This window comes from Pseudoalteromonas gelatinilytica, from assembly GCF_001641615.1.
GTDB classification, from domain to species: Bacteria; Pseudomonadota; Gammaproteobacteria; order Enterobacterales; family Alteromonadaceae; genus Pseudoalteromonas; species Pseudoalteromonas gelatinilytica.
Genome location: NZ_LRRU01000007.1, coordinates 1 through 57,671, shown reverse-complemented (window position 1 = coordinate 57,671; position 57,671 = coordinate 1). Strand labels below are relative to the sequence as shown.

The following is a 57,671-nucleotide window of genomic DNA, read 5'->3' as shown; positions in this document are numbered from 1 at the left end:
TGACCATAGACCATTTACTACTTCTACAAGGCTATCAATATAGTCTTGTGGATGCTGACGAAACTGATCCTTACTTGGGTCACAATATAAGCCTTGTGCCCAGCGCGGGTAGTTTACTAAATGGCTGGCAAGTTCTTCACCAGTCGCAACATCAACGAGTAATGCTCTTACCGAGTCTGACCCGTAGTCTAATCCCAACGTATAACGAGACATAATTACCTTTCACTAATTGCTTACTAACATTGTTAGTCATTATCTTTATTTGTATGATAATATCAACAATACCAGATTGTAAAGGTATTATAAAAATATTATTAACAGGATTATTTGCTGCTGGCGGGCGATTTATTGCGCAGTTTCTCTGGAAGATTAGATTGTTTTTTCAGCACAAATAATAGGTTAAAGCCACTACATTAACTTTTGTATGATAAGAATGGGATAACTATGTCTAGTCAATTAGAACAACTTAAAGCAGTGACAACCGTTGTTGCTGACACGGGTGATTTTGAAGCAATCAACGAATATAAACCGCAAGATGCAACAACAAACCCATCACTAATCTTAAACGCGATTCAAATTGAGAAATATCGCCCACTTGCTGCCGAAGCCGTATCATGGGCAAAAGCACAAAGCAGTGACGCAGCTGAAGTTGTAACAAAAGCAGCCGACAAGCTAGCGGTATTAATTGGCTCTAAATTAATGGAGCAAGTGCCGGGTTTAGTTTCAACAGAAGTGGATGCGCGTTTATCATTTGATACTCAAGCAACCATTGATAAAGCACTTGAGCTTGTTGCTTTATATAAAGAGCAAGGCATCGACACATCGCGCGTGTTAATCAAAATTGCTTCAACATGGGAAGGTATTCAAGCAGCCAAGGTACTTGAAGCGCAAGGTATCCGTTGTAACCTAACGCTGGTATTTGCATTTGCTCAAGCACGTGCTTGTGCCGAAGTGGGTGCTTACCTAATTTCACCATTCGTTGGTCGTATTCTTGACTGGTACAAAGCACAAGATGCAAGCGCTGATTTCGACGGTGCTAACGATCCGGGCGTTAAGTCAGTAACGCATATCTACAACTACTTCAAAAAGCACGGCTACGAAACGATTGTAATGGGCGCAAGCTTCCGTAACATCGGTGAAATCCAAGAATTAGCAGGTTGTGATCGTTTAACTATCAGCCCTAAGTTACTTGCTGAACTAGCTGCAACTGACGCACCATTAACTCAAAAACTATTACCAGCAACAGAAAAAGCAGAAGCGCCAGCTGCAATGACTGAACAAGCTTTCCGCTGGGAAATGAATGAAGATGCTATGGCAACTGAAAAGCTAAGCCAAGGTATTCGTCAATTCGCAATTGACCAAGAGAAACTAGAGTCAATCTTAAGCGAACTAGTTTAAACCGATTGTTTAAGCAGCAAAAAGCCCGCAAACCAAGGTTTGCGGGCTTTTTTTATACCAATTTGCTTAATTAAGTAGTCTATTTTGAGGCAATAAAACCTCGTTGATAGCAAGGCAAAAATTTCGTTATTTAGTTATTCTAAATCAGAAATTTTTAACGCAGATAGCAACAGGTTTAATCCCTCAAAATGATTAAGTATTATTGCGAATTGGTATTCTTACCTACACATCATCACAAATGTAGGTTTATCGTGTTGCGATTACGATAATTTTCGCCAGTCACATTATTCAGCAAGTAATGCGTTTGCTTTTGCAACTAGGTTTGCCACTGTGAATCCAAAGTGCTCAAGCAGTACTGCGCCTGGTGCTGACTCACCAAATGTGTCCATGCCTAGCACATCACCATCTTGGCCAACATACTTGAACCAGAAGTCACGGTGCGCAGCTTCAACAGCAATCTTTGGTGTACCCGCTGGTAGCACGCTTTGACGGTATGCTTTGTCTTGGCTGTCAAACTGATTCGTTGATGGCATAGATACAACGCGAACTTGCTTGCCTTGTGCTGTTAATTCAGCAGCAGCATTCACCGCTAGTTCAACCTCAGAACCCGTTGCAATAAGAATAAGCTCTGCAGCTTGTTCGCTATCAACAAGTACATAACCCCCTTTAGCAATGTCAGCAACTTGCTGTGCATCACGTGCCATCGCTTTTGTACCCTGACGGCTGAAGATCAGTGAACTTGGACCGGTTTCTTTTAATAACGCTTGGCGCCAAGCTACCGCAGTTTCAGTTTCATCACACGGACGCCATGCAGTCATATTTGGTGTCATGCGAAGGTTAGCGATTTGCTCGATTGGTTGGTGAGTTGGGCCATCTTCACCTTGACCGATTGAATCATGGGTATACACAAAAATGCTCTGTGCTTTCATTAATGCTGCCATACGTACAGCATTACGTGCGTATTCCATAAACATTAAGAAGGTTGCGCCAAATGGAATGAAACCACCATGTAATGCAATACCATTCATGATTGCGCTCATACCAAACTCACGTACGCCATAGAACACGTAGTTACCATCAGCAGCATCTTGTAAACCTTTTGCTTCTGGCCATAAGGTTAAGTTAGAACCAGCAAGGTCGGCAGAGCCACCCATTAGTTCAGGAAGCTGGTTAGCAAAGAAGGTGATCGCATTTTGTGATGCTTTACGTGTCGCAATGTTTTGCATGTCGGCTTGGCATTTAGCAATGTACTCATCAGCTAATTCAGCGAAGTTAGCTGGTAATGCTTTTTCAAGAACACGACGTGTATATTCTTTTGCAAGTTCAGGGTGTGCTTTGCTATAAGCCGCAAATTTTTGCTGCCATGCACCTTCAAGCTCTTGGCCTTTTGCTTGGGTATTCCACTCGTTATAAACCTCTTGTGGAACTTCAAATGCTGGGTGTGGCCAGTTTAGCTGCTCACGTACAGCTGCGATTTCGTCGTGACCCAGTGGTGCACCGTGACAGTCGTGGCTACCTGATTTATTTGGCGAGCCAAAACCAATCACTGTTTTACAACAGATTAATGTTGGTTGCGTGGTGTTGCTTTGTGCCGCTTCGATTGCACCCGCAATTGCATTCATATCGTGACCATCAACATCACGAATAACTTGCCAGCCGTAAGCTTCAAAACGTGCAGGCGTATCGTCGGTGAACCAACCTTCTACTTCACCATCGATAGAGATGCCATTGTCATCCCAAAATGCGATTAGCTTGCCTAGACCTAACGTACCTGCCAGCGAACATGCTTCGTGCGAGATACCTTCCATTAGACAGCCATCACCCATAAAGCAGTAAGTGAAGTGATCAACAATATCAAATTGTGGCTTATTGAATTGTGCCGCTAAGGTTTTTTCAGCGATTGCCATACCAACTGCGTTAGCAATACCAGAACCTAATGGGCCTGTCGTTGTTTCAACACCCGGAGTGTAACCATATTCTGGGTGACCCGGTGTTTTAGAGTGAAGCTGACGGAATTGCTTAATATCTTCAATGCTTACGTCGTAACCGCTAAGGTGTAACAATGCATATTGAAGCATTGAACCATGGCCATTTGATAACACAAAGCGGTCACGGTTAGACCAGTCTGGGTTTAATGGGTTATGGCGGTGAAAGTTTTGCCACAATACCGCTGCAATATCAGCCATACCCATCGGCGCACCAGGGTGGCCAGAGTTAGCTTGTTGAACGGCATCGACAGCAAGTATGCGAATAGCATTTGCAGATTGAGAACTAGGCAGAGTCATCTTATTAGCTTCCTGTTAATATTATAATATAAATAATATCGCAAAAACTCATCCAAATAGCAACTTAATAAAGCGCTATGCCAGTAATGACGTGTATTTAGGCCCATTTTGTACCGCTAAGCGCAGGTTTTAACACCATTTTATTGTTAATAACTTTTTCTAACTAAAGAGATGACAACACCGCTCAAAATAACCAAGCAAAAGTAGTGAAATATGCTTATTTATCAAGCAATTTCCTTAACTAATTTAGATTACAAAAACCAGACCTTGCTACAATTTGGTACATTATTTCATTGTTCAAGCCATTAATAACAACTTAATGTTAACGAGATTTTTCATTTAGGTTGTTTATTTGTGACTGTTCTAGGTAGTTGCTCGCTTGGGCTACGATCTTTATTTCTAATTAGTGCGCTTTGCCTTTCAGCAATGGCAAGCAGCACTGACTCTGCGTATTTAGCTGATGAAGGAGTAAGCCTTGGTTTAAGCCTAGGCTATGGTCAACTCGACAACCCAGTTTATAAAAAAGACGACATTCCTCTTTATGCCCTACCGCGTATAGAAGTATTTGCCGGTGACTTTTCATTTGCAAATACTCAGTTTGCTTGGACACCCGTGTGGGGCGATCATTATCAAGTGTCGTTATTCACCCAACTCAATGAAGATGGGCTGTATTTTGCCAAACACTCAGCAGCACTAACTGCAATTAGAACAACCAGTGGCCGCCCTTCAATGACACCGCCACCACCCGGTTCAAGCATTGAAGCACCAGTGGTGATAAAACGCCGCGGTGATATTACTAAAATATCAAAACGTAAACTGTCGGCCATGAGCGGTATTGAAGCGATTGTTGACTGGCAAAGCTGGCGTTTTAGCGCGTATTGGTCAATGGAGCTCACCAACTATCACAAAGGGTTACAAGGCGCATTGTCTGCACAGCGCTTGTTTTTGTTTGATCAGCATCTAGTTTTACTCGGCGCTGAAATACAGCATTTAAGTGCCGGTTTAGTGGATTACTACTATGGCAGTGCTGCAAAAGAGATACGAGCCGGGTTTAGCCCTTTTTTAGGCCACTCCAGTCAAAAATACAATCTAAAAGCCAGCTATCAATATCAATTTAATCAACAATGGCAATTCATAAGCGATGTAAAATACCAACGCTTATCTTCAGGTATCGCCGATAGCCCCCTTATTGATGACCGTAACTTATTGTCTTTTTATGCTGGCTTGGCGTGGAATTACTGATGATGTTGCGCTCTCGGCTTTTTTCACTCTTATTCATTTGCAGCCTTTCGTTTGTTGGCAGCACATTTGCACAAGCAGGCTACATTGAAGCAACACCAGAAAACTGTGTAACGGTAGAGCAAGACTGCGTGATGGATGTCTCCATTAATTGGTATACCGAAGTCAGCGAAACAGTGTGTATTCGCGTTACCGATCAAGAAATTAGGCTGTTCTGCCAAAAGCCAAATCAAGGGCAGAACTTTGCAATCACAGTGCAAAACAATCGCAACATTGTGTTAGAGCTACTCAGCGAGCAGCTAGAACCACTAGAAAGCACTGAAATTAGTTTATTCCACCAGCATGTTAAAAAACGCCGACGTGATATCGCATGGAGTATTTTTTGATGAGCCAGCATACTATTTTATATATTGAAGATGATTTAAAACTTGCCCAGCTAGTCTCTAATTATTTAAGCAATCATGGATATATCATTGAACACTTTGATAGTGGTTGCCATGCCTGTTACCAAGCAAGTAGTAAGAAATACGACTTAATTTTGCTCGATATCGGATTAGGCTCGGAAGATGGCTTTGAGATCTTTAAAGAACTAAAACAATACCAAGATACGCCAATTATTTTTATGACCGCAAGGCAGAGCCAAGTCGATCATATTACTGGCCTTGAGCTAGGCGCCGATGATTACCTAACCAAACCTGTTTCCCCGTCCATTTTATTAGCGCGAATAAATAACACGATTCGCCGCAGCCAAGCTATAAAACCAACAAGCACCACTCACAACGCCCATAATATTCGCTTTGGCTCGTTGAGTATTAATACTATTCAGCGCGAAGCTTACCTGCATAGCCAGCCACTTGAACTGACCAGTGCAGAGTTCGAAATTTTGATCCAGCTTGCTAAATCACCGGGCCAGTTGGTCAGTCGAGACCAATTATTTGATGGCACCATTGGTCGTAAATACGATGGTCAAAGCCGCACCATCGATGGCCGCATTAGTCGCTTACGCAAAAAGCTCGGTGACGAAGCGGTGCCGGCACAAAAAATCGTCACTGTTTGGGGTAAAGGATACATTTTTTCTCCACAAGCGTGGGGTTAATGCAGTTTGCTACGCCTGTTTTGTTATTTGTATTTAACCCTAGCCGTTTGTCTAGGAAGTGCCGCTTGGTTATTGGAAACTTATTTTCCAAACCCACCGAGTTACAGTACAGAGCAGCAGTTAGCAGAAAACATCTTGAGTCTTGCGCCCAATAACCCTGCTATTAAACACACACCTCTGGCGAACTTTTACCTTGGTGAACAATTACAGGCATCACTTTTAGCAGGTCAGGTAATTAGTGTTAACGATGCCAATAACAATGTTTACTTTCATAAACTTGCAGATGATAGACAGACCCTATTAAGCATAGGCCCATACAGCCAACCTGCTGATCAGGGTTATCAGTCTTTAGTGAGCCTACTGTTTTACTCTAGCCTTGCCTTAGCGGTGGTGATTTTTACGGGCCCACTACTGTTTGACTTAAATAAGCTACGTAAAGCCAGTAGTAAAATGTCTAATGCCGACTTTACAGCACAAGTGCACTTCACACGTTTTAGCTTGCTAAAAAGCATTGGCGATACCTTTGATAACATGGCATTAGCGCTTCATAACCGGAATCAAAGTCAACGCGAATTAATCAATGCTGTTTCCCATGACTTTTTAACGCCTATATCGCGGGCTAAATTCGCCCTCGAAGCAGTCGTTGATAACAACGCTTACCGACACAGTGTGTTGCAAGACATTATTGAACTTGAGCTTTTAGTCGAAGAGTTTTTAACTTATGCCGAGCTTGAACAATGCGAACCCACTTTGTTAGTGAAAGACTACTGCCCAAATGAACTATTACAGCCCTGCATTACTAAGTTTCAAAGCTATAGCCCTTTGGCTATTCGTCTTGACTGCGAATTAACAGCAATTTGCGTTGATAAACAAAGCTTTCAACGCTTATTGCAAAACTTACTCGGGAATGCGGTTCGCTTTGCTAAAACGCAAATCCATATCAAGGTTTCACAATACGAAAACGGCATTTTGTTAGTGATTGAAGATGATGGCCCGGGGATCCCTGAAAAAATGCGCGCCAGCCTCATGCAGCCATTTTCTAAAACCGCTTCGGTGCACCAAACAGGCTATCAAGGTGTTGGCCTTGGCTTATCAATCGTTAAGCAGCTATGCCTGTGGAACAACGCAAAATTTAGCTTAGATAACGCGCAAACCTTAAGCGGAGCAAGAGCAAGTATTCTGTTTCGATAAGCAGTTTTTCGGTAAAAATGTACCAAGCTGTAACAGTGTGTGCCAATTGTTTACATTTCATTGATGTTATAGTCACAACTCAACACTATCCCTACTGATTACAACCGTTCGCCGCTAGCGCGAGCTCATAATTATAATCCTTCGAGGGAAGTTAGATCACATGTTCAATATGAAAAAAGTATCAGTGATGGTCGCATCTGCACTTTACTTAGGTGTAGGTACGTCTGCTGCTGCGCTAAATGACCAAGCATGGCCAGAAATGCCAGCAGGCTATGCGCCAAAGCAAACCGTTACCAATGAATTTGTGTGGGAAGACAAGGTTAACAACACAGTTAAAAAACAAAGCCGCGTTTTCACACCAGAGAAAGATATTAGTGGTATTCAAACTTATATCGTGCAACTGGACGATGCACCTATTTCGACTTACCAAGGTGGTGTTAAAGGGCTTGCGAGCACTAAAGAAGTTGTAATGCAGACGCAACAAGCAACTAAGCGCTCAACGCTTAATATGGCGCAGCCTGCTATCGCAACTTACGCTAACCACCTAGCAAGTAAGCGCCAGTCAGTACTGAGTACTGCGATGAGCCAGCAAGGCTTGAGCCTAAATGTTGAGCGCACATTCAATGTGACATTAAACGGTTTCACCACCAAAATGACACAAGATGAAGCAAAGCGCCTTGCTAAAGTGGCAGGTGTTAAGAAGATCACTCGCTCAAAAATCTACAGCCTAAATACGTTTAATACTATTGAGCAAACAGGTGCTTCTGCACTTTGGAGCGCAAGTGCTAGCAACCCTAGCAGCAACAAAGGTGAAGGCACGGTTGTCGGTATCATTGATACGGGTATCAACACCGATCATCCATCATTCGCAGCTGTAGGCGGCGATGGTTACACTCACACCAATCCTCTAGGCGACAAGTACCTAGGTGACTGTGCAACTGCTGAATTTGCTGATCTGTGTAACGACAAGCTAATTGGTGTTTATTCTTACCCTGAGATCACCGCAGCTTATGTGGATTCCGTATTTGAAGAGACTCGCCCTGAAAATGGTGAAGACTACCATAGCCATGGCTCACACGTTGCCGGTACAGCAGCAGGTAATATCCTTTACGATATTCCTTACAAACTGACTGAGTATGAAAGTCAATCATCTGGTTTAGAAACCAATGTAACTTTCCCGCAAGTATCAGGTATGGCACCCCACGCCAATATCATTTCATACCAAGTATGTTGGCCGGGTGGTTCTGGTGACCCTTATGCGGGCTGTCCAACAAGCGCTATCTTAGCAGCCGTTGAACAAGCTGCGATTGATAATGTTGACGTACTGAATGCGTCGTTAGGTGGTCTTGAAGAAGATCCATGGAGCGACCCAATTGAGCAAGCATTCATGAATGCGGCCGAAAGCGGTGTATTTGTGGCGGTAGCGGCAGGTAACAGTGGCCCTGAATATTCAACGGCTGACCACTCATCACCTTGGGTAACCACCGTTGCAGCTCATACCCCTTCAACCAAAGTAAACTTTGGTAACAAACAACTTAAAAACCTAACTGATGGCGATACTTCTGCACCGGGTCCATTCACAGGCGCAGGCGTTAACTTTAACGAGTTAACCGGTTTGATTTTCCCTGCAACTGATTTTGAAAATCCAAATGAAAGCTCAAGCTATGCACTTGCCAACTGTGACAAGCCATTCCCTGAAGGTACATTTGATTTAGTGGATGATCCTACAACCGCTATCGATGAAAGTGCGCAAGACGTGATTGTTGTATGTAAGCGCAGCTCTTACCCACTTTACTCAAAATCGTTAAACGTAAAAGCAGGTGGTGCAGAAGGTTTAATTATTTATAACCATGTATCATTTTACGATAACTACACAATTCCATCGGTTACATACCCAATTCCGACCATTCACATTAAAAACGTCGATGGTAAAAGCTTATTAGAATGGTTAAGCACTGGCGACAGCCACATGGGTACCATTGAAGCAACCGAAGGCACCGTAGATACCGTAGATAAAGACCGCATTGCTTACTTCTCTGGCCGTGGTCCATCATACTTTGGCTTTGACACCTTACTTGTAGACGTTGCTGCACCGGGTGTTGATATCTATGCGCCATCATCAGACGATCAACCGTTTACCAGCAACCCTGCGACGTCAGACTGGCAATCAATGTCTGGTACATCAATGGCAAGCCCACACGTTGCAGGCGCGGCAGCATTGTTAAAACAATCTCACCCTGATTGGACACCAATGCAAATTCAATCAGCATTGATGTTAACTGCAAACAATCAAGTTGCTTTAGCACAGTACCTAAACAACTACACCGATGATGGCTTTGATGCTGCCCTTGCTGAAATGGGTTCGGGTAAAATGCAAGTTGAGCGTGCTGATAAAGCAGGCCTATTGCTTGATGAAACCATTGCTAACATGGCAGCTGCAAATCCAAGCCTAGGTGGCCGCGAAAAAGCGCTAAACACAGCTTACATGGTTGATAATGACTGTGGCTTTAAGTGTACGTTTATCAGAACCTTTACGGCGACAGAAGACGCAAGCTGGACACTTCATACAGAAAACTGGATTGGTAATAGCAAAATTAGTGTTGAGCCAAGCAACTTTGATATCAAAGCAGGTGAAACACAAAGCATTGTTGTTACGGTTGAAGCAAGCCAACAAGCAACACCACAAGAAATTGTTGATTACACGGGTAACCAAGGTCAAATCGTGATGACCTCAAGCAACCCTGAATCACCTATTTTAGAAATGCCTGTATGGACTTTCACTGGTGATACTGGTTTACCTGAATATATTCAAATTGATGCACACCGCCGTTCTGCAACGATGAAGGTTGGTCCATTCAATACTGATGAAATCAGCAACTTAACCACACAATCGTACGGCTTAGTAAAAGGCCAAGTTGAAACAGTACACCTATTCAACGACACCACACCTGGCGACCCATTCGATAGCGTAGAGGTTGAAGGTGAAGGCGACGCTGTAAACAACAACCACATACAGTGGACGACAGTGCCTGAAGACGCAAAAATGCTAAGCGCAAGCGTCATGAACGACACATCACGTGTACTTGTTTTCATGGGTAAAGATAGTAACGGTGATGGCATCGCGTCTTATGAAGAAACGCTATGTATGTCAACTAGCTACACCCTAACTAACTTCTGTAACATTGTTGATCCTGAAGCCGGTGAGTACTTCACGTTATACATGAGCCTACAAACTTTATCGTATGGCGAAGTTGATGAAGGTATCGAAGTATCGTTTGCTACAGCGGTGACCACTGAAGACAATGGCTCACTCACTGTAACAGGCCCAAGCAGCGTACCAGGTTATGACGAGCTTGAACTTGACCTTGCTTATAACCTACCTGAGATGGAAATTGGCGATATCTACTTCGGTGGCTTTGATATTGGTAGCAACCCTGAAGATGCTGGCAACCTAGGTTTCGTACCAGTGATCATCGAGCAAGTTGATAAAGACGTGACCTTTACTGCTAACAAAAACAAGGCATATGTAGGTGACTTAGTTGACTTCGAAATCAGCGTTATTGCGAATAACGAAGATGAAGCTCGTCAGTTTGCTCTAAACACTGAGTTCCCTGTGGGCGTAGACATTGTTCCTGACAGCATTGTCGCATCTAACTCAACGCCAGTAACACCTATGCTAGATAGCAATGCACTAGCACTGGTTGGCGTACAAGAAACGACTAAAAATGTTGAGCGTAATTATAACATTACCACCAACATCACTGACGAAATGTGTTCATTAACATCGGCGCATTCACCAGATCCTTACTACCTAGAACTGCGTGAGCTTGGCTGGCGTACACTAGAAGGTGTTGAAGGTCGTTACTACAACGAGTTCGAGTACACATTTAAAGAAATCATGAACACTAATCTTGATGTGTCATTCCCATTCTTTAATAAGTACCACTTTGACTCAATTAAACTTAACCCAGCTGGCTTAGTCACATTTGGTTCGCAAGGCCGTACAACGCCATTCCACGTTGAACTGCCTGAGGGTTACACTCAGCCGCCACCGCCGCCTTACCTAATCGCACCTTTCTGGGTTGGTGACAACATGATCCCAGAGCGTGTTGACGGTGGTTACGGTAACTATGACGCCAACGCAGGTATCACACCAACTTACACAGTATCGCGTGAGTGGTTAGTACTTGAGTGGGATAATATCCAGCGTTCAAGAACTGAAGGCCAATCTGTTGACGTTGAAATGTTCATGCGCATGGGCATTGACTATGAGCCAGGTGAATACGAGCTACTATTTGCTTATGACAACCTAAGCTTAGTTGATGCACAAGGTTCTATCGGCTTGAAAGCTGCCGATGGTCGTGGCTTTATCAGTGGTGATATTCCTATCGATTTAAACATTGGTAACAAGTACGGTTTCAACAATATGGACGAAGTACTGCACGACAAACTAGTTGTCTGTCTTGACTACACGGGCCCTGAAATTTCTAAGTTTGACGTGAAATTCCAAGCATACATTGGTGAGCAAGCGGCGAATCAAACGCATCAACTATCTCTTACAAATGGTTTAGTTGGCGCAGATGATGAAACCATCACCCTTGATCTTGAAGTTATCGGTAACCTAGAAATGGCAGCCTTAACGGATATGTCAGTGGCAGAGAACGAATCGATTAGTTTTGACGTGCTTTATGCTGACGAAAACCAAGTGAGCAACCAAATCGACGTGTTAGGTGAAAACTTCACTTTTGAAGTCTCTGGTCACACATCAGGTAGCACAGTGACTATCACGCCAGCGACGAACTTCCATGGTGACATTGATGTAACAGTAAAAGTTAGCGACAGTGTTAACCCAACTGATGCAGCAATGAGTTCATTTGTATTATCGGTGATGTCTGATGGTGAAGAGCTCGGCTGTACTGACAGCTCAGCATCTAACTATGATGAAAGCGCCAATACAGATGATGGTAGCTGTACTTTCCCTGAGGCAGTGATTCCAGAAGCTGAGATTGAAAAAGACAAGAAATCATCAAGCGGTTCATTCGGCTGGTTACTACTAGCTGTTGCACCACTGATGGCACTTCGTCGTAAAAAATCTCGAATTAACTAAGGACTAGTTAATTAGGATAGTAAGTAGGTAATGCCGATATGCTTAGCATATCGGCATTTTTCGTTATAAATACTTTAACCAAGGCTTGTTAGCCTTACGCTTGTATTCACTAAACGTCTTGGTTGGCCAATAAAGCCCTACTGCCAACAACAAAGTAATAAACCAAATACCGGATATATCACTGACTCCTAAATATTGCCCTTGATTTGCCCCCCAGATCAGCATGCCTATTTGATACATAAATAGCAGTACATAGAGGTGGAAAATATAAAAGAACATAGGCACAGAACCATACACTCTCAGCGCATTAGTAACGCGGTTGAGCGGTCTTTCAAATAACCATAAGCCAACAAACATGCCCGCTAACGTGATCAGCAAAAAGCTCAGTGACGGTGGGTACTTAGTCACGTTAAACACCGACATCATGGTTTCGGTTGTGGTGCTAAACGTTTGCCATGGCAAGGTTTCACCATAAATATTAAATCCACGCAGCAGCGCAAATAACCCCACACATAACAGGGCTAACAGCAGCAATGCTCGTTTACGCGAATCCGCCGATTGAGTGTGTGCATATAAAGGACCTGCACAGTAACCCAACAAAATTACGCCAATCCAAGGCAACACTGGGTAGCTAATTTTGACGTCGATTAAACCACCTTGTGATAGATAGCCTCGGTCATGCAAAATCGTCCACAGCGAGTAACCAAACTCATCGGGCGTAAAGCTGATAGGGGTCAGTAAGTTATGACCAAATACAATAACTAAACCAAGCACCAGCAATAGGTTGCGTGGCAGCTTAATCAATGCTGCTAACACCAGCATACAAAGGCCAATCGCCCACATCACTTGCAGCCAAATAGTGTGGTAGTAACCCATCCACGAAAAACAAATCAGGGTCACTTCAAGGGCGATTAAAAATAGCCCTCGCTTGATTAAAAAGCTTCGTGCTGAACGCGCCACGCCACTTGCTGGGTGACTATAAAGCCACGCCGACAAACCGGTTAAAAAGATAAAGGTTGGCGCACAAAAGTGTGCCGCAAAGCGGCTCCAAAAAAGCCCCGGCGAAGTGGTATCAACCACCATGGGATCGGCCACCTGCATGTGCAAGAAAAAGCGCTCTCGCACATGATCAAGTAACATCAGCAGAATAACGACACCACGCATGATGTCGATACTGTGAATACGGCTTTTAACTTGTTCAGAAGTCATAGCTTACGCCAAGTTTAAATTGTGTCGGTGCCCCCGGATAGGCCCACAATGCATTGTAAGAACTAGCAATATACTGCTCATCAAACACGTTATCGACATTTAATGATACTGTAGTACGTTCAGTCGCTCGCCATTTAGCAAATAAACCAACGGTTTGGTAGCTAGGTAATCGGAAAGTGAGATCAGCCGGGTCGCCCAAACGGTCAGAGACATATTGATAATGACCACCAATCGTTATGTCTTGTGCGAATACACTTAGGTCATGGTTTAAGCCAATCGAAAGGTTATTCTTTGGTACGTTCACAAGTGGACTGCCCTTAGGAATTGGCACTAACCAGTCAACATTTAGACTATCTGTCGCAGTCTCTGCATCCACATAGGCATAAGATAGGGTGTACTCGGTATTGTCACCCAGTGAACCTGTTAAATCTAACTCAAAACCTGTGCTATTTGCTTTACCTACAGGTGTTGAATAACCCACATTTACTGGATCTGCCACCAGCATGTTGCTCTTGCTTGCATCAAAGTAAGCAAGCGTACCGCTAATGTTGGCATAGCTAAATTTAATACCCACTTCAAACGAGTCGCTTTCTTCAAAACCGAATGGATTACCTTCGGCATCGGTGCCGCTCAGTGGTAAAAAGCCTTCTGAATAGCTTGAGTAAAGGTTAATGTCGTCATTAAGTGCGTAAACCACACCAAAACGTGGACTAATGCGGTTTTCTTTGCTGTTTGATGCAACACCAGACTTAGTTTCAAAGATGTCTTGCTCAATTTCATCAAAACGCAGACCTAACATCACTTTTAAGTTATCGGTTAGATCTAGTTGGTCTTGCAGGTAAATACCGTACGCATTTTGCTGTTCGTTATTTTCGTACTGCATGCTTACTTCAGGGCCTTCAGTGGTGCTGTACTCTGGCTCATAAATATCAATGGTGTAAGTGCCATTACCACCACGGTAGCGATAAAGCCCAGTGCGCAGCTCATAGTCGTAACCGTCAACACCAATCAATACATGGTTGGTGATACCAGCAACATCAAAATGACCGCTTAATTCAAAGCGCAGCGATAAATCATCAGACTCATAATCACGGTATCTGTGTTGGCGAGTTAAAGTTCTGCCATCATCAAATAATGACTGACGCGATGGTGAAAGCTCAGCATCTGACGAATAACCCGTTAGCGTTGCAGTACGGTAACTAGCACCTAATAACAAGCTCCAAGCTTGGTTTAGATCGTTGCTGTAATTTAATTGATGACCGCGTGAGTGCACTTTGGTTGGTGCATCATTTGGGTTACCTAAAAAGCGTGACTCAGGTACGGTATCAAAATCACCATTTAACACCACAATACCGCGGTCATACATTTGCTGTTGGTCAACATACTCAAACTCATAAGTCAGCGATGAGTTATCGTTGATTTGATAATAAAGCGAAGGCGTAATCACGAATTTGTCGTGGTGCACATAATCTCTAAAGCTATCGCTATCTTGCCATGCACCATTGATACGAAACGCTAAATCATCGCTTAGACCGTTAGTGTAATCACCTTGAATACGCTTGTGATCATCGCTACCGAACTCAGCTTGAAGTTGCCCTTGCTGATAAAACTGGGGCTTTTTAGTAATAATGTTTACGGTACCACCCGGCTCTGAACGGCCATAGAGTGCTGAGCCCGGTCCTTTTAATACTTCGATGTATTCAATGTTTGATACATCACGCGGGCCTGCAAAGCCGCGTCCACCACTAAAGCCGTTAACTAAATACCCAGACGGCATATTTTCGTTACCCGACAAACCACGAATTGAATAGCTATCCCACAGCGCGCCACCATTATTCTTGCGAGTAATGCTGGCAGAAAAATCCAGTGCATCACGAAACTTAGTGATACCGTTATCAGTCATCATGTCTTTACTTAATGTGGTGATCGATTGCGGTAAATCTTTTGTTGGAATATCACCACGAAACGCTTGCTTATGTTCAATGGTGATTGTTTCGATATCGCTGTTATCAGCTGCGTATGTATTCGCTGCAAACGCCGCAGCTAAGGCTAAACTTAGTGTTGAGTACTTCATAAGGTCTGATTGTAGTAATTAAGGGAAATGTTTTGTTATAAAATAACACAAATAAGCATATTGATATAGTATAACAAATCATTTGCACAGAATTTTTACCTATCTTTTTAATGTTTACATCATGCAAGTTCATCACTAGTATTAATAAATGACTAAAAAACAAACAAGTTAGGGAAAACTATGTATAAATCACTTTTCGCATTAACGCTCGTATGCACATCTATAAGTTCATTCGCTAACCCTGATTTATCAGGCCGAAACCCTTTTGTTGATATTCAAGCACAGGTACTCGACACCTCCACAGGTAAGCCAACATGGCAACGTCTTGATCATATTCCTTATGTACAATACCCAACGGGACTACTTAATCAGCAAGGTAGTGGCTGTGCGATTGTTAACTTTGCAGTTACTCCCGATGGTGTTGTGAAAAACCTTAATATCGAGAACTCAGCACCTAAGCGCTTTAGTAAAGATGTTAGAAAAGCAGCAAGGCAAATAGTGAGAGATTGGCAATGGCCTGAACGTACTGATGATCAAACACTTGAGCTAACCATGCGTTTTGATTACTGCCTAACCTTCGATTACGACAAAAAGAGTGAAGCTATAGCTATGTGTGTTGAGCATTCAGAACAAGCCTGCGAGTAAAGCATAAATTTGCCATACAGATACTTGAGCCAATGCGAGGTATTGCCTACAATGGCGCACAATTTATTCAATGCAGATCGCAATTATGACTGATACACAAAAACCAGAATTACCAAACCAACTTTCTATTAATCCACGTAGTAAATTTTATGTGGAAGAAGTATTCGAGCATGAAATTGGTGTAAAACTTAACGGCAAAGAGCGTTTTGACGTTGAAGAATATAATATCAGCGAAGGCTGGATCAAAGTCGCTTCTCCAAAAGCGCTTGATCGCCGCGGCCAACCTTTACTATTAAAGGTAAAAGGCACTGTAGAAGTATTCTACAAGTAATGATTTGTCGGCTAAAGCTTGCTTTAGCCGATACTCCCTCTAAATTCACGCCCCTAATTTATCGATTGATTTCTAGACACATTTTGTAACACTGCGTTCATCGCAACTGCATCGCTATTTAAAACTGAATTGTTATGATGTAACAGTTCCCAAAATAGGATGTAATCCCATGAAAAAACTAACAACGTTGGCACTGGCCATGGCTGCGACACTGGCACCTTGGGCATCAGCTTACGAAACAAAAGACACGCGCTTACTGCGCTTTCCAGATATTCATAACCAAAACGTTACCTTTGTGTACGGTGGCGATATTTACATTGCTAATACACAAACAGGCGAAAGCAAACGCTTAACTGACCATATTGGCTTTGAAACCTTCCCTAAGTTTTCACCTGACGGTAAACGCATTGCCTTTGCAGCCGAGTACAATGGCAGCCGCCAAATTTATGTTATTAACAGCGATGGCTCAGGCTTAAAGCAACTGACTTACTACAACGATGTTGGCCCAATGCCACCACGCGGCGGTTTTGATTATCGTGTTCTCGATTGGACACCTGATGGCAAAAATGTGGTATTTCGTGCTAACCGCACACCGTGGGGTAAACGTATGGGTCGTCCATACATGGTGCCTGCTGACGGTGGCCTTGAGCAGCCTCTGGCTATTCCAGAAACCGGCGGCGGCATGCTTTCGCCAGATGGTAGTAAATATGTTTACACGCCAATTGACCGTGAATTTCGTACTTGGAAGCGCACCCGTGGCGGTCGTGCACAAGATGTCTGGGTTTACGATTTAAAAAGCAATACCTCAGAGCAGCTAACCAGTAACCGCGCTACCGATCAGCAACCAACCTGGGTTGGCGACAACATTTACTTTGTATCTGATCGTGATTACACCCTTAACCTGTATCAATACCAAAAAGGCGCTGAGCCGAAAAAACTAACCAACCATAAAGACTTTGACGTACTGTGGCCATCAGCTGGCCCAAATGCTGTTGTTTATGAAAATGGTGGTTACCTTTATCGCTTTGACCCAAAAACTCAAAAAAGCACTAAGCTGAGCATTAACATTGCTGGTGTGCGTCAATACGCAATGCCGTACACAAAAAATGTGAGTGACTTTATCGACTCAATGTCGATTTCTCATGATGGTAAACGTGCACTCTTTACTGCCCGCGGTGAGCTATTTAGCGTACCGGTTAAACAAGGCCCAACACGTAACCTATCTTACACAGCAAAAGGCCGCGAGGTTGACGCAAGTTGGTCGCCAAATGGTCGTTATATTGCTTATATGAGCGATGAAAGCGGCGAATACGAAATTTACTTAAAAGATCGCAGCGACAACAATGCCACTAAGCAGCTAACCAGCAACGGCACTATTTGGCGCTTTACACCAATTTGGTCACCTGATAGCTCAAAACTGTTATTTGCAGATAAAAACCACACACTCTGGTGGATAGATGCAAAATCGGGTAAACAACACAAAATTGATACCAGCATCTACGATGAAGAAGGTATTCGCCAGTATACTTGGTCGCCAAATAGCGAAGACATTGTGTATGTAAAAAACAATGAAAACCGCTATGCCTCACTGTGGCACTACAATATTGATAAAAAGAAAGTGACTCGCTTAACGGATGAAATGACCAATGAGCAAAACCCAACTTTCTCTCCTGATGGTCAATATCTGTACTTTAGTTCTGAGCGCGACTTTAACTTAGCCTTTAGTAGCTACGAGTTTGATTACATGTTTAATCGTGCAACGCGTATTTATGCCGCTGCCGTAAATGACAGCATCAAACCACTAATCGCACTACAAAGTGACGAAACAGCAATCGTCAGCGATAAACAAAAAGATGACGACAAGAAAAACAGTAATAACCTGCAAAGCAGTGAATTTATGCAGCGCGTTACCGCTTTAAATGCGCCAGCTGGAAATTACCGCGGTTTAACGGCAGTAAAAGGTGGCGTGCTAACACTGGCTAATGGCGGCCTACAATTAATAGGCACAGCTCACGACAGCGAGCTTGAAACTGTGGCTAAAGGGGTAAGCAGCTACACTATTTCGAGCAACGGTGAGCACCTGTTAGTGCATGCGGGTAACGATTACAGCTTAATTGAGCCTAAAGCAAAACAAGACCTAGCAGCGAATAAGCTGGATCTTAGTAACATGACCTTAAAAATTGAGCCACAAATTGAATGGCAGCAAATGTATGTTGAAGGCTGGCGTACATTACGTGATTGGTTCTACGATGAAAACCATCACGGCCAAGATTGGGACGCAATTTTAGCTAAGTATCAACCTATGGCTGATGCTATCTCACACCGTAGTGACCTAGATTACATTCTCAGTGAAATCGCAGGTGAAATAAACTCAGGCCACATTTATGTGCAGTCGGGTGATATGCCAAAAGCAGAGCGTAAAAAGCATGGTTTATTGGGTGCAAAACTTGCCAGCGATCCGTCTGGATACGTAAAAATTGAGCAAATTTTCCAAGGTGAAAACTGGCATGAAGACTTCCGCTCACCACTTGGCACAACAGGGGTAAAAGCACATAACGGCGACTACATCATTGCCGTAAATGGCCGCTCAGTAAAAGACGTCGCTAACTTCTACGAATTACTAGAGAACACTCAAGGTGAGCAAGTTGAGCTAGTCCTTAACAGTAAGCCGCGCAGCAAAGGTGCATGGCAAGTTACCGTTAAGCCTGTCGCCAGCGAGCAAGGTTTGCGTTATTTAGACTGGGTTAACTCTCGTGCAGCCTACGTTGATAAGCTATCAAATGGTCGTATTGGTTATGTTCACTTACCAAATACAGCCTACGAAGGTAACCGCGCCATGTTCAAAAACTACATGCCGCAAACCACCAAAGACGCCATGATTATTGATGACCGATACAATGGCGGCGGCTTTATTCCTGAGCACATGATCACCTGGCTTGCTCGTAAACCGCTTAACTACTGGAAGCGCCGCGGTGTTGAGCCAACGAAAACACCACAATTTGCTCATGATGGTCCAAAAGCCATGCTGATCAATGGTTACTCAAGTTCAGGCGGTGACGCTATCCCTTACTACTTCCGTCAAGCAGGGTTAGGTAAGCTTATTGGTACCCGTACTTGGGGTGGATTAATTGGTATTTCGGGTAACCCAAGCCTTGTCGATGGCGGCCAAGTTATCGCGGCAACATTCCGCGTTTTAGATAACGATGGCAACTGGATCATCGAAAACGAAGGTGTCACCCCAGATATCAAGGTGGTTGATCGCCCAGAGCTAATCTACCAAGGTAAAGATCCATCGATTGAACGTGCCGTAGAAGAGCTTTTAAAAGAGCTAAAAGACAATCCGAAAAAGCCACTCACCGTGCCACCAGCACCGACTGACTTTTAATTCTTAACTGGTTGTTAAAAAGCAAAAAACCCCGCTGCAATGCGGGGTTTATTTTTGCTGAATGCCTAATATTCAAACTTGTATATACAAATAATTCAAGCTAAGTCAGACCATGTTAAATTGAATTTACGTAAGTATTTTTGTAATCGAGTAGAGTCATTGGCTTGTGCTTTTTTGGTACGGCTCACATCAAATAACTCACGCCCAGCTGAAGCCATGCTTGAATGTTGCTCACAAATACTAAGTACATAATTTAACTGAGCAATATCAAACTGATCTAAATTCGCTATTTGCTCTTCTGACAAATAGTGAGCAAGGCGATTAGACACTTTAGGTTGCACATTAGATTGCCATGAGTCTTGTAACCGTGCGATTTCGTCACTGACATCCGTCACAGTGATACGCGAAGAGTTCGCCAAAGTACATAAACGAGTAATTGCAGAGCTTAAATCACGAAAGTTTCCACGCCATACTGCTCGCTTCGACATAGCAAACTGCTCAAACAACTGCTTTGCTTCTTTATTGAATTGAATTCGCTGCCCGGTTTTTTGCTCAAATAAACCCATTTCATAGTCAATATTGGCAGGTATATCTTCTTTTCTGTCTTTTAATGCCGGTAACTGATAGCTCCACAAATTGATACGCGCTAATAAATCTTCACGAAACAGCCCTTTTTCGACTTCGGCTTTTAAATCTTTGTTAGTGCCAGCTATGAGTTGAAAGTCACTCGCAACAGTTTGATCACTGCCAACTGGATGAAAGGTCTTATTTTCAATAGCGTGTAACAGCATTGCTTGCTCTTCTAAACCAAGCTCGCCAATTTCATCTAAAAACAGCACACCATTATTTGCAGTGAGTAAGTAACCGCTTCGCTCTTTTTGAGCACCTGTAAAAGCTCCTTTTGTGTGGCCAAACAAAGCAGCCATGGCATTTTCACCACGTAACGTGGCGCAGTTAACCGACACAAGCTCACCTTTTAAAATGGCGCGCTTCTTTTTCAGTTTATAAATTCTCGTTGCCAACTGGCTTTTACCAGCTCCCGTAGGGCCCGTCAGAAGCATAGGATCATCTGAACGAATAGCCACAACTTCAATCTGCGCAATCAACTTATTGAATGCACTGTTTTTAGTTTGAATACCGCCTTTTAAAAATGCATTACCTTCTAAATGCTCTTTATCAAAACGAGTGGCAAGTTGATCATACTTAGATAAGTCCAAATCAATAATTTGAATCTTACCTGTCGCTTTATTTTGATTATGCTTATCGGGTGATGTTTGAATTAAACGCCCAGGAAAATGACCACTCTCGGTTAATAAGAAAATACATATCTGCACAACATGGGTGCCAGTCGTGATATGAAAAAAGTAATCGTGCTGATCAGTATCAAAACGCTGTTGATGACACCAATCATAGAGCTTGGCGTAAACCTCTTCAAAATCCCAAGGGTCTATAAAGTTAATATTTTCAAGGCATACCGTGGTTTCTGGGGAAACTGACTCAATATCTACTGCAACATTATTCGCTAAACGAGAGCTATGAGTATCATGCATCATATACAGCTTACTAACGATGAACTCTTCTTGACTACATAAGCTGACATTGGGTCGCCATCTTGCCCAACGGTCTACGCGCTTACCCACATAGTCTAATTGAGTTCCGAGAATACTCACCACAATCGTACTTTTCAAAATATATCCTTATAGATAGAAACTGTATCCATTTAAATACCAAATAACACTATCGTCAAGTACCTCATCACCCAACACAAACTACAAAAATAGAACAAAAAACATAAAAATCAGTGTGTTAATAAATAAAAAACACTCTTTTTTAGTTGTGGCACAGCTCTTGGAATAGAGAAGTGTGATTAATTAGGAGTGATTCAAATATCACCCTGGTGCGTTACACACTGTGAACACGTATGCCTAATCACAAAACTATTAATGTAGCTCAGAGGTAGAGCAGCGAAATGATTTCGTCGGTCATGGGTTCGATTCCCATCTTAATACTATAAGTAGCTCAAACAGGTAGAGCACCAAAACCAATTTGGATGTTGCGGGTTCAAATCCCGCCTTAGTCAAAATCGTAACTTTAAATGTTAGTAAGTCGTTGTTTGCGCTGACTGATAAACGCTTAAGCATGAACGATAACAGCAAGCCGGATGCTCCCTGTTATTGCGACACCCAAAGCCTTTTTCAGTTAACAAATACACACTTGCTAACTATCAATAAGGAAATAAAACATGTTAAGAAAAACACAATTAGTAGCAGAGAACCAAAGAGTGCTCGTTTTTAAAGACCAGCAACTAACAGACGTGTTAATGCCAGGAAAGCACCGTTATTGGGATTTTCAGAATCAGCTTGAGTTTGTCACCTTTGATATTAACTCGCTGTATTTCTCAGAGCGAAATACTGAACGTTTGTACCGCAATAACCCAATCTTGCAACAGCATATAAGTCATTGGAAACTTGAGAACAACGAGCTAGGTATGTTGTACGTTGATGATTTACTACAAGGGATCGTCGCTCCTGGTGAGCACTTATATATTTGGCAAGATGCAGGGGCTATAAAACTTGAAAGAATTACTCTCAACAGCACTCAAGCGCTGCCTGAGCAATTATTAAATTTAGTTAATCGAGCTGGTGCAAATAGCGCAACTCGCTTAATTAGAAGCGAAAAAACAGTCGCAATCAAACCGATCGCCGAGTTTAAAGTCGCGAAAGAGCATGTAGGCTTACTTTACATTAACGGCCATTTTATTGGGAAGTTGCAGCCTGGCATTCATGCCTATTGGCAATTTAATCATGATATTGAAGTGAAATGTTATGACTGTAGAACACAAAGCGTAGAAGTATCTGGGCAAGAAATTCTCAGCAAAGACCGAGTTAGCCTGCGCATTAATTTAACTGCCAATATCAAGCTGATAGATGCTGAGCTTGCAGCAAAGAGCGTAGATAAATTGGATGAATTCATCTACAAAACTCTACAGCTAGCACTCAGAGAAGCGGTTGGTACAAAAACGCTCGATGATATCTTATTAGATAAGTTGTATATCAATGAAACAGTGAAAGAGCTGGTGATTGAACAACTCAAGGAGATTGGTATTGCTCTATCTGGCGTTGGTGTGAAAGACATTATTTTACCGGGCGAGATGAAAGCCATTTTAAATCAAGTAGTCGAAGCGCAAAAAGCAGCTGAGGCAAATGTAATAAAGCGACGTGAAGAAACATCAGCAACACGCAGCTTACACAACACCGCGAAAGTAATTGAGAACAACCCGACGCTAATGCGCCTTAAAGAGTTAGAGGCATTAGAGAAAGTCGCAGAAAAAATAAATAACTTAACCGTTTATGGCGGCCTTGAAGGGCTAATGAACGGGGTCGTAAAAATAGCCTAACAGGCTAGGACGAGTAAGGAATCAAATTATGTGTAATAACTACAACACAATCGAACAACAAGGACAGGTACCTATAAAGGCATGGACAAAAGGCGTACCGTTTGAAGATGCAGCTATTGCTCAATTAAATAATATTGCGCAAATGTCGCTAGTTCATTCTCATATCGCGGTCATGCCAGATGTTCACATGGGCAAAGGCGCCACAATAGGTAGCGTCATTCCCTCTGTAGATGCGGTGATCCCTGCGGCGGTAGGCGTTGATATTGGTTGCGGTATGGTTGCAACGAAAACAACGTTAACGGCTTCGCAACTGCCCGATAATCTGGCGGCAATTCGTCATGCGTTTGAAGCTGCGGTACCACATGGTCGCACGGGCCGAGGTAGAGGGGCTCGCGACCGAGGTGCTTGGCATAATATTCCTGATGTTGTTGCAGGTGAGTGGCAAAAACTTGAGAAGCGGTTTGAAAAAATCTGCGCTAAGCACCCTGCAATTAAAAACAGTAATCATGTAAATCACCTAGGTACAATGGGCACAGGCAATCATTTTTTAGAGCTCTGCCTAGATGAAAACAATGCAGTTTGGATCATGCTGCACTCAGGTAGCCGAGGAGTTGGTAACCGCATAGGCACTTACTTTATCGAGTTGGCTAAAAAAGAGATGGAGCGTCATCAAATCAACTTACCTGATATGGATCTTGCGTATCTGAAAGAAGGAAGCGAATACTTTGATGACTATGTTGAGGCTGTAGAATGGGCGCAAGATTTTGCAGCTAAAAACAGAGAGATCATGATGTTTAACGCAATCAAAGCGCTTAAAAAGCAAATACCTATCGCTTTTGAAACCGCGGAGCTTGCTGTTAACTGTCATCATAACTATATCTCGCGTGAGCATCACTTTGGCAAAGATTGTTTTGTAACACGCAAAGGAGCTGTACGTGCACAAAAAGGTGAAATGGGGATTATTCCCGGAAGTATGGGAGCGCGCTCTTTTATTGTTCGCGGCTTAGGAAACCCAGATAGCTTTAATAGCTGTAGTCATGGAGCCGGCCGAGTCATGTCTCGTACAAAAGCTAAAAAGGTCTTTAATATTCAAGATCAAATAGCGGCAACCCAAGGGGTAGAATGCCGCAAAGATGCCGCGGTGATTGATGAAATTCCGCATGCGTACAAGGATATTGAAAAGGTTATGGCTGCACAGCAAGACTTGGTTGAGGTTGTACATACGCTAAAGCAAATAGTCTGCGTAAAAGGATGATAATGAACTATTTAATAATTGATGGTGCACAAGGTGAAGGCGGAGGGCAAGTACTTCGCACCGCCCTCACCTTATCAATGTTAACCAAACAAGCTATTGAAGTTGTTAATATTCGGGCCAAGCGAAAAAAGCCTGGCCTGTTACGCCAGCACCTAACCTGTGTGTTAGCAGCACAACAAATCTGTGATGCCGAAACAGCTGGAGTTGAACTGGGCTCAAACCATATTCGCTTTGCGCCTAAACAAATAAAAGCGGGGGATTATCACTTTGCGATTGGCACAGCAGGCAGTACAACGCTTGTATGCCAAACTGTATTACTGGCATTAGCGACAGCAAAGCAGCCCTCTACCATAACCTTTGAGGGTGGCACACATAATGGCATGTCACCTTCACTGTGCTTTTTTGAGCACTGTTATTTGCCAGCTTTAGCAAAAATGGGGGTACATTGCGAGCTTACAGTTACCAAGTATGGCTTTTACCCTGCCGGTGGTGGCAAATGGCAGTTAACCATTTACCCGTGTGAAACATTAAAGCCCTTTGCGCATTTTGCACCGCCAACTAAGGATGCCAAAAAGGCGATTAAAGTACTTGTTAACAAGTTACCGGGGCATGTTGCGAAGCGTGAAATTAGCACTGTAAAACAAGGCCTTGATTGGACAAGCGCTGAAACCACGATAACTCGTGTAGAAAGTATAGGAGCTGGAAACAGCTTGCAGCTACATATAACATCAGACACTCATAACAGTATTTTTGAAGTTATTGGTCAACATGGCGTTGCAGCACAAAAAGTGGCTCTCAAAGCAGTAGAGCAGGTTACACAATTTATCCAATCAGCAGCGGCAGTAGAAGAACATCTGGCAGATCAACTGCTTTTGCCATTAGCTTTGGCCGGTAAAGGCGAGTTCAAAACCAGTGAACCAAGCTTGCACGGCTTAACCAATGCAGAGGTCATAAAAACGCTTTTGCATGTAGAGATAACGTTTACTCAGCTTGATGATAACCTTTGGCAGGTATCATTAACTGATACCTAATTAGGATGATCGGCAATGGAAAACACATTAAAACATGTTTATTTAGTCGGCGGTGCAGTTCGCGACAAATTGCTAAACAGAGCGGCAGCTGATCAAGACTTTGTTGTTGTGGGTGAAACACCAGAAACCATGTTAGCCCTAGGTTTTGAAACTGTTGGTAGTGATTTTCCTGTATTTTTACATCCAACCACCAAGCAAGAATATGCCTTAGCTCGCACTGAACGAAAGCAAGGTCGTGGTTACAAAGGGTTCACGGTGAATGCCTGTACCAGCGTAACTTTAGAAGACGACCTTGCGCGACGAGACTTAACTATCAATGCAATGGCGATGAGTGCCGATGGCGAGCTTATAGACCCATTTAACGGCCAACAAGATTTAAATAACAAAGTACTTAGACATACATCAGCCGCATTTGCTGAAGATCCATTACGTGTACTGAGAGTGGCTCGATTTTTAGCTCGTTTTGGTGAAAGCTTTAGTATACATCCGGAAACCAAGGCATTAATGATGCAAATACACCAACAAGGTGAATTAGCTTATTTAACGCCAGAACGGGTTTGGAAAGAAACCGAAAAAGCACTTGCTGAGCCTCACCCTGAGCTTTACTTCAAGACGTTGTATGGTCTAGGTGTGTTTCCAGAAATAGATGCAATGAGTGGTGTTCCCCAACCAAAAGAACACCACCCTGAGGGCGATGTTTACACCCATACACTGTTAGTTTTGCAAAGAGCGGCTCAGCTAAATTTTGATGTAGAAACTCGCTTTGCCGCATTAACGCATGATTTTGGCAAGGCGACGAGCTTTGAGCTAAACGGCAATTTACATGGCCATGAACAACGCGGCGTAGCAGTGATCAAGGCGTTTTGTCAGCGTTTAAAAGTGCCTAAACGGTTTTATGAGCTGGCAGCATTAACCAGTGACAATCATACGCGTTGTCACAAAATCGCACAGCTAACACCAAAAAAATTACATAAATTACTTGTCGACAAGCTAAATGCGCAAAATAAGCCTGCGCGCTTTTTGCAGTTTTTGGATGCGTGTCAGTGTGATGCGCAAGGACGGGGACCAAGTTTTATACATCGCCCTTATGCGCAACGAACACTTGCACTGGATTTAGTAAAACAACTAAACAAGCTAGATAAAAAAGCACTTGTGCAACAAGCAATACACCAAGGTAAAAGCGGCATAGCCATCGGAAAAGCAGTTCGCGAAGCAGAAATAAAGCAACTACGTGATTACTTCACGGAGCAAATTAGTAAGGAAACAAAATGAATAACACAACAGCACACTCAGCAATCGATGACAGTGTAAGAGCTGAAATAATGCGACGCATAAAAGCGGCAGAATCAGAACATAACGTTAAAGTGTTATTTGCTATTGAGTCGGGTAGCCGAGCATGGGGATTTGCAAGTCCTAACAGTGATTATGATGTGCGCTTTATTTATGCGCATGCTAAAGATTGGTATGTAGCAATTGATGTTGAAGAGCAAAGAGATGTAATTGAATACCCAATCGTCGATGAAATCGATATAAATGGTTGGGATATTCGTAAAGCACTCAAACTATTCAGCAAATCAAATCCCGCGTTTATTGAGTGGTTACAATCACCCATAGTGTATGTTGATGATGGCTTTTTTGCTGCACATGCAAAGCGGCTAATGCCACAGATAGTGTCATCTCATAAAGGCATTTATCATTACCTGCATATGGCAAAAGGTAACTTTAGAGAGTATCTAAAAAAAGAGCGTGTGCCGCTGAAGAAATACTTTTACGTATTACGACCACTACTGGCGATTATGTGGCTCGAAAAATACGATGAACCTGCTCCGATTGAGTTTGATAAACTAAGGGAGCTTGTCAAAGAGAACCTTGCATTGGATGCTGCGATTTCAGATTTGCTCGCCCGAAAACGGGTAAGCTTAGAAAAAGAATACGCGCCAGCTGTGCCTGTAATTAATGAGTTTATTGAAGCAGAGTTAACACGGCATGAAAACTACACAGCTAACGTAAAGAAGAAAGTCGTCGATTTTGATGCTTTAAATCAGTTGTTTAAAACGACACTTATGCGATACGAGAGCGAATAGTTTTGTTATTTAAAATTAAAAAGGAATTATATGAAAAAGCTCATTACTTTGCGTTTACCCGCAATTTTAGCAAGCCTGATATTAATAGCGGGATTGATTTCATTAACATGGGAGAGTGGCACTTCCTATGATGATGGAGGGCTGGGTACGTTTTCATTTATTATCTTGATGCCAATAATGATATTAAGAAGCCTGATAAAACTCCCTGTATGGGTGCTCGTTCCTACGATTAGTGGTGGCCTATTCTATCTAGATTATTTTTTAAATAAGCGCTTAAAAAACAAAGAATAGGCTCGCAATGCGAGCCTATTTTGTAACAATTAAAAACGACCAAATTGATAAAGTAGCTGCCCTGCTTCGCCAATCACTAATTGTCTATGTGTTTGGCTTTGCCAAGGCCATTCAAACTTTTTAAGCTGATTTTGCTGCACGTCATCACTGACGCTAAACGTTCTATTGTGGTTGTATTGTTTTAAGCTTTTAGCACTTAATTGAAATACCACTAATGTGACTAATGCCCCGTAATTAATAGCTAACTCAATCAATGGTTCTCTAAAGTCTTTACGAGTGTTTGTAGCATCCCACACTAGGTTTCTTTTTTCAGCTAGTGCCTTTTTAAAGCGTTGCTTAGCAAGTTGCAAAACTTGCCCGCGACTTTTTTGGCAGCTACGTTTACCGTTAATTTCAGCCCTAATGTCATCAAGTGAGATGACTTCAAAATCGACTAAGTTATTTGCGATCCAAGTTGATTTTCCACTGCCGCTGATACCACACATAATGTAGCAATGACTGTACTGCTGACAGGTTGTATAGTTTTTCGCAATGGCTTCTTCGACAAGCTTAATGTCGCCATCAGCTAACTGTTTTATGGCATAACCATCCAACAATGTTTGCTCTGACTTAGTAGGCTTAACCTGTATCCGCGCTAAATATGTAGTTGTGGGATTAGTTACCCCCCATAACTCATAATCTTGTGCAAACATGCGATACTGCTCTAACAAATCAAGCTGTACTGCCAAGTCATTGCAAACTCGACCGCGCATATCGGCTAATTCAAGCCAATAGAGAAGTTCTAAATCTGCATTTAGTGATAACTTGAAATAATCACTAAACTCTTGATTTTTAATCACAAGGCGTTTTGGCACTTGATGAAAACCCACCAAGCCCATAATTACCATGATCACACTGTGCTCAAGCGGAAGCTCTATCAACTTAGTTGCTAAATAACTTGCACCAATTTCTTCGTGTAACGGAGCTACAACCCTTAACTGACCTTGAATCTCCTTTTTTCGGGTGGTCAATGGCTTGGCTATATCATGCAGTAAGGCAGATAAAATCAATGCTTGTCGCTTTTTACCTGTGATATGAGAAGCCTCAGCAGCAAGCAACTCATAAAGTGCTTTAAGCACTAAATCAGTATGTATTGCGACATTACCTTCTGCATGCCAAATTGAATCCTGCTCTGTTTGTTCAAATTCATTTAATAACGGAAAAAAGCGCCCTAGATTCATTACACATTCGGCAAAACTAGGAGTACTTTGCAGCTCAAGGCTGGCTAACCAGTTTTCAACTTTTTCCATGCTTGCCCCCTGCCGATTTTTGTAAACCATTTGCAATAACGTCTGCGTACATCCAATGCTGCTCGGTGGTTACATGGTTATTTCTAACCCACTTAGCTACCGCACTTGCAAAATCTTTGTAATGAAAACCTTCAGCAAGTCGCACCACATAGCCTTCTTGGTTCACTGTATCTATCGAAATAGCTTTAATTGTTTGCTCACACCAAAGACCAACATACAGCTCCTTTGGCGTTGTTAGCCCCAAGCTTGCAAGAAACTGCTTAGTGTCTTGCCAACTTAAACTCTGATTGAGCTCATTCCACACAGAAAAAGCCATAAAATAACTTGGCAAATTGTTGTATGAGATTGAATGCCTTGCATAAAGGTTCTCACCACAAATACGCCATCCGATTGGTATTTTATAACCTACTTGCGCTTGCAGTGCTTTTACCCAAGCGCGCGATGGATGAAAGCGGCTATCAATCGATCTTGCATGAATGTAGTCATTGTATAAGGTGGTATTTTCACCATCCATTTTTTCCGTGACCACAACTTGTTTGCCTACAAAATGGCTTAAATCTCGTTGCTTTACGTCGTCATTCGTAGCCCCCAATGACCATGGAAGGTGTGGGGTACGAGGATATTTAATTCTCATCATATTTCTCCATATCTACTCTAATTAGTAGCTAGATTCATTTAGCTTTCAAAGAAATAGACACAGCAGTACGTACTCATAGTAGTGACACTATAAGTGTTTGGATTGCTGTGCCTTGATGGAATTACATCGTTCTATCCTCGTTTTATTTATTATGCAGTGTGGTCGAAATAGCGATCGACTGACTGCTTTAAAGTTTCAATGAGTGCCTCATCCATATATTGGTACTCGTCGGGTATATCGAGTACCTGAATCGGCTTGTGCTGCAATAAACGGCTAAACTGCGCTTTTAGGCGTTGTTTATGCTTATGTTCCATCACAAAAATTATATCTGCCCAATTAATATCAGCAGTTGTTACCGTGTGCCTTGCTCGTGGGCTTGTACCTGCAGAGCGGGCTTTAATGCCATTGTATTGGTTGAATACCTTTTCTGCCGTTGGGCTACGCCACTGGTTACGGCTACATAGATACCCAAGCCACCTCAAAATGCAGAATTCAGCGTTTCACAGGTGCTTAATATCAAGGCGTTACTTTGCAAGAATGGCAGTCCCTTTTAAGAAGTAACAACGATGAGAGTAAGTGCCTGTGAAGCGCCCAAAGGGTTGGTTTAAAAGCGATTTATACTGCGTTATTGATCTTAACAATAGAACCACTATTACTTGCAATCAATGCCTTGCCTAAATCGCTTTTAATTCCAACTGAAACTCGCATCTTGAGGTGGTTTGGGTATCAACAGTTTTCCATGTCCTTTTCCTTTGTGAGTCTGGCTAAACTCAGGGCCCTTAAACGTACGAATCGGATTACCCCGTTGCAGCTCATTGTGTTGTTGCCACCGCGACTTTTGCTGCTGGCTAGCAGCCTGCTGAGCTTGTTCTGCCAGTTTTTGCATTAGCAAAACTCGAGCTAAACGCTTATTCGCATGCTGACTTCTTTCACTCTCTACGCGAACAGTAGTTCCTGTCGCAACATGGGTAGCACGAACAGCTGAATCAGTGGTGTTTACATGTTGGCCTCCCGCGCCACTTGCGCGGCATTGCTGAAAGCGGATCTCGATATCAAAAGTTTGCTCAGCTATTTCAAATAGTTGACCGCCAAAATACCAGTTTTTACGCTTATGCCTTGCTCTGAATGGGCTTTGACAAACCCACAACATCGAGCCATGCCATTGCTGCGCAAACTGTTTTAAAATTTGCGGCTCAGCACCGGTTAATTCAAGCAATACCGATTTGTAGCAGCCTGAAAGCTCAGCTTGCTCTACTGCAAGAGTATTCACCTTAATAGCTAACGCTTTAGCATCACACTCAAGGTGCTTAACAGCCATAGCCACCGCTTTACAGCACTCTAAAGGACCCGCCCCTGACGATAATTGCACTAAGATCATCCGCACGTTCCTTGTGTTTTAAAGGTAAGCACAGGCTTTAATTTGGCAATTACAGTAACCAGCCCAGCATCAACAAGGTCATTAATAACTGTTTGGCAGTCTTTGTAAGCTTGTGGTGCTTCATCATAAAGCAGCGTTTTATCATTACAGATCACCCTGCTACCAAACGCAGTGCGATATAAATCTTCCTTTTTAAACTTGTGACTCAAGCGGCCTTGGCATTCTCCACGCTTCCATTTGCGACCAGCGCCATGTGCAAGGGAGCGTAAGTTTACGTTTTGCTCAGCCGTTGGCTTAACTAAGTAACTGTAATCACCGCGAGAGCCCGGGATCATCACAGCCCCTTGATCGCTAGGTGTAGCGCCTTTTCGATGTAACCAGCCTGCTTGTCCTGCAATCTGTGATTGACTTACAAGGTTATGATTTACATCTAAAACCTGTTCGCCGCCAGCGCGAATAGCTTGTAAAAAACGCCGTGCGATCAGTTCTCGGTTTAACTGAGCCCAACGCAGTGCTTCGTCATGTTTAGCCATATAATCTGTAAAGGCATCACTTACTACCTCAAGGCCATCATGGTTATGCTCTGCAATATGCTTAACTAAAATAGCTTGCCCTAACCCTCTAGAGCCAGAATGCACCAATAGCTGCAATTGTTTAGGTTGTAGGCCTAAAGCAAGTAACGCTTGTTGATCAAACACCTCTTCAATCGCCTGAAATTCAGCGAAATGATTGCCACCACCTATGGTGCCAAGGGCACTATCAAAACCAGTTTGTGTGATAGCCAGTTCATGTTTTCGCTCGCTAATTAATGTGTGCCAACTTTCATCTAGCGGCTGTTCAACATCGCTTAAGCGTTTTGCGAGCTTATCTACATTTAACTTGGCTAACTTAGTATTGGTTTGCCAAAGCGACATACCGCAGCCAATATCATTCCCCACTAAAGCGGGGTAAATTCTACCTTCTGTAAAAAAGGCAGCCCCAATGGGGTAACCTCGACCTGGGTGTAAATCGGGCATACCCGCTACAGCGTGCATACCAGGTAATTCAGAAGTTTTAATTAATTGTTGTATTGCTAGCCCTTCAATCCACGACTCTTTAGACGCAATAAGGCTAACGTTATCAGTAAGTTTTTGGACGGACTTGCCCATAATACCAATTCCTTTCTCTGCAATAGAAAAATGCTAACGAAAAATGATTTGGCAGGTCTTTGATTAATTGATCAGGCTTAGCTTTGAAAAGCTAATAAAGAAATAGCTTCGAGCTAGGCAAGAAAACGACCTGCAAAGGAACAAGTTGTATAAGTCATATTGTTTACTCCTCTACAGTGTGTGAATGGTTAAAATCGCGGCGATTGTAAACAGCTTAAAAAGTGAAAGCAACTAAAAAATAATCAATCGTTGTTATTTACGCCCTTTTTAAATGTTCATCACAACGTGAAAAATGTGCAATTAAGCGTCTATGGGTTGTCATCTAGAGAAAATTTGAGCAATCTAAAAATGCCTTAAAAATAATAACAAGAGTGACTGCAAGGTTACTCAAAAAGGATGCCGCCATGCTCAAACACCGAATAGCTCGCTCACTCATCAGCTTACCACTGTTGATTGCTGCCCATGTCACTAGCGCAGCTGAACTACCACAAGCGATTGATGCTGCGTTTCAATCGGCGGTGAGTGCGAAAACGGTGCCGGGCATTACTGTCGCGGTGGCCGATAAATCAGGAATAATCGCGGCAAAGGGTTATGGTTTTGCCGATATCGAAAACCAAGTTTTGATGAGTCCAGAGCATAAGGTTCGCATTGGCAGTGTTTCTAAACTTATTGCTACAGCTGCTATGATGCGCCTTTACGACAAGGGATTGATTAACTTAGACAAACCTGTAACCGACTATGTAACTAACTGGCCAGAAAAACATGCAGCTTTAACACTGCGCCAGCTCGCGTCACATACCGCAGGGATCCGCCATTACAAAAAAGGCGCCAATGAATTTTTACTCAACAAATGGTATGGCGATATTGATAGCGCTTTAGCCATGTTTAAAGATGATCCCCTACTGTTTGAGCCGGGCACCAAACAGCAGTATTCAACATTCGCTTGGACATTAGTAAGCGCTGCGATGGAAGGCGCTGATCCGAAACGCAACTTTCGACAAATTATCGAACAAGAAGTCTTCGCGCCACTCAAGTTAAACGACACATATTTTGATGAGCAATTTACCCTGATCCCACATCGCGCAAGACCTTATAGCGTTGAACAGGGCCGTTTAATTAATTCACCGCAAACCGATCATAGCTATAAATGGGCTGGCGGTGGCTTTATTGCAACACCAAGTGATATCGTCAAGTTTGCAGTAGCTCACACGCAGGGCAATTATCTAAAAGCAAGCACCGTGGATGAAATGTTTACCCCAGCCACTCTCAATAATGGTGAACAGGTCGATTTTGGTATCGGTTGGATGACAGGTTTCAAAAACTATCAACAAAGAGAAAAGTACCAACATAATACTGAACTACAAGCCTTGATGGCCGACATGCCACACGCTGTAATGCACTCTGGCGGAAGTATGGGTGGCATTACCATGACCATTATGTGTGTTGATCATCAACGCGCGGTGACTGTGGTTAAAAACGTTAATGGTGATAATAGCGCAGATGTATTTGCGCTAGCCCTACAAACCCTAAGCTATTATCACCAAGACCATTGATTTGTTTAAGGCAGCTTAACTATAGCTGCCCTTGTAACCTCGTTTTTGTCTCTTTTAAGTAATCTGGGTAGGGATACGAGTCATCTGCAACAGCGATTGCAGCCTCGATTTGAATTAATGCTTGGCGAGTATTACCTTGCATTTCATAGCCATATGACAAAGCTGATAGTGCATACACTGATTTAGGGTAGTTTTTGATATTGTACTTAAACACCTCAATAGCCCGCTCAAATTGCTGGTTATCCGTTAAGCTGTAACCCAGCAACCTAACAGCGCGGTCTGGTGGCGCTATTTGCTCGCCCCATTGCTGAGATAAACGTTGATAATAGGCATCAATTGATGAAACATCATCGCCCAATGCACTCAAAGGCATATGTTTAGATAAAAATAAGCCATGGTACGCATTAAATGCCCCAGCGGCTGAGGTTAGGTTATGCGAAACGCCTGCAAAGGCATCGCTCTTAAAGCGCAGATTTTGCACCTTACTATTTTGCAATGTTTGCTGCATATCATCGTATCTTTCGCGCATAATGCCGGCTTCTTCGCCGATATTCATATATACATAGCTGTTAATACTTTTGGCTTTAGTAACAAAGGTATTTAGACTCTTAGCCGGGGCGCCATAGTTCCACCATACCGCAGGGCTATAAGCAATGTGCGCTTGAAATAACTCAGGCTCAGCCTGCATAGCGTAAAGAGCAAGTACACCCGCAGCTGAGGCTCCGGCAATAACTCTATAATCATGAGTACGATACTGTTTATTAACCAAAGGCATCAGTTCTTGCTCTACGAAAGCTAAAAACTTTGCTGCACCACCGCCTTCACCAACAGGCCCTTGTGGTTCTTTGTTCACTGTAGGATAAAAATCTCTAAGTCGATTAGTGCTTTCAATTGCAACTACAATCACCTCTGGCGCTTGATCATCTTGTTGTAAGCGCTCAAGCACAGCATTAATCAATGGTAAATTACCGGCCCCATCTAAACGGTAAATAACGGGATATCTTTTGTTTGGTTGTGTTTGATAGCTTTTTGGTAATTGCACAACGACAGTGCGTTGCTCACTAAGATTACTTGATTCGATAGTATGCGTATGTTGGCTGTAATGTGTAACCGCATCATCTGCAGCTGGTTGAGCCATTACATGACTAGTACATAGTAAAAAACCACTAATACAGAATAACTTAAATAGTCGCACGACTTATCCTTAAGAAAAATTGGTAATTTTTTAAGCTAACAGAATTGCAGGTACAAACAAAGAAAAAAAGAGCACCATTTTCTGAGACTTAACCTCCAACCAACAACCAAAGTAGTTTTTTTATAGAATTTATTCTCAGTTTGCAAAACCGGAAGTAAACCAGCCATTTTTACGTTTCACTCACTCAGTACTTTTCTAAATAGTGAAATAAATCATGACAATAAAAAAAATACTCATCTGCTTTGTAGCGGCTTTGCTACTGCTAACTGCGATTGTGTTATTTCGCACTTGGCAATTCAAACCCGCAGCAATCACCCCAATCCCTAAAGCCAATATTGCTGTAAACAGTCAGCAGATTGCTGAACACTTATCTCAAGCGGTGCAATTTAAAACGATTTCAAAAGAGCATCGTTCTGATATTGATTACCAGCAGTTTAGCGCATTTATATCTTGGCTAGCGCAAACATACCCCGATGTTCACCAACAACTTGAGTTAAAAAAGTTTAATGATTACACCTTGCTCTTTCATTGGCGTGGTAGCGAGGCGCATAACAAAGCGATTTTATTATCTGCTCATTATGATGTCGTTCCGGTCATTGCCGGCACAGAGTCATTATGGAGCCACCCTCCCTTTGCTGGCACCATTGATAGTGAACATGTTTGGGGGCGCGGAACACTTGATGATAAAGGCTCAGCAATTACTCTCATGGAAGCGATCTCTCATTTACTTGCACAAGACTACCGCCCCAAGCGAGATGTTTATATTGCGCTAACGCATGATGAAGAAATTGGTAGTAAATATGGTGCTGCAGCAATTGCTGATTACTTTGCTGATGCAGCTATTGCCCTTGAATGGTCACTCGATGAAGGCTCATTTGTACTTGATGGTATGATCCCTGGTGTTGAGCCAAAAGTGGCAAGTATTAACGTCACCGAAAAAGGCTATTTAACCCTTGAGCTAATCGCACATGCCAAGGGTGGTCACAGCTCAATGCCTCCCTCAGAAACGGCAGTGAGTATCTTAGCGCAAGCCATTGTAAACTTAAAAAATGCCCCAGTGCCCGGTGGTCTTGAAGGTATTTCGGCGCAAATTTACGATAAAATGGCTCGTCATATGCCTTTTTCAAGCCGTGTGTTATTTGCCAACCAATGGTTATTTGGCTCACTTATCGAAAATAAAATGAGTGAAATGAGCTCTGCTAATGCCATGCTCCGCACAACCACAGCACCGACTATGTTATCGGGCAGTGAGAAATCAAACGTATTACCCATCGAAGCTAAAGCAAAAGTTAACTTTCGAATTCACCCACGCGATTCCGTCGAGAGTATCATTGCCTACGTAAATGCAGTGATTGATGACCCTCGTATTGAGATTGGCATTGTTGAACAATTTGAACCATCACCCATATCAAGCAGCGAAAGCCCTGCATTTAAACTACTTGCTAATGCTGCACAAAGCATTCATGGCGATCTGGTAGTTGTACCCGGGTTAACAGTAGGGGGGACAGACAGTCGTCGCTACCAACAAGTTGCTGACGATAGCTATCGCTTCTTACCCATGACGCTCACTTCACAAGAGCTAACCGGTTTCCATGGTACAAATGAAAAAATTAGCATCGAGAACTTAACTAAAGCGGTGCAATTTTATAGCTACTTAATCAAGCAAAGTGATCAAAACCTTTAATTGAGCGCTAAACCCACACTGTGGGTTTAGCTTTTTAAACTCACAGTAGCCGCACTTTGATTGCTGCGATATTGTTTAGGCGTACAACCTTGATAGTTTTTAAAGTGGCTGTAAAAGGTTGAAACCGAGTTAAAACCAGCCTCAAAGCCAACTTCAGTCGCTGATAAATGGGCTTTATTAGGATCTTCTAAGATGCGAATAGCGGCTTCTATTCGCTGCTTATTAATAAAATCGTAAAACGATAACCCTGCATGACCGTTAATGGTTTCGGATACATGACTCACTGAGACATCTAAACGCTTAGCTAAATCACTCACCTTTAAACCCGCCTCTAAGTATGGCTGTTCAGTCACCATCAATTGCTGCAGTTGCTGCCAAAGTGAAGCAGCATCTACTTCAGTTAAGCTGCTTGTTTGGTACTTTTTATTGCTGCTCGATACGCTTTCTACTGGCTGGTTTCGAGGCTCTTCATTATCTTCAGCGTGGATTGTTACTTGTCTCACCCCGTAATGAGCAATTAGAACGGTTGTCACCAGCATCGCAAGTTCATGCATATGACCACTATTAAATTCATTTCCTAAGAACTGACCAGCTTCAAATAGAATAGCCAATAGAGTACCGATTATATAGCACCAGCAAATCATGGTGACCCAGCGTAAATTGATCTCTTCGATATTAGAAAAACGTCTTTTAATTTGCACTTGGTAAGATTTAAGAATCCCAATGATGATAAAGCCATAAGCTAAATTGCTGACCCAAGCAGCCACCTTATGAAGGTAACGATTTTGTCGATACACATCGCATAACTCATTACTAAAACAAGGTAAAGCCAAACTGTGATTAAGCTCAACGGGCATTTGCCAATGCCAAATGAGTGTAAAAATGAGTACCGGACTCAAATTCCATAAGTGTGTCGCTTGAAGAGTGAAATTAGGCCTTGTTTGAAACAACACATAAAAATACAGCAAAGGACCCGTCAGCATTTGAATACTGACGAGGTAATACACTTGCCCTCTGAGGGCTGGTATCTCAGCTTGCATGATGACAGCTAAAGCCAACATTGAAATCAATAAACTAACCAAGGCCATGGTATTTTTTGCCCCCGCAGAGCCGGGCCCTGCACGCCACAAAAAAAACGACAAACCAAAGCTAAAACACATACATGCGCCGATAAAAAGAGAGAACGGCTGAATTGTCAAAGGGCTAGATAAAAACGCATTTAATGCCATAGTGATACACTTTTATTATTCTTTTTATTTTAATCTCACAGCTGCCAAAGCAGCTAAATACGGGCTTTTTAATATTCCGAATTTGCAAATTAGTAAAAACTTTAAAACTAATTTCTCTTATTTTGCAAAGCCGGAAGCACTAACAAAACTTATCGCTTAAAAGATTAACTTACCAGAAAAAAATAATAATTAATTGCTTCAAAAGGAGAGCTTGGTGGGTCATTTTCAAAAGCACAAACTGGCAAAAACAATAACCAGTTTATTAACCTTGTTGCCTATCGTGAGCCTAGCAGCTGAAACTCAAGATACCGCACAACAAGAACAATTAGCACTCGAAAAAATCATTGTGACAGCGCAAAAGCGCGGTGAAAACTTGCAAGAAGTGCCGCTGGCAATATCTGTGCTTGGCAGCAAGCAAATGGACCGCGGAAATATTCAAAATATTCAAGATATTCAGCAGTCTGTTCCTAACTTGAGCATGGTCACCACTTCACCATTTACAACCACCATCAACATGCGTGGTATTCCATCAAGCCCTAATGGCGTATTTAACTCGGGAACCAGCCCAGGCATGGGCATGTATGTCGATGGTGTGGTCTATTCACGAGCAACAGGATTCAACCAAGAGCTCAGTAATATTGAGCGAGTAGAAGTTTTGCGTGGCCCACAAGGCACTTTATTTGGTCAAAATACCAATTTAGGGGTTATTAATATCACAACCAAAAAGCCTTCAGATATGGTTGAAGGTAAAGTAAAAGTCGACTTAGGCAATTATGGTCTTCGTAAAACCAACCTGTATTTAACAGGGCCTCTGATCGAAGACGTTCTCGCCGCGAGTATTTCTTTGTTTGATGTTTCTCGAGACGGTTATGTTGAAAATAGTGCCGACGGCAGCGAATTTTCAACACAGGACCGTCATGGTGGTCGCGCGCAAGTTCGTTACACACCAACAGATAAACTAACCCTTGATATCAGCGCTGAATACTTAAAAGACAAGAGTATTCCTCTTGCGAATAAACTCACTGACTATGAATTAGGTCTTGGGTATTTAGGTCTTTACCCAAGTGGCATGACACCAGAAGATTTTATTACCGATGATATTCATGAAGTGTTTGTAAACCCTGAGCGCTACTTTGTAAGCCGCGAAAACTGGGGGTTAGATACAACGCTCAGTTACCAATTTGATTCTGGGTTTGAGTTTAAATCCATCACAGCTAAAAAGGTGTACGACTCAACCATTGGTACAGACATGGACTCAACTCCCGTTGATATCGTATTCAGTACCGAAACCGAAAATAACGAACAATTCACGCAAGAGTTTCAGATTTTATCGCCAACGGATCAGTCATTACGCTATGTAGCTGGTTTTTTCTATTTAAATAATGAGGCTGTAAATGACCAAAACTTTTTAAGTGGTACTGGGATATATGGCATTCCAACAGGTTTACCAGAGCCGTACCCACAGAGCCTTAACTTACAACCGGGTAGCGGCCCTATCAATGGCGGCACATTACAAACCAAAAGCAGCGCCATTTTTGCAAATGTTAATTATGATTTCACTCAAGCAATTAACGGCTTTTTAGGTTTACGATACTCAGATGTAGAAAAACAAATGAGCTTTTCTCAACGCGGCTGGGAAACGTCTTTGCCGGGCGTGTACTTGCTCAATTACATTGATATTCCAGCCACAAATCAGACTCTTAAAGATGACTTTTTATCATGGACTGTCGGCTTAAATGGCACAATAAACGACAACAACCACGTTTACGGTAAAGTATCGAAAGGCTATAAAGAAGGGGGTTATAGCTTCCGTCCACAATCTCTACAATCAATTGGTGGCGACCCTTTAAACCCACAGATGAGTTTTGACCGTGAAGCCGTTGTCAGTTACGAATTAGGCCTTAAAAGTGATTTATTTGATCACCGCATGCGTCTAAATATGGCTGCTTTTTACTTAGACTACTCAGATATTCAAACCCGCGTTATTGACGATAATGGCACCAACAGAGTCGTTAATGGCCCATCGGCAACCAGTCAAGGTATTGAGGCTGAATTAAGCTACCGAGTAACGAAGCAATTAGCTGTGAATGCGGCTATTGGCTATGCTGATGCAACCTTTGATGAATTTGAAAACTGCCATGCCATTGACGACTGTACCGGTAACCAACTTCCGGGAGCCGCAAAATGGACGAAAAGCGTCAGCCTAAACTATGAAACCACACTCACTGAAAATTGGGATCTGTTTGCTGGGGTTGATTATTCGTACCGTGGTAAAGTTCAAAGCGATGCGCGTAACTTATCAGCCACCGAACTTGGTACCAGTAACCTAGTGAATAGCCAGATAGGCATTGTTTCTACAGATGGCACATGGGAAGTCATGCTGTGGACTAAAAACCTGCTCGATGAAGAAATTGAAGTTAGTAAAGCAGATAAAGCAACGTCTGAACTGAGTTTCAGTGATGTCATGTATGCTTCCCCAAGAACATACGGCGTTTCATTCACTTATAACTTTTTTTAAACACTAGAAAGCCGGCTAATTAGCCGGCTTTATTATCATTCAATGATTAATAAATTAAAGCGTATGGCGCAATATTTTCCCAGCGCTTTTACCTGTCATGCCATCCGGTGATTTAATGACTTGGCCATTAATAATGACGAATTCAACTCCTTCTGCGTACTGATGTGGTGCGCTAAACGTTGATTTATCAGCAACCGTCGCAGGGTCGAGTATAACAATATCAGCAGCATAGCCTTTTGCTATCACTCCTCGGTCAGTGAGGCCCATTCTTGCTGCGGGTAAACTGGTCATTTTACGTATTGCATCAGGTAACGAAATCACCCCTTGTTCACGAACATAATGACCTAATACTCTGGGGAAGGTGCCGTATCCTCTTGGATGGGGGTTGCCTTTACCAAGTTCTGAACCACCCGCATCGGTGGCGATTGCAGTAATTGGGTAAGCCATAATGTACTTAACATCATCTTCATTAATAGCGTGGAAGATCCCCTGAGCACCGCCATTTGCTTGAATTTCCATGGCAAGTTCAGCAGCTTCATCAATACTTTGCGCTCGCCCTTCACGTTTTAATACTTCAGCAAAGGTTAGCCCATCCCATGCAGGGTTTGCCGCATAATGCGCTATTTGCAGCCTTGCGGGGTCACCACCGCCTCTGTCTTCACGGATATTTTTGATCAAACCTTGTTTTATTTTTTGCCTTAACTCTGGATCGTGTAGACGCTTTTCAACCTCAGCTTGGCCACCAGCCAATGACCATGCAGGAAATAAAATAGCAAATCGCGTAGAAGAAGCCGTGTAAGGATACTGATCGAGGGTGACATCTAAACCCGCTTTACGAGCATCACGGATCATCTGAATAGTGTGCTTACTCTCACCCCAATTTGGATGACCAATCAGCTTATGATGAGAAATATGCACAGGAATGCCGGTCTCTTTTGCAACATCGATCACTTCATTCATCGCCGTAACAATCTCTGCGCCTTCATCGCGCATATGAGAGGCAAAAAACCCATGCTGCGCATGAGCGGTTTCGGCAAGCACCTTTACCTCAGCAAAGTTTGAGTACACACCTGGAACATATTTAAGCCCAGTCGATAAACCGAACGCCCCCTGCTGCATCGCTTTATCGACCAGTGCTTGCATTGCTTTTAGCTCATCAGCAGTGGCAAGTCGTTGCTCTTCACCCATAACAGCCTTACGAACATCATTATGGCCAATTAATAAGGCTAAGTTAGGCCCTAGAGGTGAATGCTCGGTTTGCGCAAAAAATTGTTTAAAGTCGACAGGAGAGAAACCACAGTTACCGCCCAAAATAGTGGTGATACCCTGCTGCACTAAATTATCGAGCCGAGGCAGCTCTGCAATTGAACGCTCAGCATGGGAATGTAAATCGATAAAGCCCGGCGCTACAACCTTGCCATTGGCATCTATAACTTGGTGAGCTTTGTAAGCCGCCATATCACCAATTTTAGTGATCTTGCCGCTTTCAATACCAACATCTGCGCGAACCGCTTTGCCACCACGACCATCGAGCAACATCGCGTTTTTGATGATGAGATCAAAAGATTGCCCATAAGTAATCCCCGAGCTGAGCACTAATACAGACAATCCTATAGAGGTTAAAACACTGCGCTTTTTCATTGTTATTATCCTTAGCCTGAGTGTTTAACCATCCTAATAAATTGCAATACAAATTGCATCAATGAACAGTAATTAAGCAAATTACAGGCACAAAAAAGCCGGCTAATTAGCCGGCTCTCGATACTTTAACTTACTCAACCGTTACCGATTTTGCTAGGTTTCGAGGTTGGTCTACGTCGGTGCCTTTAATAACCGCAACATAGTATGAAAGCAGCTGTAGCGGAATTGTATATACAACCGGAGCAATCACGTCATCCACATGGTTTACGTTGATTACACGCATTGTTTCGTCAGATTCAAACGCTGAGTCTTTGTCTGCGAATACATAGATAATACCGCCACGGGCACGTACTTCTTCTACGTTTGATTTAAGCTTTTCAAGTAACTCGTTGTTTGGTGCTACAACAATGATTGGCATGTCTGCATCAATCAACGCAAGAGGACCATGCTTAAGCTCACCCGCTGCATATGCTTCGGCGTGAATGTATGAAATCTCTTTCAGCTTAAGCGCACCTTCCATCGCGATTGGGTATTGTGAACCACGACCTAAGAATAGTGAGTGGTGCTTATCAGCAAACTCTTCAGCTAAATCTTCAATGCCCTCTGCAAGCAGTAGTGCTTCTTCTAACTTGTTAGGAAGTGTTTTGATTGCATTCACAATCGCACTTTGATCTAGGCCTTTTTCTTGGGCAATAGATGCCGTAAGCATTAATAAGCCAACAAGCTGTGTGGTGAAGGCTTTAGTTGATGCAACACCAATTTCAGCACCCGCTTTAGTCATAAAGGCTAAATCAGATTCACGTACTAATGATGAACCCGGCACGTTACAAATGGTCATTGACGCCATGTAACCTTGCTGTTTTGCAAGACGCAGTGCAGCAAGCGTATCAGCTGTTTCACCAGACTGTGAAATGGTCACAAGTAAGCTATTTTCATGTACAAATGATTCGCGGTAACGGAACTCAGAAGCAATCTCAACGTTACAGCTCACACCAGCAAACTGTTCAAGCCAGTAACGAGCAACCATACCTGAGTGGTATGAAGTACCACAGGCAATAATTTGCACGTGTTTTACGTCTTTAAAGATTTGCTGAGCGCTTTCGCCAAAGGCATCGATCGCGACAGTGTCATTAATTAGGCGGCCATCAAGGGTGTTACGTACAGCAAGTGGCTGCTCGTAAATTTCTTTCAGCATGTAGTGACGATATTCGCCTTTACCTGATGCATCTTGCGTAATGTTTGATTCAATCACTTCGCGCTCAACTGCATCACCATTTGCATCAAAGATTTCTACACTGTCACGGGTAATACGAGCAACATCACCTTCTTCAAGGTAAATAAAGGTACGTGTAACAGGTAATAGAGCAAGTTGGTCAGAGGCAATAAAGTTTTCGCCAAGACCTAAACCAATCACCAGTGGGCTACCTGAGCGCGCTACGATGATTTCGTTGTCGTTCGCTTTATCAAATACAACCGTACCAAATGCACCTTCAAACTGCTTCACAGCAGCCTGTACTGCAGCTAAAAGCGTATCGTGTTGTTGGCGAAGTTGGTGAATAAGGTGCACCATAACTTCAGTGTCTGTTTCTGATAAAAACTCATAACCGTCGCCTTTAAGCGCATCGCGTAGGCTGGCATGGTTTTCGATAATACCGTTATGAACGAGGGCAATTTCGCTGTTCGAAATATGAGGGTGTGCATTCGCTTCGGTTACACTACCATGGGTAGCCCAACGAGTATGTGCAATACCAGTAGTGCCTTTAACAGCAGCTTCATTCAGTGCCGCTTCAAGGTTAGCAACCTTACCCACTGCTTTTACAGTGTTAAGCTCAGTACCTTTAAGTAAAGCCACACCTGCCGAATCATAACCACGGTATTCAAGGCGTTTTAGGCCTTCAACAAGAATTTTATTTACTGGGCGTTCTGCAACAGCCCCAACGATTCCACACATAATCTCTCCTTTTGCACATGCCAAAGTGTTTTACTTTGGGCGAGATGTGTTGTCATAAAATGATGCGTAATAAGGTGTTGTCGGTCTTATTACGGGTTATTCAATTTCTGCACAGATCAGCTGTACACCACATGCTGTTATCGCCTCGCGCTTATCTGCGCTTAGGTTGTTGTCTGTGATAACTGTGGTTACACGCTGCCAAGGCAGTTCTAAATTCGGTATTCTTCGGCCAATTTTTTCTGACTCAACCAGCACCACTACCTCTCGGGCAGCTTCAGCCATCACCTGGCTAAGCCCAACTAATTCATTGAAGGTTGTAGTACCTCTATCAATATCAATGCCATCGGCACCAATAAAAAGTTGGTCAAAGTCGTAAGAGCGTAGAACATTCTCAGCAACTTGGCCCTGAAACGATTCTGAGTGTGGATCCCAAGTTCCGCCGGTCATCAAAAGTGTTGGCTCATTTTCTAATGAAAGCAGTCGGTTAGCGACATTAATAGCATTTGTCATCACCACTAAACCGCGCTTACTTGCAAGCTCAGGGATCATCGCCGCTGTAGTTCGGCCGCTATCAATGATGATGCGGTTATGATCTTTAATAAGCTTTGCAGCCGCCTGTGCGATTGCCATTTTGCGAAGCGAGTCGCTTTTCTCGTTGCTATTTGCAACGATTTCTTGCGGCAAGGCAATAGCACCACCATAACGGCGTAGCAACAAGCCACTTTTTTCAAGGGCTGTCAGATCTTTACGTATCGTCACTTCAGAAGTTTGAAACTGCTCTGCTAACGCTTCAACAGCAACTTCACCAAGTTCATTCACTTGGCTTAAGATAGTATGGCGACGTTGTTGAGTGTTTCGTTTTGTCATAAAGTGAACCACATAAGTTTCGTTTCGAAAGTTTTGAGATTTTAAACGAAACAATATAAATGGCAAGTGAATGATCGTTAACCTACACAGCTTTATTTTGATCTTCATCACCAACACGCTAAGCTATTGGCAAATATAACCATGAAAATGCCCCATGAAAGAGTTTAATAGCCTCGACAAGTCCTTACTCGAACAACGAAAAAATACCCATGAAATTTGCCGTTTATTTGCCAAAAGCCCGAGTAAAGGCAATTTAAAACGACTAAAAGGCATGTTTGCTCACTGTGGCGAACAGGTTGTTATTGAAGCGGGTTTTCATTGTGATTATGGCAGTGGTATTAAAATAGGTGATCGAACCTTCATAAATATTAACTCTACTATGCTCGATGCACCGCTAACTGATGCGCAAATTACGATAGGCGATGACTGCTTAATAGGCCCTAATGTGCAAATACTCGCGGTATCGCATGCAGTAAACCCAACCGAACGTTTAGCAAAAGCTAATTTTGCAGCGCCGATTAGCATCGGCAACAATGTATGGATTGGTGCAGGCGCGATTATACTTGCGGGTATTAAAGTTGCTGATAATGCCGTGATTGGCGCAGGGGCTATAGTTACCAAAGATGTCGCGGCAAATACTCTAGTAGCAGGTAACCCTGCGGTGAAAGTCAAAGACCTTTAACTCTCATACCGACGCGCTAAAGCACGTCCTACGTAGGTTGTCATTTATGGCGACACAGAATACATATTTACGCGCTAAAGCACGTCCTACGTAGGTCGTCATTTATGGCGACAAAGAATACATATTAACGCGCTAAAGCACGTCCTACGTAGGTTGTCATTTATGGCGACAAAGAATACTTACTAACGCGCTAAAGCACGCCCTAAGTAGGTCGTCATTTATGGCGACAAAGAATACATACCCGCGCGCTAAAGCACGCCCTAAGTAGGTCGTCATTTATGGCGACAATCAATCACAAGAAAACAGAATTCCAATATGGATAACTACCTAAATTATCAACTAGTTTTTTTCGCAAAGGGTTTGCTGCGATATATCTGGCTACAGCTATTCTACTTTCTTCTTCACGTAGTGCATGGTCATAGTAAGCAGGTTGCCATACCGTTTGAGAAAAACAACGTATATTGTTTATCTCTCTAGCAGAAAGACCTTTTAGATGACCAACTGTTTTACCCAAGCTACTATCGCTAAGCCTTAATAAACCATGAAAATGATCGGGCATAAGCACCCAAGTTAACCAGCAACATTGATGTATTAATTCATTTATTTCAATACACCTACAAAATACTTTTGCTAAGTTATGATCACTGAACAGTGCTTTTCTGTTATGGCAGTTGAACGTTATGAAATATTCACCTGATTGAATTGAAACTCGTCCTTTCTTTAAATGGCTCCAGCTCATGAAAAATCCTTTTCATAAAATTGTAGAACATTAAATATAGTAGATTAACGCACTAAAGCACGCCCTACCGTAGGTCGTCATTTATGGCGACAAAGAATACATATTAACGCGCTAAAGCACGTCCTACCGTAGGTTGTCATTCATGGCGACTCATTTAAAAGTAGAAAGCCCAGCTGTATTGCTGGGCTTATAGTTGGGAATTAGTTAACTGTTATTCATATCGTAAGATAAGTGATGGTCTGGTGCTTGCGGCCTTAAAGGCTAAACTTGCAACAGTAACCCAGGTAATGGCGGCCACCGCGACAGCGGCAACTAAATACACCCATACTGCTTGTTCAATGCGGTCATTAAAGTTTGCTAACCAATCACCTACCAAGAAGTAAGTCACTGGATACGCAATAGCAATACTCACCCCCACCAGCACTAAGAACTCTTTAGCAATGATATTTACGATACTGATGCGTGATGCACCTAGCACTTTTCGAACGGCCACTTCTTTTTGACGACGCACTGTTGCAAACGAAGCCAAACCAAAGGTACCTAAACAAGTTAAGAACACAGCAAGACCGGTAAAGATTAAAACTACATTCGAAATTCGCTCATCACCTTTTAACAGAGTTTTGTAGTTGTCTGCGAGTAAGTTAATTTTTGGCTCATAGATATTGGCTGAGCTTGCTAATACTTCTGCGATCTGAGCTTTAATATAAGGCAAGTTTTGCTGATCAATCGTTAAAATTAATTCTGATACAGGTGATAAAAAGTTAAAGCCACATAAAAACATAATATTTGAGTTGGCATCTTTAGCATTACCTACCTTTACATCTTCAACCACACCCACAACACGCATATCTACGCCGCGACCTGAGTCTTTAATTACCTTACCGATAATGTCACTCATGTTAGTGTAACCCGCTTGCCTTGCAACAGATTCAGTCACAATGGTGCCCGTACTTGTTACTCCATTTGCACGGCTTGCCCAATCACCAGCAAATTCACGACTAAAGTCACGACCAGCAACCAGTTTTAATCCAAGTGTTTTTACAACATCGTAGCTTGCGCCAACAACAGGCGTTAAGCTGCCAGACGCTTCACCATTTGGCCACGTTGGCATAAGTGTATTATTGATTGAAACGGTTAAACGGGTATCAATGACTGTTGTTTGTTGTACGCCTTGAATTGCACTGATACGGTTAACTAAAGCATTTTTTTCTTTTGTGAATACTTCGCCTACTGGTAGCTCTGAAATAACCAATCTTTGTGTTGTTTCATAGCCTAAAGGTAAGCTTTGTAAGTAAGTTAATTGCTTTAACAAGGTAATAGAGGCAATGATTAAACCTATTGCTAGTGAGGCCTGTAAGGTTAGTAAGCTCTTACGAACCCATATTGCAGTATTACCACGCTGTAAGTCACCACTTAAAACGCGTTTTGCACTGAATGACGAAATAAAGAATGCAGGATAAAGCCCAGCTAATATGCCCACAGCAATTGCGACCACAATAATGGCAATGCCAAATTCAGAGGCATAATTCACGACCAATTCGCGGTCTACTAGTTGGTTAAAGCTTGGTAAAAATAGCTCCACTAAAGCACATGCAATCACCATTGAAAGCATTGATACCAACACAGATTCAGATAAAAACTGCGTTACTAATTGGCCTTTACTTGCGCCAAGCGCTTTGCGCACACCCACTTCTTTTGCACGTTTAGTCGATTGAGCGACGGTCATATTAATAAAGTTAAAACCTGCAATAAGAATAAGTAACACGCTTAAACCAACACAGATCATCACCACTTGTTTAGCACCACCCGCTTTCATCTCAAACGGTGATTTAGCCGTTAGGTGCAAATCAAGTAATGGATGCAGCTCTAAACTAACTTGCTCCAACATAGAACCGCTAAAAAAGCGCTCTGTTAAGGTTTTAGCTAATGCATCTGTATCGGTGCCCTCAGCTACACGCATATAAACATAACTACTGTTGATATCTATTTCGCTTGGATCATGCTTAACATAAACAAGGTTTTTAAAGGCAAAGTGGGTGTTGTCTGTTAAGTCTGCAAACACGGCACGCACTGTATACTGTCCTTGTTCATGTGTAAGTGTTTCACCAACTACATCGGTGCGACCAAAAATGCGCAGTGCTTCTGATTCACTTAAAGCGAGGCTATCTGGTGTACTCATTGCTGTTTTTAAGTCACCCGCAATCGTCTTCATAGCAATAAAGTTTTCAATATTTGCTGTTGCACCATATAAGGCATTTAACTTATAGCCTTGGTTGCGGTAACTCACATCCACCATGGCTTCACGGGTCAGCTCGACCATAGTTAATCCGAACACTTCTTCAACTTGGCTGTAATCTTCAGCCTGCTTTGACTGCACATAATTAAAAATAGGCACCACAGCTAAACCAAGTTTTGAGAAGTCTTGGCCAACGCGATAAACACGCTCCGCATGAGGCTGTTGGCTATCGTACGAAAGCTCATTTTTTGCAAACAAAGCAACTAGAATTGCCGCAGCTAAGCCCACACTTAAACCCAGAACATTTAAAATAAAGTGCTGCTTTTGGTTTTTAAACGCACGCAGCGCGGTGATCAAATAACTTAAAATCATGTTATGCCACCTCTGCTGTTTGTTGAACACGGTTAGCTTTATCTACCATCACTTGGCCATCAAGTAAGCGCACTAAACGGTCAGCATAGTTGCCTTCTTTTTCTGAGTGGGTAACCACAATTACCGTGGTACCTTCACGATTTAGCTCACGCAGCATCGCCATGACTTCATCACCATTTTTTGAATCAAGGTTACCCGTAGGCTCATCCGCTAAGATTAGCTTTGGATTAATCACCAGTGCTCTGGCTACTGCTACACGTTGCTGCTGACCGCCTGATAGCTGCTGCGGTAAGTGATCTGCTCTATGGTCGATTGCAACACGTTTTAAAATTTCTTCTACTCGCTGCTTACGTTCACTCTTTGAGATATTTTGATACTGTAATGGCAGCTCAACGTTTTCAAATACTGTTAATTCATCAATTAAGTTAAAGCTTTGGAAAACAAATCCAATTGACGCTTTTCTAAGTGTTGCTAATTGCTTTTCACCAAACCCTGCGATGTCTTCACCTAAAAATTCAAAACTGCCTGCCGATGGCGAATCCAACATACCTAAAATAGAGAGTAATGTTGATTTACCACAGCCAGATGGCCCCATAATGGCAAGAAACTCGCCTTCGTTTACATGTAAGTTAATGTTATTAAGCGCTGTTGTTTCAACATCTTGAGTACGGAACACGCGTGATAAGTTAGTTAATTTAATCATTGTTTTTATCCTTAAAATTGTAGTTGTTGTGCTTTATCAAAGTTGCTGTAGCTAGAGGTGATCACGCGATCTCCGGCGCTTAGGCCACTTAACACTTCATAATAGTTTTGATTCTTTTTGCCAAGACGAATGTCTTTTCGTACTGCACGATTGCCATCTTTTTCCATGACATAAACCCAGTTACCTCCTGAGCTGGTAAAAAATGCGCCGCGTTCAAGTAATAAAGCAGTGCCTTTGCTATCACCTAGCATCAGCTGCACATCAAGGCTTTGCCCACGTTTTATATTGCTCGTGCCATTGGGTAAATCGACTTCAACCTGAAACTGTGATTGCTGAACACGACTATCAATTTTGCTAACTGTTGCCGCAATTTCGCCTTGCTCGTGTTCAATAAGCACTTGCATACCTGTTTGAACTTGGCTCAGGTAAAACTCATCTAGTCTCACAACTAGCTTGTATTCATTAGGAATATCAATCTGCCCTAGGCGAGCACCACGGCCTTTTGATTCACCAATTTCAACATCAAGTTCACTTAAATAACCATCAGCAGGTGCTGTTACGAGTAGGTTTTCAAGGTTCTTACGCGCAAACTGAAGGTTTTTCTCTAACATGTCGGCACTGTCTTTTAACTGGGCTACTTGAACTTCACGAATGCTGTTTTCTTGCTTTTGACGCTCAAGGGTTAGTTCTTTACGCGCTTTGTAATACGCTAAGTCTTCTTGAATTTCAGATAATTGCTCTTGTGCTAACACACCCGTTTTCACTAGAGGCTGAGTTTGTTTTAAGCGACGCGATAAATGCGTAATTTTAAGATCGATTTCAAGCAAATCACGGCGTAAGTTTAAACGGCTGGTTTCCATATTCATTTGCGTGTTACGTAAAAAGTTAAGCTGCTCAGTCACCTGTGCTTCACGGCTCATTACATCAAGCTGCAAGTTAGTATTGCTTAAACGCACAAGTGGTTGGCCTTTTTTAACAAACTCACCTTGCTCAACAAGTCGCTCTTCGACTTGGCCTCCGGCAATGGTGTCTAGGTAAATTGTAGTGCGAGGCATAACCTGACCACGAAGACTTAAAGCATCAACAAATTCACCTTGTTGTACTGTGCTAATCGTTAAGCTTGTCGCGGTTACTTGCTGACTACGACCTGTTTGCTCAGTTTGCGTGAAACCATAAGCTGCTGCCGCAACAGCTAAACATGCAGCTGCTATTACTGATTTCTTAAAAAATGCTTTGTTATTTGAGCGTGTAATTTTCTTATCCATGTTGACGCCTTTAAGTTATCTAGGTGCTAATTACCTATAGATAAAACAACTCTTGTGCCAACTTTTATTTTTATTAAATTACAATAACTTATATAAAAATCAAAATGAGTGCATATAATCAAGTGTCCGCTTATAGAACACTTCAAAACCCATACATCGTCCATAAATGGACACTGTTACTATTTTCAATTAGTCTTAGTGTTCCCATAAAGGAATAATAATAAATAGCTATGAAACAAGCAGGATCAATTCTTATCGTCGATGATAACCCCGACGTACTTATCGCCGCACGATTACTTTTAAAGCAGCATTATCAGGTTGTAAAAACCACAGATAACCCCTTTGATATCGAAGGTATCATTAACGCACAGCATGAGGCGGATCAGGCCATAGATGTTGTGTTACTCGATATGAACTTCACGCAAGACTCAATTAGTGGCAAAGAAGGATTCTACTGGCTAAAAAAGATCATGAGCCAAGACGCTAACATTGCGGTACTGCTTATGACGGCCTACAGCGATATTCAGCTAGCTGTCGAAGCAATTAAAGCTGGTGCCTCTGACTTTATTGCCAAACCTTGGCAAAATGAGCAATTACTCGGTGCTGTTGCAGCGGCATTTTCACACGCTAAAGACAAGCAGCAAGTTGGTAAGCTCACAAAACAAAAGCAGGCCTTGCAGCAGTCAATCGGCAATCAACCATTTGAGTTTTTAGGCCAAAGTGATGCCATGCAGCAGGTTTTTTCGGTTATCGACAAAGCAGCCAACACAGATGCCAACATATTGATTAGTGGCGAAAGTGGCACAGGTAAAGAACTCACTGCCCATGCAATCCACAATGCAAGCCAGCGCCAAAGCCAACCCTTCATAAGCCTAGACATGGGCTCACTAGCCGAAAGCCTGTTTGAAAGCGAACTATTTGGCCATAAAAAAGGTGCGTTTACCGGTGCCAAAGAAGATCGCATTGGCCGATTTGAGCTGGCCCATGGTGGTAGTTTATTTTTAGACGAGCTAGGTAATTTACCGCTTAACCAACAAGTTAAACTGCTCGCAGCACTACAAAACAGGCAAATAACACCGGTTGGTGGTTCAAAAGTCATCGATATTAATATTCGTTTGATCTGTGCAACGAATGAAAACCTCGAACAAGCTGTTACTGAAGGCAAATTTAGGCAAGACTTACTGTACCGTGTTAATACCGTAGAGATCCGTTTGCCAGCTCTGCGCGAGCGCAGTGAAGACATTCCATTACTGTGTAACTACTACTTGCAGCACTTTGCACATAAATACAAACGTGAGCTCTCGATTGCGGCATCTGATATGACACGTTTAAGCCAGTATCATTGGCCAGGCAATGTCCGTGAACTTGCCCATGCAATTGAGCGAGCAGTCATCCTCTCAGAAGGCTCAGAGCTCGATATAAGCTCAGTGATAAGCTCACCAAGTGCTGCTGTTAGTACAAGTGAGCTCCCTACAAGCGCCACTGACTACGACACTTTTGATCTTGAAATCATCGAGCAGAGAACCGTTCGTGCAGCTTTAAAGCATTTTCAAGGGAACGTGAGTCATGCAGCTAAAGCCCTCGGCCTAACACGCGGAGCCATGTATCGTCGTTTAGAAAAATACGGACTTTAATCGATGCGAAATTTTATTAGCTTAGCCTGCCTATTAGCTGCACTAATTGGTTTATCAATAGCTTTGTTTTGGCAAGTAGAGCAAAGCGGGTTTTCTGCAATTTCGGCACTTTTAGTTATTTTAAATTTGGTATGTGCCGCGCAAATTTTTAATTTATTTAAACGCCAAACAAGGCGTGCAGATATGGTGTTTCGCGCTTTAGCGAATGGAGACAGCACATTAGGCTTTGGCGACCAACACCCTATGCAGCAGCAATTTGAGCAGGTTAAACAACAAATTCAGGCTGCGCGTTTTAATGCAGAGCAACAAGCCCAGTTCTTACAAGCGCTATTAATTCATATCGATTTAGCAGTATTAGTATGTGACGAACAAGGCACTATTATTGAAAGCAATCCGGCGGTCAGCCGTTTACTTGGACAAGCTGTAAAGCACATCGATGATTTAGGTGTAATAGCCAACCTAGTCCAAGACGCAAAGCAAAATAGCCGTAATACCGTGCCATGGCAAAATGGTGAGCAGCACGATACGTTATCTGTGCAAATCAGTATTGCCGAAATTCAAGGTAAAGTTCGTAAAGTGATCAGTTTGCAATCGATTCATGATCAGCTGCAATTAAAAGAGCAACAAGCTTATAAGCGCCTCACCAAAGTACTAACCCATGAAATTGCTAATTCGATTACGCCACTTTCTTCTTTAGCACAAACTTGTACGGCACTGCTGCCAACTGAGCTTAGTTTTGATGATCAGGAAGATAAACAAGACTTGCAACTCGCCCTAACAACACTCGCATCACGAACCGAGCATTTAGGAGAGTTTATAGCGCAATTTAAAAAGGTTAGTAGCTTACCCGCCCCACACTTACAACCACATATTCTGGCCGATCTTGCCAAGCAAGTTGTTGCTTTGCACTCACAACAGGCTAAGCAGCTTAATATTACGTTGAATTTGTCGGTGCAAAGCCAACAGTTAGTAATGATAGATAGAGGCCAAGTTGAACAAGTAATAATAAACCTGCTTACAAATGCCCTTGATGTCCTTAAGCAGTTAAATAGTCCAGAGTCAGCAAAGTGCATTGAGGTAAGCATTGCACAAAATGCTAATCAGCAACTGTATTTAGAGGTCAGCGACAATGGTACAGGTATCAGCGATCATGTGATCGAGATGATTTTTGTGCCATTTTTTACTACCAAGCAACAAGGTTCAGGAATAGGCTTAAGTTTATCGCGCCAGATCATGCTCAATCATGGCGGCGATCTGGTTTATATCAAACGCCAGCAAGGAGCCTGCTTTCGCTGCGTGTTCGGTTAACTTACATAGTTAGAACACTTACTTACAATTTGCTAAGGCGCTGTTTGGTATCATGTACCCATTAACGTTTAATGGACTAACCAATATGCGATACCTCGCCTTAGCAGTGCTTTCTTCACTTGCCTTTATTCCTACAAAAAGCTTTGCTGGTATTTATGACAGCCCAGATATGAACCTGTTTGTTAAATCAGAGCATAATAGTACTGATTCAATCACCTCAGCCGGCATCGAAGTTATGGCTAAAAATAACTACAGTAATTTCGGCGCAGCATTTACAACGGCACTAGGCTCAGCAGAAGTATTTACTAAAAAAGGTGATCGGGAGACATTTCTCACCTTAGATAGCGGCATCAAATTTGGCTATTTCAGTGACTTTTTTGTCTATGGCGAAGTGGGCTTAGATTTAATTGAGCTTGCCGTATACGACGACCGAGATGACCACGACTACAGCGACCGCTATGATGACGACCACAATAATATTGATGGCTATGTCGGTGTGGGTATGGGCGTGGACTCAAAGCCATTCAGAATAGAGATCTATGCCAGAGCCCGAGAAATAGACAGCCGCTATTGGGAAGCACAAAACCATGGTTATGCTGGGTTACAAGTTAGTATTTCGTTTTAATTTCAATTGGGTGAGTAAGTTAGCGAGCTGTTAATCTAATGGTCATTTTTAGCTCACCCTATGTTAAGCTTAGGCGCTTTAGTTTACCCGCACCTAAGTTAACGGAGTATTTTAATACGTGTTTTTAAATCGATTTTTAGGCCTTGTTGTTGTTTCTTTTATTGTAACAGGCTGTCAGACTGCCCCTGAGTCACTTCCCGAAAAGAAGCCCATCATCAAAGCCAATCCAGGCACTGTGGTTGCAGAAGCTAAAACAGCACAAGTAGACGCGGTGACACCGCTCAAACCAAGTGAACTTGATGACGTATGGCAGCGTATTCGCATTCAACTACAGTTTAGCGATTCAAGTCACCCAGATGTGCAAAAGCGCATTGCTTGGTACCTTACTCATCCAAATTACATGGAAGAAATAAGCCGCCGTGCAGAGCCGTATTTGTATCATATCGTTACAGAAGTAGAAAACCGTGACTTACCAATAGAACTCGCTCTAATGCCGCTTATAGAGAGCGATTTTGATGCCAGTGCCTATTCGCACAAACATGCATCGGGTTTATGGCAACTCACCCCCTCAATCGCCAAATACTTTAAAGTAAAAATTACCCCTTGGTATGATGGTCGCCAAGATGTGATCGACAGCACCCGCGCAGCTTTGGATTTTATGGAATACCTTTATAAACGATTTGATGGCGATTGGTATCATGCTATTGCTGCCTACAATATTGGTGAAGGGCGTGTATTACAGGCAATTGCTCGTAATAAAAAACAAGGTAAGTCGACGGACTTCTTTAGCTTAAAGCTACCATCGCAAACCAAACAATACGTGCCTAAGTTACTGGCCGCAGCACAATTATTAAAACACCAAAAAATGATATTCCCTGCCATTAAGAATGAGCAGGCTATTGCGACCTTACCAGTAACTGGTGCAGTGATCTTGGCAGACAAAGCGAAATGGCAAGAGCTTGAAGAGCTGAACCATGGCGTTATCCGATATCCCGCGGTGATTGATGCGCCACATATTGTGGTCCCAAAAGATCAGCAGGCAAGTTATCAAACTCTATTAGCTAACCAAAAAAGCAATGATTATAGCCAGTGGCAACATTACACAGTAAAGCGCGGTGATAGCTTAAGTGTAATTGCAAAGAACTATAAAGTAACAGTTAGCCAGCTGAAAACCTTCAATAACCTAAAAACAAACACCATTCGTATTGGTCAAAAACTGATATTACCGCAATTGGCTGATCAACAAATCGAGTATAAGGTGAAATCTGGCGATAGCCTTTGGAAGATAGCAAAGCAATACAAAGTCAGTATCACTAAACTCAAACAATGGAATAACCTTTCAAGAGATAGCTTAAGAGTGGGTGAAAAGCTCACCGTATTTATCTCAAATAGTTAATACCAAATCAGGGAGTTTTACTCCCTGTCTCTTTTATCTATCCAATTAAAGTTGTATCTTTATTAGTCTATAAAAACAACAATTAATAATTATGGATAATCAGCAACAGGACGTAAGCTGTTCAACCGTTAAATCAGAGCAAGACTCTAACGTTGAAGAGCAAACAAAGACCACCCAGCAAAACACTCAACCAGCCAGCAACCAGCGCAAGGCATGGTTTACCAACGAGCGGCTAAACCTATTTCTCGCACTCTGCGCCATTATAATTTCAGCAGCCTCCTTTTATGCCACTTACTTGCAAGCCAACGCCGCAGAACGACAAGTAAAAGCCGCAACCTGGCCATGGCTCGAAGTGATGACAGGAAATTTTAATGAAGAAAAAAATCAATCTGAAATCACCTTTGTACTCACTAATTCAGGCTCAGGACCTGCGATAGTAAAGTATGTGAAGTATCATTATAACGACCAATCATATTTAGATATCTATAAAGTAATTTCTGCATGCTGTTTTGATACACAAGCATATGAAACACAGCTACAAACTCTGCAAGATGATTCTCCCGACATAAATATTTTCGAAGCATTTGGCTGGATTATGACGAGTGCCAGTGATAACCGGTTACTGGCATCTGGCAGCAAACTTAAACTTTTTGGTTTCAAGCGAACGGGATTTAATGAAACTCAATGGGACAAAGTAAACAAGCAACGTAATAGCATCAAAACCGAGATCTGCTATTGCTCTTTACTAGAACAATGCTATTTAAGCGATGGCCGCGGTGATGTGAAAGAAATACAGCAGTGTGAGTGAGTTGCATGAGTAAAGTTTGGAAATATTGCGTAGGTTGGGTAGAGCGAAGCGAAACCCAACACAGGGCGATCAGCTTTCAGCCGTCAGCGATCAGCCGCGCGGTGGGGTTGTAATGTGCTGCGTCTCCCTCTGCCGGAAGTTCTAGGTTCTAGGTTCTAGGTTCTAGGTTCTAGGTTTTAGGCTCTAGGCTCTAGGCTCTAGGCTCTAGCTCTAGGCTCTAGCTCTAGGCTCTAGGCTCTAGGCTCTAGGCAAATTGTACTTGTAGGAATGGCTTTAGCCATGAATGTTTTGCTTTATTAATTCGGCACTGAAGTGCCTCCTACGGGGTTTTGTTGCTGAGGGTGACTCAGTTACCTAACAACCCCACAGCTCAACTGACCTCTAATATCTGACGTCTGATATCTCTTGTCTATTCGGCACTGAAGTGCCTCCTACGGGGTTTGTTGCTGAGGGTGACTCTGTATTAAACAAACCAACAGTTCAACTTTACCCTTGCTAACTAACAACTCGCTAACTAACAACTCGCTAACTATTTAGCCATGAATGTGTTTGTTCTGGTCTGAATTCGGCACTGAAGTGCCTCCTACGGGGTTTGTTGCTGAGGGTGACTCTGTACTAAACAAACCAACAGTTCAACTTTACCCTTGCTAACTAGCCACTCGCTAACTCATGTTGGGTTTCGCTGCGCTCTACCCAACCTACCTTGAGAATGAATAGGGCACGTTGATGGACAGCTACAAACGCAAAAAAGCCCGACTCTTTCGAATCGGGCTTTCTTTAATTTGGAGCCTGGCG

General features: G+C 42.6%; 43 protein-coding genes and 1 tRNA gene (1 of these 44 running past the window's edge). 25 read left to right on the top strand and 19 right to left on the bottom strand.

Going from position 1 to position 57,671, the window contains the following annotated elements; genetic code table 11:
- Positions 1 to 213, bottom strand: partial view of a ribulokinase gene (locus NH153_RS03050; RefSeq protein WP_063700831.1) — the 5' end (the start) only. Its footprint begins 1,440 nt before the window's first position; the window shows 213 of its 1,653 coding nt (coding positions 1-213); it begins with the start codon at positions 211 to 213; the stop codon falls past the left edge of the window.
- A gap of 231 nt (positions 214 to 444) precedes the next feature.
- On the opposite strand from NH153_RS03050, the gene tal reads away from it, so the two are divergent.
- Complete coding sequence (gene tal / locus NH153_RS03045) at positions 445 to 1,398, top strand: transaldolase (RefSeq protein WP_054552268.1); 954 nt, start codon at positions 445 to 447, stop codon at positions 1,396 to 1,398.
- Between the two features lie 284 nt (positions 1,399 to 1,682).
- Here tal and tkt read toward each other — a convergent pair whose 3' ends face one another.
- Positions 1,683 to 3,683 carry a transketolase gene (gene tkt / locus NH153_RS03040; protein WP_054552267.1) on the bottom strand — a complete coding sequence of 667 codons (2,001 nt, stop codon included), beginning with the start codon at positions 3,681 to 3,683 and terminating at the stop codon, positions 1,683 to 1,685.
- Between the two features lie 426 nt (positions 3,684 to 4,109).
- Here tkt and NH153_RS03035 point away from each other — a divergent pair, with 426 nt between their 5' ends.
- From NH153_RS03035 to NH153_RS22000, 5 genes are all read left to right on the top strand, one after another.
- Complete coding sequence (locus NH153_RS03035; protein ID WP_063700829.1) at positions 4,110 to 4,925, top strand: MipA/OmpV family protein; 816 nt, start codon at positions 4,110 to 4,112, stop codon at positions 4,923 to 4,925.
- Complete coding sequence (locus NH153_RS03030) at positions 4,925 to 5,308, top strand: DUF3019 domain-containing protein (RefSeq protein WP_063700828.1); 384 nt, start codon at positions 4,925 to 4,927, stop codon at positions 5,306 to 5,308. Before NH153_RS03035 ends, NH153_RS03030 begins: the two co-directional genes overlap by 1 nt.
- The gene (locus NH153_RS03025; RefSeq protein WP_063700827.1) at positions 5,308 to 6,018 is read left to right on the top strand and encodes a response regulator transcription factor; all 711 of its coding nucleotides are present in this window, start codon (positions 5,308 to 5,310) and stop codon (positions 6,016 to 6,018) included. The genes NH153_RS03030 and NH153_RS03025 overlap by 1 nt, the downstream gene beginning before the upstream one ends.
- Positions 6,019 to 6,090: 72 nt before the next feature.
- Positions 6,091 to 7,209 (top strand): ATP-binding protein, encoded by a 1,119-nt coding sequence (locus NH153_RS03020; RefSeq protein ID WP_063700826.1) that lies wholly within the window; start codon positions 6,091 to 6,093, stop codon positions 7,207 to 7,209.
- Positions 7,210 to 7,369: 160 nt separating this feature from the next.
- Entirely contained in the window at positions 7,370 to 12,316 is a 4,947-nt protein-coding gene (locus NH153_RS22000; RefSeq protein WP_063700823.1) for a S8 family serine peptidase, read from the top strand.
- Between the two features lie 63 nt (positions 12,317 to 12,379).
- On the opposite strand, the gene NH153_RS03010 is transcribed toward NH153_RS22000, so the two are convergent.
- Together NH153_RS03010 and NH153_RS03005 are read right to left on the bottom strand one after the other, a co-directional pair.
- On the bottom strand, positions 12,380 to 13,525 hold the full coding sequence (locus NH153_RS03010) for an acetyltransferase domain-containing protein (RefSeq protein WP_063700820.1): 1,146 nt from the start codon (positions 13,523 to 13,525) through the stop codon (positions 12,380 to 12,382).
- Positions 13,515 to 15,599 (bottom strand): TonB-dependent siderophore receptor, encoded by a 2,085-nt coding sequence (locus NH153_RS03005; RefSeq protein ID WP_063700816.1) that lies wholly within the window; start codon positions 15,597 to 15,599, stop codon positions 13,515 to 13,517. Before NH153_RS03005 ends, NH153_RS03010 begins: the two co-directional genes overlap by 11 nt.
- A gap of 180 nt (positions 15,600 to 15,779) precedes the next feature.
- Here NH153_RS03005 and NH153_RS03000 point away from each other — a divergent pair, with 180 nt between their 5' ends.
- From NH153_RS03000 to NH153_RS02990, 3 genes are all read left to right on the top strand, one after another.
- Positions 15,780 to 16,244, top strand: coding sequence for an energy transducer TonB family protein (locus NH153_RS03000; RefSeq protein ID WP_063700813.1), 465 nt, complete (start codon positions 15,780 to 15,782; stop codon positions 16,242 to 16,244).
- Positions 16,245 to 16,329: 85 nt separating this feature from the next.
- Entirely contained in the window at positions 16,330 to 16,575 is a 246-nt protein-coding gene (locus NH153_RS02995; protein WP_171037140.1) for a DUF3297 family protein, read from the top strand.
- Positions 16,576 to 16,744: 169 nt separating this feature from the next.
- Positions 16,745 to 19,960: a S41 family peptidase gene (locus NH153_RS02990; protein WP_082873978.1), complete on the top strand. Its 3,216-nt coding sequence runs from the start codon at positions 16,745 to 16,747 to the stop codon at positions 19,958 to 19,960.
- Between the two features lie 95 nt (positions 19,961 to 20,055).
- Here NH153_RS02990 and rtcR read toward each other — a convergent pair whose 3' ends face one another.
- Positions 20,056 to 21,648: an RNA repair transcriptional activator RtcR gene (rtcR, locus tag NH153_RS02985; protein WP_240494346.1), complete on the bottom strand. Its 1,593-nt coding sequence runs from the start codon at positions 21,646 to 21,648 to the stop codon at positions 20,056 to 20,058.
- 250 nt (positions 21,649 to 21,898) lie between these two features.
- On the opposite strand from rtcR, the gene NH153_RS21705 reads away from it, so the two are divergent.
- From NH153_RS21705 to NH153_RS02950, 7 genes are all read left to right on the top strand, one after another.
- Positions 21,899 to 21,969, top strand: a tRNA-Ser gene (locus tag NH153_RS21705).
- Between the two features lie 233 nt (positions 21,970 to 22,202).
- Positions 22,203 to 23,357 carry a slipin family protein gene (locus tag NH153_RS02975; protein ID WP_063700808.1) on the top strand — a complete coding sequence of 385 codons (1,155 nt, stop codon included), beginning with the start codon at positions 22,203 to 22,205 and terminating at the stop codon, positions 23,355 to 23,357.
- Between the two features lie 28 nt (positions 23,358 to 23,385).
- A complete protein-coding gene (locus NH153_RS02970) occupies positions 23,386 to 24,612 on the top strand; it encodes an RtcB family protein (protein ID WP_058586008.1) in 1,227 nt (408 codons plus the stop codon).
- A 2-nt stretch (positions 24,613 to 24,614) separates the two neighbouring features.
- Complete coding sequence (gene rtcA / locus NH153_RS02965; protein WP_167350233.1) at positions 24,615 to 25,643, top strand: RNA 3'-terminal phosphate cyclase; 1,029 nt, start codon at positions 24,615 to 24,617, stop codon at positions 25,641 to 25,643.
- Between the two features lie 15 nt (positions 25,644 to 25,658).
- Positions 25,659 to 26,915 (top strand): multifunctional CCA addition/repair protein, encoded by a 1,257-nt coding sequence (locus NH153_RS02960; protein ID WP_063700805.1) that lies wholly within the window; start codon positions 25,659 to 25,661, stop codon positions 26,913 to 26,915.
- Positions 26,912 to 27,727 (top strand): nucleotidyltransferase domain-containing protein, encoded by an 816-nt coding sequence (locus tag NH153_RS02955; protein WP_063700803.1) that lies wholly within the window; start codon positions 26,912 to 26,914, stop codon positions 27,725 to 27,727. The genes NH153_RS02960 and NH153_RS02955 overlap by 4 nt, the downstream gene beginning before the upstream one ends.
- 30 nt (positions 27,728 to 27,757) lie before the next feature.
- The gene (locus NH153_RS02950; RefSeq protein ID WP_063700801.1) at positions 27,758 to 28,018 is read left to right on the top strand and encodes a hypothetical protein; all 261 of its coding nucleotides are present in this window, start codon (positions 27,758 to 27,760) and stop codon (positions 28,016 to 28,018) included.
- A 29-nt stretch (positions 28,019 to 28,047) separates the two neighbouring features.
- Here the strand turns inward: NH153_RS02950 and NH153_RS02945 are convergent, their stop codons facing one another.
- The 5 genes from NH153_RS02945 to NH153_RS02925 all read right to left on the bottom strand — a co-directional run bounded on the left by NH153_RS02945 (position 28,048) and on the right by NH153_RS02925 (position 32,470).
- Positions 28,048 to 29,307 carry an AAA family ATPase gene (locus NH153_RS02945; protein WP_063700799.1) on the bottom strand — a complete coding sequence of 420 codons (1,260 nt, stop codon included), beginning with the start codon at positions 29,305 to 29,307 and terminating at the stop codon, positions 28,048 to 28,050.
- The gene (locus NH153_RS02940) at positions 29,294 to 29,944 is read right to left on the bottom strand and encodes an RNA ligase family protein (RefSeq protein WP_063700797.1); all 651 of its coding nucleotides are present in this window, start codon (positions 29,942 to 29,944) and stop codon (positions 29,294 to 29,296) included. The genes NH153_RS02945 and NH153_RS02940 overlap by 14 nt, the downstream gene beginning before the upstream one ends.
- A gap of 149 nt (positions 29,945 to 30,093) precedes the next feature.
- Positions 30,094 to 30,426 (bottom strand): low molecular weight protein tyrosine phosphatase family protein, encoded by a 333-nt coding sequence (locus NH153_RS02935; RefSeq protein WP_063700795.1) that lies wholly within the window; start codon positions 30,424 to 30,426, stop codon positions 30,094 to 30,096.
- A gap of 203 nt (positions 30,427 to 30,629) precedes the next feature.
- Positions 30,630 to 31,322: a peptide chain release factor H gene (gene prfH / locus NH153_RS02930; protein ID WP_063700792.1), complete on the bottom strand. Its 693-nt coding sequence runs from the start codon at positions 31,320 to 31,322 to the stop codon at positions 30,630 to 30,632.
- Positions 31,319 to 32,470: an RNA ligase RtcB family protein gene (locus NH153_RS02925; RefSeq protein ID WP_063700789.1), complete on the bottom strand. Its 1,152-nt coding sequence runs from the start codon at positions 32,468 to 32,470 to the stop codon at positions 31,319 to 31,321. Before NH153_RS02925 ends, prfH begins: the two co-directional genes overlap by 4 nt.
- Positions 32,471 to 32,874: 404 nt before the next feature.
- On the opposite strand from NH153_RS02925, the gene NH153_RS02920 reads away from it, so the two are divergent.
- The gene (locus NH153_RS02920; RefSeq protein ID WP_063700787.1) at positions 32,875 to 34,023 is read left to right on the top strand and encodes a serine hydrolase domain-containing protein; all 1,149 of its coding nucleotides are present in this window, start codon (positions 32,875 to 32,877) and stop codon (positions 34,021 to 34,023) included.
- Between the two features lie 19 nt (positions 34,024 to 34,042).
- On the opposite strand, the gene NH153_RS02915 is transcribed toward NH153_RS02920, so the two are convergent.
- The gene (locus NH153_RS02915) at positions 34,043 to 35,218 is read right to left on the bottom strand and encodes an alpha/beta hydrolase-fold protein (RefSeq protein ID WP_063700784.1); all 1,176 of its coding nucleotides are present in this window, start codon (positions 35,216 to 35,218) and stop codon (positions 34,043 to 34,045) included.
- A gap of 214 nt (positions 35,219 to 35,432) precedes the next feature.
- Between NH153_RS02915 and NH153_RS02910 the strand changes: the two genes are divergently transcribed.
- Positions 35,433 to 36,902, top strand: coding sequence for a M20 family peptidase (locus NH153_RS02910; protein WP_082873975.1), 1,470 nt, complete (start codon positions 35,433 to 35,435; stop codon positions 36,900 to 36,902).
- A 26-nt stretch (positions 36,903 to 36,928) separates the two neighbouring features.
- Here the strand turns inward: NH153_RS02910 and NH153_RS02905 are convergent, their stop codons facing one another.
- On the bottom strand, positions 36,929 to 38,131 hold the full coding sequence (locus NH153_RS02905; RefSeq protein WP_063700782.1) for a helix-turn-helix domain-containing protein: 1,203 nt from the start codon (positions 38,129 to 38,131) through the stop codon (positions 36,929 to 36,931).
- Positions 38,132 to 38,345: 214 nt separating this feature from the next.
- Between NH153_RS02905 and NH153_RS02900 the strand changes: the two genes are divergently transcribed.
- The gene (locus NH153_RS02900; RefSeq protein WP_063700780.1) at positions 38,346 to 40,649 is read left to right on the top strand and encodes a TonB-dependent receptor; all 2,304 of its coding nucleotides are present in this window, start codon (positions 38,346 to 38,348) and stop codon (positions 40,647 to 40,649) included.
- A gap of 54 nt (positions 40,650 to 40,703) precedes the next feature.
- Here NH153_RS02900 and NH153_RS02895 read toward each other — a convergent pair whose 3' ends face one another.
- From NH153_RS02895 to NH153_RS02885, 3 genes are all read right to left on the bottom strand, one after another.
- Positions 40,704 to 42,290 carry an N-acyl-D-amino-acid deacylase family protein gene (locus NH153_RS02895; protein ID WP_063700778.1) on the bottom strand — a complete coding sequence of 529 codons (1,587 nt, stop codon included), beginning with the start codon at positions 42,288 to 42,290 and terminating at the stop codon, positions 40,704 to 40,706.
- A 130-nt stretch (positions 42,291 to 42,420) separates the two neighbouring features.
- Positions 42,421 to 44,241, bottom strand: a complete 1,821-nt coding sequence (gene glmS / locus NH153_RS02890; protein WP_063700777.1) for a glutamine--fructose-6-phosphate transaminase (isomerizing) — start codon at positions 44,239 to 44,241, stop codon at positions 42,421 to 42,423.
- 96 nt (positions 44,242 to 44,337) lie between these two features.
- Positions 44,338 to 45,108: a DeoR/GlpR family DNA-binding transcription regulator gene (locus NH153_RS02885; protein ID WP_054552250.1), complete on the bottom strand. Its 771-nt coding sequence runs from the start codon at positions 45,106 to 45,108 to the stop codon at positions 44,338 to 44,340.
- A 154-nt stretch (positions 45,109 to 45,262) separates the two neighbouring features.
- Here NH153_RS02885 and NH153_RS02880 point away from each other — a divergent pair, with 154 nt between their 5' ends.
- Positions 45,263 to 45,790, top strand: coding sequence for a sugar O-acetyltransferase (locus NH153_RS02880; RefSeq protein WP_063700775.1), 528 nt, complete (start codon positions 45,263 to 45,265; stop codon positions 45,788 to 45,790).
- A 292-nt stretch (positions 45,791 to 46,082) separates the two neighbouring features.
- Here the strand turns inward: NH153_RS02880 and NH153_RS02875 are convergent, their stop codons facing one another.
- The 4 genes from NH153_RS02875 to NH153_RS02860 form a co-directional block, all read right to left on the bottom strand.
- Positions 46,083 to 46,529, bottom strand: coding sequence for an REP-associated tyrosine transposase (locus NH153_RS02875; protein ID WP_063700773.1), 447 nt, complete (start codon positions 46,527 to 46,529; stop codon positions 46,083 to 46,085).
- A 211-nt stretch (positions 46,530 to 46,740) separates the two neighbouring features.
- A complete protein-coding gene (locus NH153_RS02870) occupies positions 46,741 to 49,137 on the bottom strand; it encodes an ABC transporter permease (RefSeq protein ID WP_063700771.1) in 2,397 nt (798 codons plus the stop codon).
- Position 49,138: 1 nt separating this feature from the next.
- Positions 49,139 to 49,840, bottom strand: coding sequence for an ABC transporter ATP-binding protein (locus NH153_RS02865; RefSeq protein ID WP_063700769.1), 702 nt, complete (start codon positions 49,838 to 49,840; stop codon positions 49,139 to 49,141).
- An 11-nt stretch (positions 49,841 to 49,851) separates the two neighbouring features.
- The gene (locus tag NH153_RS02860) at positions 49,852 to 51,105 is read right to left on the bottom strand and encodes an efflux RND transporter periplasmic adaptor subunit (RefSeq protein ID WP_054552245.1); all 1,254 of its coding nucleotides are present in this window, start codon (positions 51,103 to 51,105) and stop codon (positions 49,852 to 49,854) included.
- A gap of 230 nt (positions 51,106 to 51,335) precedes the next feature.
- On the opposite strand from NH153_RS02860, the gene NH153_RS02855 reads away from it, so the two are divergent.
- The 5 genes from NH153_RS02855 to NH153_RS02835 all read left to right on the top strand — a co-directional run bounded on the left by NH153_RS02855 (position 51,336) and on the right by NH153_RS02835 (position 56,876).
- Positions 51,336 to 52,739, top strand: a complete 1,404-nt coding sequence (locus NH153_RS02855) for a sigma-54-dependent transcriptional regulator (RefSeq protein WP_063700767.1) — start codon at positions 51,336 to 51,338, stop codon at positions 52,737 to 52,739.
- Between the two features lie 3 nt (positions 52,740 to 52,742).
- Positions 52,743 to 54,047 (top strand): sensor histidine kinase, encoded by a 1,305-nt coding sequence (locus tag NH153_RS02850; RefSeq protein ID WP_063700766.1) that lies wholly within the window; start codon positions 52,743 to 52,745, stop codon positions 54,045 to 54,047.
- An 85-nt stretch (positions 54,048 to 54,132) separates the two neighbouring features.
- Positions 54,133 to 54,672, top strand: coding sequence for a hypothetical protein (locus tag NH153_RS02845; protein WP_082873983.1), 540 nt, complete (start codon positions 54,133 to 54,135; stop codon positions 54,670 to 54,672).
- Between the two features lie 118 nt (positions 54,673 to 54,790).
- On the top strand, positions 54,791 to 56,068 hold the full coding sequence (locus NH153_RS02840; RefSeq protein ID WP_062566387.1) for a LysM peptidoglycan-binding domain-containing protein: 1,278 nt from the start codon (positions 54,791 to 54,793) through the stop codon (positions 56,066 to 56,068).
- Between the two features lie 91 nt (positions 56,069 to 56,159).
- A complete protein-coding gene (locus tag NH153_RS02835; protein WP_063700764.1) occupies positions 56,160 to 56,876 on the top strand; it encodes a hypothetical protein in 717 nt (238 codons plus the stop codon).
- The last annotated feature ends 795 nt before the right edge of the window (positions 56,877 to 57,671 follow it).

What these genes read in the sequence shown, in the direction of transcription:
- tal (WP_054552268.1), top strand. Translation starts at nt 445, where the DNA reads ATGTCTAGTCAATTAGAACAACTTAAAGCAGTGACAACCGTTGTTGCT.
- tkt (WP_054552267.1), bottom strand. Translation starts at nt 3,683, where the DNA reads ATGACTCTGCCTAGTTCTCAATCTGCAAATGCTATTCGCATACTTGCT.
- NH153_RS03035 (WP_063700829.1), top strand. Translation starts at nt 4,110, where the DNA reads ATGGCAAGCAGCACTGACTCTGCGTATTTAGCTGATGAAGGAGTAAGC.
- NH153_RS03030 (WP_063700828.1), top strand. Translation starts at nt 4,925, where the DNA reads ATGATGTTGCGCTCTCGGCTTTTTTCACTCTTATTCATTTGCAGCCTT.
- NH153_RS03025 (WP_063700827.1), top strand. Translation starts at nt 5,308, where the DNA reads ATGAGCCAGCATACTATTTTATATATTGAAGATGATTTAAAACTTGCC.
- NH153_RS22000 (WP_063700823.1), top strand. Translation starts at nt 7,370, where the DNA reads ATGTTCAATATGAAAAAAGTATCAGTGATGGTCGCATCTGCACTTTAC.
- NH153_RS03010 (WP_063700820.1), bottom strand. Translation starts at nt 13,525, where the DNA reads ATGACTTCTGAACAAGTTAAAAGCCGTATTCACAGTATCGACATCATG.
- NH153_RS03005 (WP_063700816.1), bottom strand. Translation starts at nt 15,599, where the DNA reads ATGAAGTACTCAACACTAAGTTTAGCCTTAGCTGCGGCGTTTGCAGCG.
- NH153_RS03000 (WP_063700813.1), top strand. Translation starts at nt 15,780, where the DNA reads ATGTATAAATCACTTTTCGCATTAACGCTCGTATGCACATCTATAAGT.
- NH153_RS02995 (WP_171037140.1), top strand. Translation starts at nt 16,330, where the DNA reads ATGACTGATACACAAAAACCAGAATTACCAAACCAACTTTCTATTAAT.
- NH153_RS02990 (WP_082873978.1), top strand. Translation starts at nt 16,745, where the DNA reads ATGAAAAAACTAACAACGTTGGCACTGGCCATGGCTGCGACACTGGCA.
- NH153_RS02975 (WP_063700808.1), top strand. Translation starts at nt 22,203, where the DNA reads ATGTTAAGAAAAACACAATTAGTAGCAGAGAACCAAAGAGTGCTCGTT.
- NH153_RS02970 (WP_058586008.1), top strand. Translation starts at nt 23,386, where the DNA reads ATGTGTAATAACTACAACACAATCGAACAACAAGGACAGGTACCTATA.
- rtcA (WP_167350233.1), top strand. Translation starts at nt 24,615, where the DNA reads ATGAACTATTTAATAATTGATGGTGCACAAGGTGAAGGCGGAGGGCAA.
- NH153_RS02960 (WP_063700805.1), top strand. Translation starts at nt 25,659, where the DNA reads ATGGAAAACACATTAAAACATGTTTATTTAGTCGGCGGTGCAGTTCGC.
- NH153_RS02955 (WP_063700803.1), top strand. Translation starts at nt 26,912, where the DNA reads ATGAATAACACAACAGCACACTCAGCAATCGATGACAGTGTAAGAGCT.
- NH153_RS02950 (WP_063700801.1), top strand. Translation starts at nt 27,758, where the DNA reads ATGAAAAAGCTCATTACTTTGCGTTTACCCGCAATTTTAGCAAGCCTG.
- NH153_RS02945 (WP_063700799.1), bottom strand. Translation starts at nt 29,307, where the DNA reads ATGGAAAAAGTTGAAAACTGGTTAGCCAGCCTTGAGCTGCAAAGTACT.
- NH153_RS02940 (WP_063700797.1), bottom strand. Translation starts at nt 29,944, where the DNA reads ATGATGAGAATTAAATATCCTCGTACCCCACACCTTCCATGGTCATTG.
- prfH (WP_063700792.1), bottom strand. Translation starts at nt 31,322, where the DNA reads ATGATCTTAGTGCAATTATCGTCAGGGGCGGGTCCTTTAGAGTGCTGT.
- NH153_RS02925 (WP_063700789.1), bottom strand. Translation starts at nt 32,470, where the DNA reads ATGGGCAAGTCCGTCCAAAAACTTACTGATAACGTTAGCCTTATTGCG.
- NH153_RS02920 (WP_063700787.1), top strand. Translation starts at nt 32,875, where the DNA reads ATGCTCAAACACCGAATAGCTCGCTCACTCATCAGCTTACCACTGTTG.
- NH153_RS02910 (WP_082873975.1), top strand. Translation starts at nt 35,433, where the DNA reads ATGACAATAAAAAAAATACTCATCTGCTTTGTAGCGGCTTTGCTACTG.
- NH153_RS02905 (WP_063700782.1), bottom strand. Translation starts at nt 38,131, where the DNA reads ATGGCATTAAATGCGTTTTTATCTAGCCCTTTGACAATTCAGCCGTTC.
- NH153_RS02895 (WP_063700778.1), bottom strand. Translation starts at nt 42,290, where the DNA reads ATGAAAAAGCGCAGTGTTTTAACCTCTATAGGATTGTCTGTATTAGTG.
- glmS (WP_063700777.1), bottom strand. Translation starts at nt 44,241, where the DNA reads ATGTGTGGAATCGTTGGGGCTGTTGCAGAACGCCCAGTAAATAAAATT.
- NH153_RS02885 (WP_054552250.1), bottom strand. Translation starts at nt 45,108, where the DNA reads ATGACAAAACGAAACACTCAACAACGTCGCCATACTATCTTAAGCCAA.
- NH153_RS02880 (WP_063700775.1), top strand. Translation starts at nt 45,263, where the DNA reads ATGAAAGAGTTTAATAGCCTCGACAAGTCCTTACTCGAACAACGAAAA.
- NH153_RS02875 (WP_063700773.1), bottom strand. Translation starts at nt 46,529, where the DNA reads ATGAGCTGGAGCCATTTAAAGAAAGGACGAGTTTCAATTCAATCAGGT.
- NH153_RS02870 (WP_063700771.1), bottom strand. Translation starts at nt 49,137, where the DNA reads ATGATTTTAAGTTATTTGATCACCGCGCTGCGTGCGTTTAAAAACCAA.
- NH153_RS02865 (WP_063700769.1), bottom strand. Translation starts at nt 49,840, where the DNA reads ATGATTAAATTAACTAACTTATCACGCGTGTTCCGTACTCAAGATGTT.
- NH153_RS02860 (WP_054552245.1), bottom strand. Translation starts at nt 51,105, where the DNA reads ATGGATAAGAAAATTACACGCTCAAATAACAAAGCATTTTTTAAGAAA.
- NH153_RS02855 (WP_063700767.1), top strand. Translation starts at nt 51,336, where the DNA reads ATGAAACAAGCAGGATCAATTCTTATCGTCGATGATAACCCCGACGTA.
- NH153_RS02850 (WP_063700766.1), top strand. Translation starts at nt 52,743, where the DNA reads ATGCGAAATTTTATTAGCTTAGCCTGCCTATTAGCTGCACTAATTGGT.
- NH153_RS02845 (WP_082873983.1), top strand. Translation starts at nt 54,133, where the DNA reads ATGCGATACCTCGCCTTAGCAGTGCTTTCTTCACTTGCCTTTATTCCT.
- NH153_RS02835 (WP_063700764.1), top strand. Translation starts at nt 56,160, where the DNA reads ATGGATAATCAGCAACAGGACGTAAGCTGTTCAACCGTTAAATCAGAG.